Origin of the sequence: Binatus sp. (SeqCode) (assembly GCF_035272065.1) — a bacterium.
Classification (GTDB): domain Bacteria; phylum Desulfobacterota; class Binatia; order Binatales; family Binataceae; genus Binatus.
This window is the reverse complement of the sequence record NZ_DATEQZ010000053.1, coordinates 1-54,793: the sequence shown is the minus strand read 5'-3', so window position 1 is coordinate 54,793 and position 54,793 is coordinate 1. Positions and strand designations below refer to the sequence as shown.

Sequence of the window (54,793 nt, the reverse complement as noted above, 5' to 3'; positions counted from 1 at the left end):
TACGAACTGTAGCAATCGGAGTCGTCGCGGCGTTCGCATTCGCGGCGCTGTTGGTGGCGTCGCCGGCTCGGGCACAATCGCAAGCGGCGGCGGCGGAGGCATCGCCGGCACCGCCCGCCCTGGCCGCGGAAGGCGCGGCCATTCCGGGCGCGTCCGCTTCACCGGCGGCGAAGAAGACGCTGCAGCAACAGGTCAACACGCTGATTGCGAGGATCACGCCCGAGCGACTAAAGCGCGATATAGAGTTCAAGAAGGCGTCCGCGCTGTTCCCCGGATTCTGCAAGCATTGGGAAGAAGATCTGCGCGAGCGCGAGATTGACAATCTCCAGAAGCTCAGATTTTTCCAGAAAGACGGGTACGAGACCGCGACCTATACCGGCTACGGCAAGGTCGGCCAATGCGAGTCGCATCAATCCAAGGACGGCTACTCGATCGGAAAAATCAGCTACGAGGAATTCATCTACTACATCGTCGGCAAGTCCGAGGACGACGCCCGGCACGCAGCGCCGAAGACTGTCAGCGATACACACACTACCGAGATTTTCCGCTGGGACAACGGCAAGTGGTTCTACTAGCCAGCTAGGAAACTGTTACTGAAAAACTAGTTCAATTCCTTGCTGCTGTAGTTCAGGATTCGGCGCCCGATAATTATCATGTTGATCTGCTGCGTGCCCTCGAAGATATCGTTGATCTTCGCGTCGCGCATCCACTTCTCGACCAGGATTTTGCGCGAGTAGCCCAGCGGCCCCAGCAATTCGACCGCCTTCTGCGTGATCAGCGTGACCGCCAGGCCCGCCTTCGCCTTGGCCATCGACGCTTCGAGACTGTTGCGCTTGCCGGTGTCGAGCATCCACGCGGCTCGCCAGGTGAGCAGTCGCGCAGCCTGCAGTTGCACTTCCATCTCCATGAAATCGCGCTCGACGGCGGTCAGGCGCCGCGGCGAGACACCGTAGCGCACCGGTACGTTCTGCTGCTTCAGGAACTCGCGCACGAAGTCGAGCGCCGCGCGCCCCACTCCGATCGCCATGGCGGCGACTATTGGCCGGGTCGCGTCGAAGGTCGCCATCACGTCCTTGAAACCGCCTTCCTTGCGAACCTCGGCGCTGCCAAGCAGATGGTCGAGGGGAATCCGGCAGTTGTCGAAAACGATCGCGGCGGTGTCGGAGGCGCGGATACCGAGCTTGTTCTCGACGCGCACGACCTGCATGCCGGACGTGTTGTGCTCGACGACGAACGGCTTGATTCCGGGGCGTCCCGCGCTCTTGTCGACCGTGGCCCACACGACGACGAAGCCTTCGGACTTCTCGGCCGCCATCTCGCCGGCGGTGCAGAAAATTTTGGTGCCGTTGATCACCCAATGGTCGCCGTCGCGCGTCGCGGTGGTCGTGACCGCCGACGAATCGGAACCGAAGCCGGGCTCGGTGATCGCCATCGCGCCCCACTTCGGCTTGCCTTCCTTGAAGCGCTTGAGGAACCGCTCCTTCTGCTCGGGCGTTCCCGCCGCCATCACGGCCGCGCCGCCGAGTCCCGAGTTGGGCGTCGAGAGATACAGGCCGGCGTCGCCCCAGCAGAGTTCTTCGGTGCTGAGCACGGACAGAAGATTGGCGCGTCGAGGCGCTGCGGCGCCCGCGTCGGGCTTCTTGCTCTTGTCGTTGCCGACCTGGATATCGGACGCGGCGGACGCCGACCACATCGACTCGTAAAACTGGGTCGGCTTGGTGTGCTCGTGCTCGTCGCAGTCGCGCGAAATCGGGCGCATCATGTGCTCCGAAACCGCGTGGTACATCTGCAGGCGGCTCAGGACCTGTGGTTCAAGTTCAAAATCGATCATGATTCTCTCTCCGTCGCGGACAGCTCACACCGTCGCGATTCCTTCGATTGCGGCAAAGCCGCGCGCGTTGCGCAGCCACATCTCGACCGGATGCTCGCGGATGTAACCGTGGCCGCCGAGCACCTGCACGCCGTTGTCCGTGACCTTGAGCGCGCTCTGCGCGACATAATTCTTCGCCAGGTAACTCGCCTTCAGCGCATCGCGGCCCTTGTCGAGCTCGTAAGCCGCTTCCCACAGCAGCAGGCGCGCCGCGTCGATTTCAATCGCCATATCGGCGAGGATGAACGCGATCGCCTGCTTGGTCGCGATCGGCACGCCGAACGCCTTGCGCTCCTTGGCATAGTCGCGCGCGTACTCGAACGCGGCGTTCATGACGCCGACGCCCATGGCGGCAAGCGCGACCCGCGACTCGCTCATCAGGCGCGAGAAGTCGATCCCCCTGTCACCGCCCAAGCGCGCGTCGGCACCGACGCGGCAGTCTTTCAGCGTCAATTCGTACGTCGCGAGCGGCTTAAGCCCCATGTTCTTCTCGCGCTCGGAAATCGTCACGCCCGCGGCGCCGCGCGGAACGATGAAACCGTCCACGCCCGCAAACCCTTTGCTCGCATCGGTCGCCGCATAAATCAGAATGGAATCGGACTCGGCTGCCAGCGGCACATAACACTTGCCGCCGTTCAGGATGTATCCCGCGCCGTCGCGCTTGGCCGAGACTTGCTGCGCGGAAAGATCGAAATCGAAGCGTGGCTCCATGACGGCCGCGGTCGCGGCGGCAAAGTCGGCGCCAGCGAATCGCTTCAGATATTTCGCGCGCTGCTCGTCGGTGCCCATCTCGAGGATCGGAAAGGCGAACAGCCGCGGCGCGAGCACGTGGAGCCCGATCGAGACATCGCCAAAGCCCAGCTCTTCCGCGACGATCGCGCCGGTCACGGCCGAGCGCGCATCGCCACCGCCGCCGAATTTCTCAGGGATGGCGCCGCTGACAAATCCGAATTGCCACGCCTTGGCGATCAGCGCGGCGGGGATTGCCCCGCTTTCGTCGGCGGGCCGCGCCGCGGGACGAATCTCCTCGCGCGCGAACGCTCCGACGCTGTCGCGGATCATCTGCTGTTCTTCGCTGAGTTCAAAGTCGATCATGGAATGGAAGGCATCCTCGATTAAAGTAACGCTCTAAGTTCTAATTTGCACCGAACCGCCTGTGCGGGCCGACTGATACGCCGCCTCCACGATCCGCTGAGCTGCCACTCCCGCCGCAAATTCGGGATCCGGCTCGCACGCGCCCTTGAGCGCGGCGATGAAGGTTGCATCCTCGGCGGCGTACGGAATCATGAGCCGATCCTTAATAGGCGCGAGGTACGGCCGCTCGCGCAGGATTTGTTTTGTGAATCTCGCCATCACTTGGTCGGCAGCTATCGTCTCCTCTTGAGCGCCGGAGCCGCGCTGAAAAACGATCGGCCCGAGCGTATCGGCGTCGGACGCGGCAAACAAGTTCTCGGCGAAGACTTCAAGCCTCCGGTTACTCGCGCGCGCGATCATGCGATGCCAAATCGATGTGAGCTGGCCGTGCCATCCGCCGGCAAATTCCATCGCAGTCGCGCCGAAGTCCTCGACTCCTTCGGCGCCGTTCACATTGCGCGTGCGGCAGTACAGGCTCGTGACGGGACCGAACATCCACGTCAGCAAATCGAAGTCGTGAACGCTGTGCTCAATCAGCGTACCGCCGGCGGTGAGAGACGGATCGTTGCGCCATGCGCTCGCATGCGCGCCGCGGGTCGGAAAACCCTGGTCGTCGCGCATCGTGACGCTGAGCAATTTGCCGACGCCCTGTTCTTCGAACATCGCTTTAATCACGTTGTACACGGGCGAAAATCGCAGCACGAGGCCGACCTGGCTCGTCACGCCTGAAGCTTTGATCGCGGCCGCCATCTCGGAGGCTTCCGCCGCGGTCATCGCGAGCGGTTTCTCGCAGAAAATATGTTTGCCCGCGCGCGCGGCGGCAACACAGATTTGGCGATGCATCGCGGTCGGCGTGCAGATCCACACCGCGTCGATCGACGGGTCGGCGATTATCTCTTCGGCCGACTCGAACGCCCGTGCGCCCTGCCATCTGGCCGCGAGCTGTTCCGCCGCTCGATGCGAAACGTCGGCAACCGACACGACGCGCACGCTCTGCTCGGTGCGGTCGGCGACGTAGCGGAGCATCATCGAGTGCAACTGGCCGATGAGGCCGGCACCGACAAGTCCGACTCGAATCTGTCCGCTGACGGGAGTTGGCATCAGGAGTTCCCGGATTTTTCCTCGCGGCGAAGCTTCTCGAGCTCGCGCTCGCGCTTGTACTTGGTCGGATCTTCGATCGTTTTAGACGGCGGCGCCATCGGCTTGCGGATTTTCGCGATCAATTCGCCCGCACGATGCTTCTTTGGTTTGCGTTGCGGCATCTTGCGGAACTGGTTCAGCCTGCCGAGGCGGCAAACTTGCACGATTCTGATTGATTCAGTTCGGTTGGAAAGAACCCTTTCATACCATATGTTGTGCTTTGGGAAGATTATCGTCTATCGGTAGTTTCGTTCCGTCGAAAAACTGGTTTTTGCTCGCTCATGGCGTCGCGGGAACCTCACCCCTAACCCCTTCCCGAGCGGGAAGGGGAACGAGACTTGGAGGAGCGTCGTGGCGGTGGTCCATGATCTATGGGTAGCACAGAAAATCCGGTCCGGGCAGGCTCAATAGTTCATCCCCGTTTCGGTGAAAGCGAACCAGTGCCCATATTGCTACGCGGCGAAGCCGACGAAGCTCATCTGAAGTCCGGTGGTCGTGCCGGCTGCGGCGCGCCGCGAGAAAAAGCGGTCGGATGCGCATCGAGTGCAGGGGCCGACGCTCGTGATGTTCGCAGGCGCGAGTCCAGCACGTTCGAGCTGATCGCGCACGACGGCGCGCAAGTCGATGAACGCCTTGCCGGGACGCCCTATCCTTGTATGGTTTTCCGCTCCCGCTATCTCACGGCCGAAGCGATCACCAAGCTCGGCGTCAACTTCGAAACAACATTGGCCGATCGACGGACCCATCGCAGCGCGAATGTCGGACCCTCGGGCGCCGAGCTTGAGCATCGCGCGGACGCCGGCGTCGGCGATATCCGCGATAACGCCGCGCCATCCGGCATGGAGCGCGCCGGCTACTTTGCATCTCGAATCAACCATCAATAGCGGCACACAGTCGGCCGTGAATATTCCCAGCATGACGCCAGGCTCGGCAGTGACGAGACCGTCACCCGCGGGCCGCAGCGCGGCGGTGTCGCGAGTCGCGGCGTGAACGACGTTGCCATGCACCTGGTTCAGCCTCGCGACCAGGTTCAGGCCGGGCGCCTCGCGACGGATGCGCTCCCAGTTCGCATCGACGGCGCTTTCGTCGTCACCGACCCAATAGGAAAGATTCATCGAGGCGAACGCGCCTGTGCTGACGCCGCCCGCGCGGCCGATGAAGCCGTGGCAGATCGCCGCTTCGGGCCATACGCGCAGGATTTCGAGGCTCGATTCGGTCGATGATTCAGTTCGGATATCCACATCAGAGCGTTCGGCGGCGAGGCGCCGGGTTGTTCGCTCGTCGCAGGATAACCTATAATTCTGATCTTTGGAATTGGAGGTTTTAGCGCCTATGAATGGCTACGAATATCTGGTGGCGCGAAATCGCCTGATGCAGCGGCTCGAAGAGGAACTGGCGCGGCTGGCACCGCTGCCGGTTGCCGAACGCGAGGCCGAGACGCGGCGAATCCTGGCGAAGTTCGACGTCCAGCTTGCCGAGCTGTACGCAAAAGTGGCCGACGAATATCCGGGCGAGCGCAAGAAAAAGGCGCACCCGATCGCAGACCCTCGGTAGGCCCCCCAAGGGCTGGAGCAAGCTTGGATCGCTCAATCAGTATCCGGGGCGCGCGCACTCATAACCTGGCTGATATTTCGCTCGAAATTCCCCGCGAAAAGCTCACCGTCGTGACCGGAGTGTCAGGCTCCGGCAAGTCGAGTCTCGTTTTCGACACAGTTTACGCCGAGGGTCAGCGGCGCTACGTGCAGAGCCTTTCGACCTACGCGCGGCTGTTTTTGGAGCGGATGGAGCGGCCTGACGTCGACTCAATTTCCGAGATTCCGCCGGCGCTCGCGCTGCGCCAGAAAAACACGATCAAGAATGCGCGGTCGACGGTCGGCACCGTCACTGAAATCAGCGACTACCTGCGCCTGCTGTTCGCGACGGTCGGGCGCACCGTCTGTCCGAAATGCGGCGGCGAGGTGAGCCGCGACAGCGTCGAGAGCGCCGGTGCGCAAATCCTCGACGCGCCCGGGCTCTACGTCATCCTGGCGCCGTTCGAGGCGGGTTCGCGATCGCTTCCGGACGCGGCGGGCTACCTGATTCAGAACGGGTACCATCGCCTGTACGCCAACGACGCGATCACCGAGACCGCGGAGTTTGCCGCGCGCGCAATCGCGACCGAAGCGCAGAACGGGGCCGGGCCGAAGACGGACCGTACGATGATGGTGGTCGTCGATCGTATTTCGGTAACCGGCGAAGGCGAAATCGAACGCGTGCGCGAGGCGCTGGAGAAAGCGTTCTACCTGGGTGCCGGACGCGCGCGGGCGGTACGCGTCGAGCGCGACAATGGCAATACGCATAGCGTCGGCGCGATCGATTTCGACCGGCGCTTCAACTGCTCGCGTTGCGCGACCGCGTTTGCCGAGCCGACCACCGCGCTGTTTTCGTCGAACAGCCCGATCGGCGCGTGTCCCGAATGCGAAGGCTTCGGCCGCACGGTCGAACTCGACCTCGATAAAGTACTTCCGAATCCGAACCTGTCGATGCGCAATGGACTCGTCGCGCCGTGGCGCACGCCGGCGTATCGCGAGATGAACGAGTGGATGCTGAAGCTGGCGCGGCGCAGAAAAATCCGGACCTCCGCGCCGTTTCGCGAGATGACCGGCGAAGAGCGCGCCTGGCTGCTCGACGGCGACGAGGGGCCGCGCGCGAAGTGGGACGAAGACAAGTGGCCGGGCGTGCACGGCTTCTTCAAGTGGCTCGAAGGGCGGCGCTACAAGACTCACGTGCGGATTCTGCTCGCGAAGTATCGGCGCTTCGTCACCTGCCCCGCGTGCGGCGGCGCCAAGCTGAAGGCCGAGGCGCTCAACGTGCTGGTGGACGGCCAGTCAATCGCCGACGTCGGGCGGCTCTCGATTCGCGACCTCGTCGCGTGGCTCGACAAGATTCAATCGATCCCCGAAGTCGGCACGCGCGCGGCGGTCGTGATGCGCGAGCTGCGCAATCGCGTCGGCTACCTGCTCGAAGTCGGCCTCGGCTACCTGACGGTCGAGCGGCAGGCGCGCACACTGTCGGGCGGCGAGGCGCAGCGGATACATCTGGCGAGCGCACTCGGCAGCGTGCTGGTCGGGACGTTGTATGCGCTCGACGAGCCGACGGTGGGACTGCACGCGGCGGACGCGCGGCGGCTGCTCGCGGTGCTGTACAGCCTGCGCGACTTCGGCAACACGGTGGTGGTCGTCGAGCACGATCCCGCGATGATCGCGGGCGCCGATCACGTCGTGGAGCTTGGCCCCGGCGGCGGCAGCGAGGGCGGCGAGCTCACGTACTCGGGACCGCCGGCGAAGGCGACGCTCGACAGCATGGCGTCGTCGCCGGGGCGGGTGCTGCTGATGCGTGCACTGGCGAAGCGGCGCAAATTCAACAAGCGCGATGCGGCAATTCGAATCGTCGGCGCGCGCGAGCACAATCTCGCGGGCCTCGACGTAGCGATCCCGGCCGGGCGGATGGTTTGCGTGACGGGAGTTTCAGGATCGGGAAAATCGACGCTGGTCGAAGATGTGCTCTACAAGAACTATCTGCGCCGCTCGGGCGATACGTCTGCGGAGCCGGGTGAGTGCGACCATATCGACGGCCTCGAGTTGATCGGCGAGATGGTGCACATGGGGCAGGAGTTGCCGACGCGATCGATGCGCTCGAATCCCGCGACCTATCTGAAAATCTACGACGAAATCCGCAAGCTGTTCGCCGCGAGCCCCGAGGCGCGGCGGCTGGGCGTGCAGGCGCGGCATTTTTCGTTCAACGTCACGGGCGGGCGATGCGAGAAGTGCAGCGGCACAGGCACCGTCACAATCGAGATGCATTTCATGGCGGACCTCGAGGTGAAATGCGACGCGTGCGACGGCCGCCGCTTCCAGAGCCATATTCTCGCGATCAAGCTGCGCAATTACAGCATCAACCAGGTGCTCGATCTCACCGTAGAAGACGCGCGCGCGTTTTTCATTCATCACCCAGCGATCATCAAGCGGCTCGACGCGCTCATCGCAGTCGGCCTCGGTTACATCCGGCTGGGGCAGACTACCTCGACGCTTTCGGGCGGCGAGGCGCAGCGGCTCAAGCTCGCGCGCTTTCTGCTGGCCGATCTCGAACCGGCGCCGGCGGGCGAAGACGGGAAGCATCTGCCGCGGATGTTCATCCTGGACGAGCCGACGACCGGGCTCAGCTCGACCGACATCAAGCGCCTGATCAAAGTGCTCAACCGGCTGGTGACCGAAGGCAACACGCTGGTCGTGATCGAGCACAACCTCGAGTTCATCGCGAACGCAGACTATGTGATCGATCTCGGACCCGGCGGCGGCGACGAGGGCGGACGCGTCGTGGCAACGGGTTCTCCGCTCGATGTCGCGGCGTGCGACATGTCGGAGACCGGACGCGAGTTGCGGCACTTGTTCGGACTGCCCGAGCGAGGCGGGCGCCAAGTCCGCTCGGCTTTGCGCACAGCCACGGGAGTATAGTGTTGAGGCGGCAAGGAGGAAGAATGCGGAGATTCAATCGACTGGCGCGCGGCGCGACGCAACTCGGCTTCGTGGATATTCTCACGGCTGCAATCCTGCTCGGGATTCTGCTGTACGCCGCGACCCTGCAATTTTCCGTGTACAACCGCCCGCCCGCCGCGCCGACTCCGACCGGCACCGCATCGAGCCAGTAATTACTTGTCCGACGCAGCAAAAGAACGCCTCGATCATTACCTCGTGCGGACGGGGTTTGCGCCGTCGCGGCGGGTTGCGCAGGAGCTGGTCGAACGCGGGATGGTGCGGATCAACGGGCGGCGCTCGAGGAAGAGTGAAATCGTCGGCTCTGAGGATAGAGTCGAAGTTGCCGCGACAAATCGCCGCGCGGTAATCGAGCCGAATGCCGATCTCCCGCTCGAAGTCATCCATGAAGACGCGGCGGTGATCGTCGTGAACAAACCCGGTGGCATGCCATGTCATCCGCTGAATGCCGGAGAGCGCGACACCGTGATGAATGCGGTGGTCGCGCGTTTCCCGGAGATTGCGACCGTTGGCGAGAAGCCGCTCGAAGGCGGATTGGTGCATCGGCTGGACAACGGCACCTCGGGCGCGCTGCTGATCGCGCGCAATCGGGGCGCGTTTGAAAAACTGCGCGACGCGATTCGCGCGGGGCGAATCGCGCGGCGGTATGAGGCGCTCGTCGCCGGCTCAATCGAGCGCAAGACTGAGATCGATGCGCCGATCGCGCATCATGCGAAGAACGCGCGCAAGATGGTCGTTGGCGACCGGTCGAGTGCGAATCCGAAACGCGCCGGCCGCGCCGCGAGCACGGTGGTCGAGCCGATCCGGCAGGTCGGCGAGTTCACGCTGCTGTCAGTCGCGCCGAAGACCGGCAGCCGTCATCAGATTCGCGTACATCTGGCGAGCCTCGGGCATCCTATTATTGGCGACACACTTTACGGCGGCCCTGCCAACGAGGCGCTCGCACACGGGCCCGTCTGGCTGCACCTGTGCGACGTGGCGTTCGACTCGCCGGCGGTCGGTCACGTCAAGGCAACTGCTCCTCTCCCGCCGGATTTGAAGAAACTTCTCGGCTAGCCCGCTTCAGTTGCAAGCGCATCGCGTGCATTCGGTGGTCAGCGGGGTTACCTGCGAGCGTTGCAGGAGGAAAGATTGTCCCACCGAGGTTGCCACCTGCGCGCGCTGCGTGAACGCGGTGCCGTTGTAGATCTGCGGTCTCTGCTGGTTCAGCGTGGAACCCTCGGGCGGTGTGTACGCCGACGGCGCGTTCGCGTTCAGGAGGTAGTTGGCGCACTGTCCGCGCGCCGACTGGTTCGCGAGAATATAGCTCGAGGACGAGACGATGCCCGCCCACTCGGTCCAGGTTCCCGGCGCCGAACAGGTGCATCGGAATGCGCGCGGTGTCGGCGCCGCGCTCGCGGCCGCGAGCGGCACGGTCCCCGGCGCCGGCGCGAGTGACGGCAGCGCTCCGATCGTTGAGAAGGCTTGCGGCTGACCGGGAGCCACCGGTGCAGTCAGTGGCACCGGCCCGGGCGCCGCGGTAACTTGCGCGAATGGCTGGCGCGAGAGCTTTGACTCGCTGAGCGCAAGCATGAGGATCGGGGACACGATGAGTACTGCAATTACCAGCCTGACAGCGCGCATAGCATCTCCAACAGTGACTTGCGAAAAAGTCGGGCCGAATTCGATACCGCAAGACAAGGCAGACGGCCTTGGCTATAATCGCGGGCTAATTGGCGCCGCGCAAGCTCTTTGCTTCGGTTCGGCACCGGCAAATCGTTCCCAACCGCTGAGTCGAATCGTGCAACCGGCGTGTGCGGTAGTGGCGGGCCATCGCCTTTGATGGCGACAGATACCAAGGAGGTTCCTTCGAATGTCGAGAAGTAAATCCGTCTCGTTGGCAATGCTGGCTACTTTCCTGCTGTTGATCGGAACCTCAGCCGGGTTCGCCCAGGACCAGCTCAAGGTCACCGGCTCGCTGCCCACTACGCCGCTGCCACCCCCGGATCTCACCGGACCGATCCAGATGCAGTCATTGCCGGTCGGGCCGCAGACGCCGCCGCACGCTAGCGTGCCGCCGAGCGCCTCGAACCAGTTCGAGCATCATGATGATTTGTTGAATCTGCCGCGCATCTTCGCGCATCAGTGGTCGTTGGGCAAAGAAATCTCGCCCGAAGACGTGATCAGCGAGCGTTACCTGCGCTCAGAAGATCCCAACGCGCGCGGCCTGACCCTCAAGGAAGCCATCTACATCGCGATGCAGAATAATCCGTCGCTGAAGGCCGCCCAGCTGGACCCGGTCGCTTCGATGGAAACCGTCAGGGAGGCCAATGGGACCTTCGATCCGAATCTTAGCGCGCAGGGCGATATCGAAAAGACCGTCGTGCCCGTCACCTCGGCTCTGCAGACCGGCGGCGCGGACGCGTTCGTGCAGAAATTTTACGATTGGAACTTCGGCCTCAACAAAGTTTCCTCGGTCACCAATGGCACCTGGGGAGTGACCTTCAACAACGATCGCTCGCTCTCAAATTCGCTCTTCTCGGGCGTCAATCCTTCTTACTTGCCCACGCTCGCACTCTCGCTCTCACAGCCGTTGCTGCAGAATTTCGGCTGGCAGTTCGCAACCATCAACGTCCGGATAGCAGAGTCGGGTCAGAAGCAGGCGCAATGGACTTACGGGCAGGCGCTGCAGGATTTCGTGCAGAAAATCGGCGGCGATTACTGGAACGTAGTTCTCTCTGAGGAAAATCTCGAAGTTGCGCGCGCCGCGCTGCGCTTCAATCTCGACCTGGTCCGGCAGAACGCCATCAGCGTCAAGGTCGGCACCCTGGCGCCTATTGATCTGCAGGAAGCGCAATCAGCGGCCGCCACTGCGGAGGCCAACGTCTATACCGCCGAAGCCAACCTGAAAAATTCGCGCACGCAACTGCGCCAGGACGTCATGCTGAATCCGTACGGCACCTTCCTGCCCGAGGAAATCCAGCCGCTCACGCGGCCCAATCCGCAGGAGCAGCTGGTCGTCGATGAAGAGCGCGCGCTCGAGCTGGCCGTGCAGTATGTGCCGTCGCTGGGCAGTATGCGCGAAGCGATTCGCGACGCGTTGCTGCAGGTGAAGTTCTCGGAGAACCAGGTCCTGCCGCAGCTCAACCTCGGCGCGCAATTCGGCCTGACTTCCACCTCCGGAACAACGCCTTGTCAGAAACCCTTCGGCACGCCGGTGATAGGGAGCGGGAATTGCACTCCTGCCGGTTTCCCTTCAGACTCGGGCAACAAACTCCCCTTCGGCGGAATCTACGGTGACGCGCTCGATCGCCTGTGGGGTTTCACTTACTACAACTACGCCGCAGTGCTGACGTTCCAGATGCCGCTGGATAACGCCGTGGCGCGCGCGGCGCTGGCGCAGGCTCGCGTGCAATACGAGCAGCAGCGCGTGCTATATCGCGCGGCGCTGTCGCAGGCGGTTGTTAACGTGGAGAGCTCGCTCGCCAATCTGTATGCGGACCAGAAACGCGCGTCCGCGACCGCGTCGGCCACCTACTACGCTCGCCAGTCGCTCCACGATGAGCAGGTGAGATTCCGCGTCGGCCTGGCGACTACGCATGACCTGCTACAATTCCAGGAAGAGGAAGTGAGCGCCGAGGGCAACCAGGTGCAGGCCGAGGTCGATCTCGAAAATGCCAAGCTCGCGCTCGCCCACTCCGACGGCACGCTGTTGCAGCAGTTCAATATCAATTGGGAAGTGCAGAATCCGCACGAAGTCCCGTGGTACGCGGCGTTCTGAGGCGGTAATCAACCAAATGAAAATGCGGCGCCGGATCGCGTCGCGATCCGGCGCCGCATTATTTTACGCGCGCTGAAGAGAACCTCACCTATGGCCGCCGCCACCGTGGCCGCCACCGGCGCCGTGAGAAACAGCGCCGCCGGCGTGGACGCCACCGCCGCCCTCATGCCCAACGCCGGCTCCACCACCGTGATAGAACTCCGTATGATGGCCGCCGTAGCCGTAGTGTCCTCCTTCCCACGGATGGTGAACGACGAAGACGGGATTATAGCCCCAGCCATTTCCCCAGCCCCCACCCCAACCATATGAGTATGGTGCATAGCCATACGCAGGGTAGCCGCCGCCGTAGCCATAGCCCTCATAGCAACCGCTCGCACCGCAGGCGATCGCTGCGAGCAATATGACGGCTCCGATCGTACGACCCGGGCTGAAATATCTTGCCTCTGAGCGCATGTCAGGGAACTCCCCACGCCGGCTTGCCGTCGTCCTTATAGAACGCCAAACCGGGTGTCTTGGCCGCTGGAACGTCCAGGCTGGTTCGCAGATGGCCGTTTGGACCGTAGAGACCGAATCCGGGTTCACCGGCATCCCCGAGCGCCATAGTCGCGCGTACCTTGCCGTCCTGATCGTAGAGGTCCAGACCGGGGGTACCGTTCGCGGCGAGGTCAAGAGTCAGGCGGGTGCGGCCGCTGGTGTCGGAGAGGTTGAGGCCCACCGCGCCGTCGGAGGTCACCCCTATCGCGCCACGCAACTTGCCGGTGCGGTCGCGCAGCAGAAACTGTTGCGCTTCCAGAGTATCGGGCACGGCGGAACTCGTCTGCGCCATCGTGATCAGCGCACCGCACAGCAGCATCATCGCGCCGGTCATCATCCGCAGATGCTTGTTGCTGCGCTGGAGTTTGGCCTGTTGTAATTCCAGCCGTGACAGCCGCTTGATCAGCTCACCCGTCGATTCATCCATAATTGATCCTCTATCTCACGTGACTCAAAATTCATCAAAGCGGATATTCGAGGCTAGATTTGCGAGTCTCAGTGATGCCCCAGGATCGTTACTTGACGGCTCGCAAAGCGCCATCCGGCCGGCGTCTTGCGCAGTTTGTCGGTGTAGTAGCCCACCGTCGATTGCTGCACCTTACCCTCCTTGCAGTGGTAGTAGAGCAGGTGGGCTGTGCCGGCGCCGATTGCGCCGTCAAGCTCGAACGCAGGGTTGGCGACGACGTGGAGCACCTGCGCGCCGCCGAGAGATTCTTTGTACAGCGCCGCAAATCGCTTGAGGCCGTCGCGTCCGCTGTGCTTGCCGAAGCGCGGGCTCTCGAAGGTGCCGTCCTCCGTGAAGCAATCGATCCATTCGTCGTAGCGGCCGAAGTCGATCGTCCAGCAATAGCGGGCGTTCAGCCCGCGAATGTCCTCGCGATCCTCGAGCGTCCCTGTTATCGCCATCGCATCATCTCCCCATGATTCAAATCACGTTGGCGTCGCGCAGCCGCGCGACATCGTCCCACGAGTAGCCCAGCATCTCGGTCAGCAGCAGCTCTGTATGCTCGCCGAGTTCCGGCGCATGGCCGCGCGGCTCGCCCGGCGTCGCGCTCAACTTAACCGGCATCCCGAGCAGCGTGAGGTTACCGAGCGCCGGGTGATCGTAATCGACGACGTAATCGTTGGCCCGGACCTGCGGATCCTCGGGCAGGTCGGACACCGAATTAACGATCGTGTAGATGAAATCACCGCGGCCCTTGAGGACTCGCATCCACTCATCGCGCGGGCGCGTCGCGAACACCTCGTCGAATATCGCGACCACCGCCGCCGAATTCTTGCCTCGAATTTTAACCTCGGCGAAGCGGGGGTCCTCAATCAGTTCCGGCTTTCCGATTACTTCGCAGAAATCCTTCCAGTAGCGATCGGGCTGCAGCATCGCCAGCGAGATCCATTTGTCGTCGGCGCATCGATAATGGTTCCACAGCGGGTTGTACGCGTTGGCGCGCGTGTTGCGCGGAAATTCCTTGCCCATAATGGTTCGTGCGACGACGTTGAGTCCCTGCAGCGCCATCATCGAGCCCAGGTGCGACGCGTCCACTTCCTGCCCGATTCCGGTCCGTTCGCGCGCGAACAACGCCGCGAGCACTCCGTAGGCAAGCATTATCGCGCCCATCTGATCGGCGATACCGCCGTAGACGTACGTAGGCGCCGTGCTGCCGGTCCCGACCGCGTTCATGATCCCCGAGCGTGCCTGCCCGAGGTAATCGAACGACGGCTCGCCGCTGTCGGGCCCCTCAGGCCCGTAGCCGGACGCGCTCGCGTAGATGAGCCGCGGGTTGTGCGCGGCAAGGTCCGCGTAGCCGAGTCCGAGCCGACTCGCGACGCCCTTGCGAAAATTCTGCACGAAGACGTCGCTCCGCGCCGCCAGTCGATGCATGATCTCGCGCGCCTCGGGCTGCTTCAGGTTCAGTGCGATACTTTTCTTGTGCTTGTTGTTGGCCTCGAAATAATAATTGCGCCCGCCCTTGTTGGTGGCGCTGCCCGCAACCGCCGTGATTCCCCGGCCGGGGTCGCCCCGCTCGCGCTCCTCGATCTTGATAACCTCGGCACCCAGGTCGGCGAGCATCTGCGTGGCGACTGGCCCCTGCTGCCAGATCGTCCAGTCGATAATTCGAATTCCTTCAAGCGGTCCGCCCATGCTTTTCTCTATACCACAACCCTCTTGAGTTTGGGCGCGGCCGGACGCATCAATCATATATGCCTGCGCTCGCCCAGGTTCTCGACTTTCTCTACCCGCCCCGATGCACTGCGTGCGGAACGGCGCTCGCGTCGGAACCCGGACGGCGCGTTTGCGCTCGATGCGTCGCGAGCGTCGAGCGGATGCCGGAACCGCGCTGCGAAGTCTGCGGAGGACCGCTCGAGTCCGCCGTCAGCGAGGCAATACGATGCGCCCGATGCCTTGCGCATCCGCCGCGCTATCGAACCGCACGGACTGTCGCGCGCTATCGAACCACGGCCGAAGATGAACCCGGCAGCCTGCCCGCGCTGATTCGCCGTCACAAGTACGGCCTGGATCAATCTGTCGGGCGCGCGCTGGTGGAATATATGGGCGACGAGCTGCCGGTGTCGGCCGGCGACTACGACGTCGTAATTCCGGTGCCGCTGCATTGGCGGCGCTTGTGGTGGCGCGGATTCAACCAGGCCGCGCTGCTGGCCGCCGAAGTCGCGCGGCGGCTCGATCTTCCGCTCGATACCACCGCGATTTCGCGCAAGCGATTTACGACACCGCAGACCGCGCGACATCACGACGAAAGAATCAGGAATGTGCGGCGCGCGTTCACGGTTACGCATCCTGAGCGCGTCAGGAATCGCAGCGTGCTGATCGTGGACGACGTGATGACGACAGGCGCCACCGTTGACGAATGCGCGCGCGTGCTGATCGCGGCGGGCGCGATATGCGTGGACGTATTCACGCTCGCGCGCGTGCTATGAGCGAGCCGCGGCGCGCCGAATGGGATGAGCGCCATCGCGACAAGCCGGCCGGCGAAGCTGAGCCGTTCCTGACCGCGATGCTCGCGCGAATTCCGCGCGGCGACGCGCTCGACGTCGCCGCAGGACGTGGGCGCAACGCACTCGCGCTCGCGCGGGCGGGTATGCGAGTGGTCGCGGTTGATTTCTCATCCGAAGCGATGCGTCTTCTTGCCGCGACTGCTAGGGCCGCACGCGTAGCCATCTGGCCCGTGGTCGCAAACTTGGATAGCTTCATCTCAAGGATGAATCTCTCGACGCCATCGTGAATATAAATTTTCTCGACCGCGCGCTGTTCCCGAAGTTTGAGCGTGCTCTTCGGCCCGGCGGCGTTTTGCTCGTAGATACGTTTCTCATTGATCAAGCTGCGATCGGTCACCCGCGCGATCCCCGCTTTCTGCTCGCTCGCGGTGAGCTGCGTGCGTTGGCAGACGGATTCGAGATCGAGGAATACCGCGAAGGTCTGGTCACCAACTCGAACGGCGCGCGCGCTTTTCGCGCGTCGATGCTGGCGCGGCGGAGGAAATGTAACTGATGGCGCCCGGGATGACGTACAAAGCGACCGGCGTCGATATCGCGTTGAAGCAGAGCCTGATTCCGCTCTTCGGTTCAATCGCGAAAACCACTTCGGGCGCTCATGTCATCGGCGGAGTCGGCGGATTCGGAGCGCTGATCGGACTCAACGGTGCTCGCAAGATGCGCGCGCCAGTGCTGGTCGCGGGAACAGACAGCGTCGGCACCAAGCTGATGATCGCGTTCGAGACCGAGCGTCACGACACCGTCGGCATCGACTGCGTCGCGATGTGCGTGAACGACATCATCTGCCACGCGGCGCGTCCGCTGTTTTTTCTCGATTACATCGGGTCCGGCAAGCTCGAAAAGAAGATCGCGCTCGACCTCGTCAAAGGCGTCGCGCGCGGATGCGATCAGGCCGGCATCAGCCTGGTCGGCGGCGAGACCGCGCAGCTCAGCGGATTGTACAAGCCCGGCGAATACGACCTGGCGGGATTCGCGGTGGGAATCGTCGAGCGCGCGCGAATCCCCGAGCCGTCCAACGTGCGCGCGGGCGACTTGCTGATCGGACTCGCATCGAGCGGACTTCATTCCAACGGCTTCTCACTGGTGCGCCGCGTTCTGCGACATGCAAAACTCAGGCTCGGCGCGCACATCGACGAGCTCGAATGCACGCTCGGCGAGGAACTCCTCCGTCCCACGATCATCTACGCGAAAGTTGTCGTCGAGCTGTTCGAGCGATTCAAAATAAACGGCCTTGCGAATATCACCGGCGGCGGCGTGCTCGAAAACGTGCCGCGCGTAATGCCCGCGAACGCCCGTGCAATCATCGAGCGGGGCAGTTGGCCGACTCCCCCGATTTTCGGCTTGATTCAGCGCCTCGGCAAAATTGCTCAGGCCGAGATGGATCGCACCTTCAATAACGGCCTGGGGATGGTCGCGATCGCGCCGGCGCGTGAGGCTGATCGCGTCGTCGCTCATTTGCGCCGCCGCGAATTGGCGGCCTATGTTGTCGGCGAAGTAGCGCGCGGCAAGCGCGGAGTGTCGATTCGCTGAGCCGCGACTAATCCGATGGCGGAAAATCCGACGGTCAAACTCGGCGTCCTGATTTCCGGTTCCGGCACCAATCTGCAAGCTATCATCGACGCGATTCTGCGCGGCGATCTCAAGGCCGAAATCCGCCTCGTCGTATCCAATCGCGCCGACGCGCAGGGTCTCGAGCGCGCCCGCCGCCGCGGAATCGAGACGGCGGTCATCGACCATCGCAAGTTTCCGTCGCGCGAGGACTTCGACCGCACTATCCTCGCCGCGCTGCGCGATCACTCTGTCGAACTTGTTGCACTGGCGGGCTTCATGCGCCTGCTGTCGTCCGTGATGCTCGACGCGTTTCCCGGCCGCATCATGAATATTCACAACAGCCTGCTGCCGTCGTTTCCCGGCATCCACGGGCCGAAGGATGCGATTGAATACGGGGTCAAGATCGCAGGATGCACCGTTTTCTTCGTCACGCCCGGCGTCGATGTCGGTCCGGTGATCGTGCAAGCCGCTGTGCCCGTGCTGCCGAGCGATGACGAACAACGCCTCGCAGCGCGCATCCTGCAGCAGGAGCATCGCATCTTTCCGCACGCGATCGCTTTGTTCCAGCAGGGACGTCTCGAAATTGAGGGGCGCCGCGTCATCATCAAGGGTGATTCGTCCACGCCGAATTCCTCGCCGTTGGTAAATCCTCCGGTGGATTGATTTCGCAAAAGTGAAAACTCTTTCGGTAGTCGTGCCGATGCTCAACGAGGCGGCCACGATCGCGAGCACGCTGGACGCGATCCGCCGCGGCGCTCCCGACGCGGAGATCGTCGTTGTGGACGGCGGCAGCATCGACGAGTGCGTCGCGACTGCGCGGCCGTTATGCGACACGGTGATCGGCGCGTCGCGCGGCCGGGCGCTGCAAATGAACGCCGGCGCACGCGCGTCGCATGGCGACGTATTGGTTTTCGTGCACGCTGATACGATCGTGCCATCGACCTTTGCGGCTGATATCGCGTCGGCGCTGTCGGATCCCGCGGTGGTCGGCGGACGCTTCGACGTGAAGCTCGACGCGGGCGCCCTGCCCTACCGGATTATCGGCGCGATGATCAGCCTGCGTTCGCGAATCAGCCGGACCGGCACGGGCGACCAGGCGATCTTCGTGCGGCGCGACGTCTTCGAGCGACTCGGTGAATTCCCCGAACTGGAGCTATGCGAAGACCTCGAATTCTCCCGACGCATGAAGCGCGCCGGACACGTCGCATGCCTGCGCGCGCGCGTGACGACCTCGGCACGGCGATGGAGTCGCGATGGACTCATGCGCACAGTCGCCAGGATGTGGCTGATTCGCGCGATGTACCTGATGGGCGTGCCCCCCGCTCGTCTCAAACGGATGTACGCCGACACCCGCTAGCAGATTGTACGCTGGACAGAGGTTCTCGCGCAGATAACAATGGCTCAAGCGAGGTGCGACGTGGCGAAAGTCGAGGTTTACACAACCACCTACTGCCCGTTCTGCACGCGGGCCAAGAGCCTGCTCAAGAGCAAAGGCGTCGCGTTCGATGAAGTCGACGTGACCGACGACGACGAGTTGCGCGCGAAGATGATCGAGATGTCCGGCGGACGGCGCACGGTGCCCGAAATTTTCATCAACGGCAAGATTGTCGGCGGCTTCGACGAATTGAAGGCGCTCAACGACTCGGGAAAGCTCGACGGCCTGCTCGCCGAATCGGCGCCCGCCTGAAACCTCACGACCCGGCATCAACGATAGCAAACAAAGACTGGCGCATCGCGGACTGGTTTGCCGCGACGCGCCCGTTTTCGATCTAACTTTATCGCGAGCCGCTAGTTGCCGGTCGGCGACGCGACCATTCCCTCGTTCATGTGATGCAGGGCTTCGCGGTCAACCGACGAGTCGTATTTGATCGCCTTCGCGGTAACCGTGATCTGTGAGCCGTCGGCCGACGTCGTCTGGTTCTCGTCGACTATCGCGTCTATCGTGTCAGGCCATTTTGCGAAGGCCATCGCCTTCAGCTTGTCGCTGATCTTCGCCTCGTCGATCGCGTCAGGCGTGAACGGCTCCGTATAAGTCAGTTCGCCAAGCTCCGAGTATGGTTTGCCGGCCGCCGGCGCTTCGGTGGTGACCCAGATGTGCGCCATGTCGACCCGATGCTCGAACACCTGCTGTTTTTGTACTTCCTGCTGACGAGCAGCTTCCATGGCGCCGCAGGCGGAAAGCCCCAGCGCCAACCCAATCGCCAACAATGTTAGAATTTTCGATGAACGCATGTTCTTTCCCCGTAGGTCCCCATCTATCTGATTTCAATTATAACCACGCCGCCGCAGATGTCTAATCGTGGCCTGCCGCGCCCCGGCTCGCATTTTATTTCACCGAATGGCACCACCGGGCAAGCGATTCGGTGGCACTCCGAGCGCCCGCTACTCTGTCGAGCGTTCGCCGCGCCCGGTAGTATTCCGGCGTGACCAGATTCGCCGCCTGCTTCATCCTCGTCTTCGGAGAACTCGCCTGGGGCGGCCTCTTTGCGCTGGCGATTCCGCCGTTCTTCAAGGTCGAGCGCGGCTTTTACAAATCGAGCGCCTCGGTTTACCTCGCAGCATCGATCACGACCGCCGCCGGCCTTGGGTTGCTGGCGTTGCGCGGCGGCGTGTCCGCAGGACCGGGCGCGGGTTCATTGTGGACGGCGTCCGCGCTGTGGACCCTGTCAAGCGCTGCCGACGCCGTTTATCTCTACACGCTTTGGACCGAGAACGGCCTGCTTCGCGCGCGAGCCTACGCGCTTGGCCTAGGACTCGGCCTTGCCGCGCTGATTGCCAACGTGACGATTCTGATGCCGTCCGGCTTCGGCGCGGTCGTCGCCGTCACTTACGGAGTTACCGCCATAACCTCTGCGCTGGTGCTGGGGTTGGTGAGCGGTGCGATGCTGTTCGGCCATTGGTACCTCATCGATCTCGAGATGCCGGTCGACTACCTGCGCACCTTCGTCCGGCTGCTGGGAATCGTGCTGGTCGCGGACCTAGTCGCGCTCGGACTCGCGATCGGACTGCCAGTAATCCTTGGCAGCGCGAGTGCCGCGGCGGCCGTGCATGAGCTATTCATCTCGCATCTCGGACTGCTGGCGGTTCGGCTGATACTCGGCCCGATCGCGACGATGGTGCTGGTCTGGATGTGCTGGCAGACGCTGAAAATCCCGCAAACGATGGCGGCAACCGGCCTGCTGTATATCGCAGTGATGTCGGTACTGGTCGGCGAAATGCTCGGCCGCTTCATCCTGTTCCGAACCGCAATCCCGCTCTAGGGCACGCTTGCCAGGAAGCTCGCGATGGCATCGAGCGTTTGCTCGGGTTGCTCGAGCCAGAAGCAATGCCCGGCGGGTTCGAGAACTACGAGCTGCGCTCCTTTGATGCGCTCCGCGATAATCCGCGAGTTTTCCCATGCGATAAGCGCGTCGTCCCTGCCCGCGATCACCAGCGTCGGACAGTGAATCTGTGGGAGCCGATCGTAGGCATCGTGCTCGGCGGCCGCCTTCATCCGGCGCGCGAACGCCCGCGAGTCAATCGGCCGCTGGCGTCGCGCCTCGATCATCGACGTGATGATTTCCGGATGCTGCGCGAGGTAGCTCTTGCTAAACCCCGCCTCCGCCAATGCCTTGCCGCGCTCTTCGGCCGTCATCGATTGAGTCGAGTATGCGCTCGCCAAGGCGCCGCCGCCGAGGCGAACCGCCCTGGGTCCACCCGCGGTGGTGCATCCGAGCACAAGAGATCGAATCTTCTGCGGATGCCGTAGCGCGAGCTCCTGCGCGATCATCCCGCCCATCGAGACTCCGACCACGTGGGCCGGAGAGATGCCGAGATGGTCCATCAGGCCGGCGGTATCATCCGCCAGCATCGCGATACTGTACGGCACGTCGGGCTTGTCGCTCAGCCCGGAGCCGCGCTGGTCGAACGTGAGGACGCGATAATTGTCGGCAAACGCCGACGCGAGGCTGGCGAACATGGTCTTGTCGCCCTGCGCGCCATGAATCATGACCACCGGCGCGCCGCCGCCACGAAGTTCGTAGGCAAGATCAATTCCGTCGATACGCGCGCGTTCCATCTGTCCTCGGCCAGCTCGCGGATGCCCCGTTAATACATCAGCTCCAGGTAAAGCGCGAGGACTACACGCTCTTCGCCATCTTCTCCGCAACCAGCGCATTCAAGCTGACGCCCCTGCACGGTGCCGACACGACTGAATCTATTCCTCTCTTAGCGTCGGGATTCTCTTCAGATCTTCGGCCAGCCGCTGCGTCGCTTCCCATACGTCATGACGCGCTTGCAGATTCAGCCACAAATCGGGCCCGTTGCCACAGAGCTTGCCGAGTCGCACGGCCATGTCGGCAGTCACCGCGGCCTTACCTTCCATCACGCGATAGAGGGCCTGGCGGCTCACTCCCAGCAGGAGGGCGATCTCTCCGACCGTGCGCCGCTGACGCCGAAACTCGGGCAGAATATTACGCTCGAAGAAGACGCCCGGATGCACCGGCGGCCGGGTGATCTTATCGCGCTGAACAACAAATTCCTGGGTCATAGCCAGTACCTCAAAATTCTAGAGATATTGCTCCAAATCAACTCGTAAGGCTCTTGGCGCACCCCACTCGAACGTGATGCACCAGGGTCCGTTCACGTGGATGCTGTGGCGGATTGGCTTTCCTTTCAGCGGATGCAGGCTGAAGCCCGGAAGATTGAGGTCCTTCAGATTGTTCGCCGCTTCCAACGCGTCCAGCACGTCAGTGCATCTTTGGGCCAGCCTGGAATCGACCTTCGCGCTGTGTCCGGCTTCATGCAGCTCCTTGAGCCCCTTACTCCGGAAACTTTCGATCACGCTCACAATGTAACGCTGCGCGCGTCATGTGTCAAGTCTGACATTACATGAGTGCAGCGGATGGGGGTTGCCGCCGTGGCATTCCGTGAACCGCGCATCTGAACGATGGCGCGCCCGGAGGGATTCGAACCCCCAACCCTCAGATCCGAAGTCTGATGCTCTATCCAGTTGAGCTACGGGCGCTGGCTTTGGTGGACTCTCGAACTCGACGAGTCTAGGCAGGCATTACGGGACGCGCAACTGACCCCAAGCGTCAGGCGGCGTGGCCGTTGACTCGCATCCGGGCGCGGTAAAGTATATGACTGACTGGTCAGTTTATGAACAGAACAAGCGCAAATTCGGCTAAAATCACCAATGGCCACCCCTTTCACGCTTACGACGAGCAGGCCGCCAAGCGCCAGCGTATCCTCGCCGCTGCGCTCAAGCTCTTCGCGCACGAGCCTTACCAGGCCGTCACGATGGACCGCGTCGCCGAGGCTGCCGGGGTCGCCAAAGGAACGCTATATCTCTACTTTCCGTCGAAAGACGCGCTCTATCTTGGCGTCTTGAGCGACGGGCTCGACACCGCGTATCGCACTTATCAGGCCAGCGCCGACCCCAAGCTGCCGGTGGTCGAGCGGCTGCGCCGGTCGATCGGCGTGATGGTGGAGTTCTTCGATCAGCGGCGCGATTTTCTTCAGTTCTACGCGACCGAAGAACCACGGCTGGGGGAGGCGCGCAATCGCATTATCGAGGGTTCGCGCGAACGCGCTTTTAATTTTTTCGCATCGCTAATCGAAGAAGGAATCCGCATAGGGGTGTTCACGCGAGTCGATCCGCGCCTGGCGACCTTCACCATCCAGGGCGCGATTCGTTCGCTGCTGTTGTACTACGGCCCCAGCCGCCCGGTCTCCGAGATAAGCCGCGAGTTGGGCAACCTGATCCTGCGCGCGCTCGGCGCTAGCCCGGCGGATCACTTCAAGCCGGTGCATTCGTAATGATCCGAACCCTCGTTCGCCGCCTCATTCGGTTTGGAATCCTGGCCGGGGTCGTGGCCGGGTTTTATTTTTTCGGACGCGCCTACTTGTGGCCGCCCGAGGATCGTTCGACGATCAAGGTCGTCGGCATGGTCGAAGCGCCCGAGGTGAATATCACCAGCCGGATCGGCGGCCGTATCAAGCAACTCGATCTGCTCGAGGGTGACCACGTCGGGAAGGGACAGGTCGTCGCCCTGATCGAGGATATCGATCTGAGAAACCAGCTCGCCAAGTCGAACGCCGATCTCGCTCATGCGCAGGCCAACCTGGCGCAGGCGCGGCGCGACCTCGTGCGCGATGAAGCTCTGGCGAAAGCAAACGTGATTGCGACCAAGACTCGCGACGACGCCATCACCACCGTCGAGCAGGACGAGGCCGATGTGTTAAGCGCGCAGGCCAACGCCAAGTTTTACGCCGATCAAATCGTGGACACCGAGATAAAGTCGCCGGTCGACGGCGTCATCGTCAGCAAGGCGCTCGAAGTCGGCGAATGGGTGACGCCGGGGGTGCCGATTCTCACCGTCGACGACCTCTCGACGATTTGGGCGCGCGTCGATGTCGAAGAGACCGACCTCGGCTCGCTCTACATCGGCAAGTCGGCGCAGGTCGAATTGCCGACGACGCCGCCGCAGATTTTTACCGGCCGCGTGATGGCCATCGGGCAGGAAGGCGAGTTTGCGACCGAGCGCGACGTGCGTCGCGGGCGCCAGGACATTCGCACGTTTTACGTCAAGGTCCAGGTGTTGCAAGCGGAAGGCGAACTCAAACCGGGGATGACAGCGGAAGTCACTTTTCCGCGCAACGATGGAACCCGACTCACCAGCAATACAAACCAAAGACCTGACTAAGCGCTTCGGCACTTTCACCGCGGTTGACAAGGTCAACTTCGAGGTCCGGCGCGGCGAGGTCTTCGGACTGCTGGGGCCCAACGGCGCCGGCAAGACGACCATTGTGCGGATGCTCACGACGCTCATAACGCTGAGCGACGGCCATGCTTTCGTCGCCGGCTTCGATGTCGCGCGCTATCCGCGCCAGGTGCGCGAGAACATCGGCGTCATTCCGCAGGCGCTCACCTCGGATCTCGATCTGACAGGATGGGAGAACGTCGATATCTACGGCGAGTTCTTCGGCCTGTCGCGGCGCGAGCGCCGCGAGCGCGGACATCGTCTGCTGCATATGGTCGGGTTGACCGAGCGCGCGAACGATCTGGTCGCGACATACTCCGGCGGGATGCGCCGTCGGCTGGAGATTGCGCGCGGCCTGATTCACTCGCCCGACGTGCTGTTCCTCGACGAGCCGACCATCGGACTCGACCCGCAAAGCCGCCGCGCCGTGCACGACCTGCTCGAGACGTTGCGCGAGGAAAGCGAGATTACCATCTCGCTCACAACGCATTACATGGACGAGGCGGAGTCGCTGTGCGATCGGATCGCAATTGTAGATGGCGGCAAGATAATCGCGCTCGACACGCCGGTAGGTCTCAAATCTATGGTGCCGGGTGCGGACCGGATCGATCTGGTGGTCGAGAAGAATCCCGCCGCTATCGCAGAGATGCTGCGGCCGATGCCGTATCTGCGCGAGGTGAATCTCGACGGCGGCAACCGATTGCAGCTTTCGTCCAATGACGGCGCGCGGGCGATCCCGAAGGTTCTCGAAGCCATCGACAGCGCCGGCGACCACGTAACTTCGATCACCGTCCAGAAACTCTCGCTCGAAGACGTCTTTATCCACTTCACCGGGCGCACACTCCGTGACGAGCCGGCCAAGAAGGTCAGCCTGTTCGTGGGAGCAGGGATGCCGCAGCAGCGCTGAGGAGGCCGCCGATGTTCGGGCTCAAATTCCTCGCAGTCATGCGCCGCGACCTCAAGAAGCTGACGCGCAATCCCATCACGCTGATCTCGGTCATCCTGATGCCGATCGTTTACCTCGTGATCATCGGCAACTCCTTCCAGGGCCAGCTCAAGCATCTGCCAATCGTCGTCGTTGAGCAGGATCACGGACTCTACGCGCGCCGAATCGTCGAACAGTTGCTCGCGCTGCAGGCGGGACCGAAGACCGTCGACGTCACCTTCGAGAGCGACCCCGGCAGCGCGGTGGACGAAGTGCGCGACGGGCTCTACAAGGGCGTCGTCGTCATCCCGCCCGACTTCAGCCACGCCGTCGCCGAAGGCCGCATCGCGCAGATCGGATTGTTCACCGACAACGTCGACAGCATCAGCTCGCAGACGCTCGAAGGCGTGCTCGACCAGGCTGCCGCCACCATCAAGGTTGCCTACGTCACCGCGCGCGAGCCCAAGCTCAACGGCATCTCGCTGCGTCCGAGCTGGCTGTTCCCGTACGTGGATTACGATCGCTCGCTAATCCCCGGCGTCATCGTGATGGCCATCTTCATGGGCTCTCTGATGTCGGGCGTGTTCAACTGGGTGATGGACAAATTCATGGGGGTCACCGAATGCTACCTGGTGACGCCGCTCTCACGATGGGACATCGCCGGCGGCATCCTGGCCAGCGGCGTGACGGTGACCAGCATCGGCGGCGTACTGGTATTGTTTCTGGGCCTGATGATCACGCGCGGGCGAATCCTCGGCGGAGTAACAGCTCTTGCGATGCTGGTGGGAATAATCGTCATCAGCGCGACCGGCCTGCTCGCGATGACGTTCTCGATGCTCGGCCGCGCGGGCCATCCGCGCCTGGTCGGGACTTTCTCGGGATTTCTGAACGTGATCCTGTTTTTCCCGAGCGGCGCGATCTATCCGGTCGAAAGTTTCCCGCCGTGGCTGCGAGCCTTCGCGCACTTCAATCCCGAAACCCATTCGGTGAGCGCGATCAAACAAATCCTGTTCAAGGGCGCCGACTTCACCGCCGTGAGCGGCGACATCGCATTCCTGCTGGTCTTCATGGTCCTGATGCTGGTGCTGGCGAGCGTGTCGTTCAAGCGGACGTTGTAATTCGGCCGCCTATCATCACCGGGCGAGCGCTTCGGCGATCACGCGTTGCAGGGCGATAATCGAGACCGGCTTCAGAAGCGATAGGTTCGCGCCCGCTGCCTTCGCCGCTTCGTTGAGCTCGGGGGTGTTGTGTCCCGACATCACTATGACCGGTGTGGTCTGCGACTTCGCGCGAATGTGTCGGATGATCTCGATACCGCTGGTGTCGGGCAGGCTCAAGTCCGTGATCACCAGGTCGGGCGACTCGGCGTCGATAAGCTGGATTGCCTCGCTGGCGTCGAAAGCGGCGATACATCGATGGCCCGCGCGCTCGAGCAGCCGCACGTACGCGTCCACGAGATCGCGTTCGTCGTCCACGATCAGAATTTTCGCTTGCGTGGCCATCGGCGCGGAAATCCGCTAGCGGCCCGACTGATTGCTTCGCGCCACGGCGATTTGCGGCGGCGCCGACTCGCGCGGGGGCTGCGCCACGCGTCCCGCCGACGGCTCGCTCATCGTCGGCAGCGTTATCGCGAATGTGGCGCCTTTGCCCTTCACCGATTCCACCGCGACACTACCGCCGTGATCCTGGATTATCCGCTGGCTGAGCCACAGGCCGAGGCCAGTCCCCTTCGCCTTGGTCGTGAAAAACGGCTGAAACAGTTTCGCGAGCACGTCTTTCTCGATTCCGGCACCGTCGTCCGAGATTGACAACCTGAGATGACCGGCGCGGCCCGGCGCCGGCGCAGTCTCGATTCGTATCAGGCGCGCACCCGCATCGCGCGCATTCAGAATAAAGTTTATCAGCACCTGCTCGACGCCCGTCGGCTCGGCCATCACCGGCGGCAGCGAGCGGTCGAGGCTGGTTTCGTATCGCAGCAAGCCACCCTTGGACTCGGCGCCGACTATCAGCATCGCATCTTCGACCGCCACGTTCATGTCCACCGCTTGCCGCGCGCCCGGGCGCTGGCGCGCCAGCGAGAGCATATTGTGCGAGATGCGGCTGGCGCGCTCGATATTTTTTTGCAGGACCAGCAGATCGTCGCGCGTCTGGACGCTGAGATCCTGATCCGACGCGAGCATCAACTCGATTCGCGACGCCATCACGGCCAGCGGGTTGTTCAACTCGTGCGCGATTCCGGCCGCCACCGCGGCCAGCGCATCCACCGTTTCGTTGCGGCGGGCCTCACGTTCCATCGCACGGCGCTCGGTAATGTCGGTGATGAACGCGATCACCAGCTTGCCGCGATGCGTATGCACGACGTTGAGGCTGATCTCGACGGGAAATTCGCTGCCGTCTTTGCGGCGCCCCGCAATTTCCATCCCGCGGCCCATCTTGCGGGACTTTGGCGCCGCGAAAAATGCGCTGCGATGCGCCTCGTGGCGATAGTGGAAACGCTGCGGCACCAGGACTTCTATCGGCTGACCCACCAGTTCCATTTCGTGGTAACCGAACATCTCCTGCCCGCGCGGATTGAGCTGGCGAATCATGCCGTTGCTGTCGGCCGAGATAATCCCCTCGACCGACGACTCGAAGTAGCCGCGTGCGCGCACGAGCGCTTCCTCGCGCGCCGCGACCGAGATGCGAATCGTCTTCATGTAACGGGCGGCGACCAGGTAGAGCAGCAGCGCGTTCACGCCTACGAACATCAGCCGGTTGAGGGTGTACGAATGCGCCGGCATCAGCGATAGCACGCGATCGGAAACCGCGACCCAGATAAGGCCGCCGAGCGCGTAGTAAAGCGCGATTCGAACCGGCCGGCTGCGGTACAGCGGCACGTGATTCAACGCGCCGTGTTCGGTGAGTTTGGTCGAGCCGTTATCGTGCGCCATCAGACCGGTTACTGTAGTCTTCCGGCGCGCTCCAAGGTAGCGGATCAAGAAAGGCGATGCTGCTCCGTAGGACGCGCCAAAATCGGCGCTTTCCCCCGGCTGGTAATCACTGATACAGAAGCTTTGTCACGCCACGATGAAATTCAAAGGTGCGAAGGAGGATCGTTAATGCCCGCGTATCTCATCGCACAGGTCACGATCCATGACTCCGCTGAGTACGAGAAATACCTCGCCGGTTTCATGGAAGCTTTTGCCCCATTTGAGGGCCGTGTGCTGGTGGCGGCCGACCACGTCGACGTGCTTGAAGGAACTTGGCTCCAAACTCACACGGTCGTCCTCGAATTTCCCTCGATGGAACACGCCAGGCGTTGGTACGAATCCCCGGGTTACCGATCGATCGTGCAGCACCGCTTTAAGGCCGCGACATCTAATCTCGTCCTGGTCCGTGGCTATGAGGTACCCAACCGATAGTTACCGCTGCGATCTTGTAGGCGTCGTCTTCCAGTGAGTTCGAGTCCTTGACCACACTCGCTGGATGATGGCGCCTTTTCTTTTTTCCAGCTTCATGCGGAGACTACCCCTTTGTCTGGTAGTTACCGACTGCGCTAGTGCTCTAGCGCTAATTTAGCTTCGGAATTCCTCCCTAGTTTTGCCGTTTCTGATCCGCAACCAGCGACGCGGGTGTGCCACACTCTTCGCCACCGAAAAGTCCCTTGGATGTGTAAGAGATGAACGCATCGCCGACTGCCTGGAGGTCTTGCGACACGACAACGACAGCTTGTCCAGGTCGTGGGATGCGCGTTAGTGGATGCTCAGGTGCGAGGCGTGCCGCGGCGGGTGGGACTCGTCGCGCGCACTTGCGACGCTGGCCTCGCGAGTCACCGCGGCAATCGCAGTTGCGATACAGACCACGTTGGATACCGCGCCATCGGCGTCACGCATCGGCAGTATGGTCATCGCTACCGGTATCTCGGCGCCGTCGCTGCGGACTTGCAGCGTCGGGAACCGAGGCACGATTTCCCCATCGAGAGCCCGCTCATGCTGTCGGCGGATTTCGTTGCGCCACCCGGCCGGCAGCAGGATTTCGTTGGTAAGTCCAACGATTTCGACATCAGCGTACCCATACATCCGGCGCGCCGCTGCGTTAATCGCCGTGATGGTCCCGGCCGAGTCCACGGTGTAAACCCCGTCGGGAATCGAGTTGACGATCATCGCCATCAACTCGTGGAAATCTTCGCGCCGCTTGCTCTCAATCGCCGCCCCTGTCACTGCGGCAAGCTCATCGAAGCCGTCGGGCTTGAGCAGGTACTGATACAAGCCGTGCTTGAACGCACCCGCCACCACCTCTTCGCCGCCGTTGCCGGTGAGCATGATTACCCGGCTCCGCGGCCATCGCTCACGCACGCGCTGGAGGACCGACAAGCCGTCGCTCCACCCCAGCCAATAGTCTGTGATCACGATATCGCAGCCGTCGCGTTTGAGGTGCTCATTCAAGCCGATCGGATCGTCAGCGGCGAGTATCTGCGCACCCGGGAAAGCGCGCCGGAGCCGGGCCTGGATAACCATCCGATCGGTAGGGTTGTCTTCCACCAGCAACAAGTACACTCGAAAAATCCTCGCGCCTGCCGTCGCGCAGCTGCACGTCACAGAGGAGCAATCACCATGCCGACACAGATGGCTCCTGGAGCATCTGAAAAGGGCGAGAATCAGTAACGAGAAATCGCGAGAAGCGCGAAGCTGTCAATCGATTGTTCCGCAACTGGCCAACCCGCGTCCCTTTATGACACATCTTCCGCTCCAAGAGAGCTTTGCATAACGTTGGCAGACGGTCAGAGCAAAGGCGGAATCTTGAATCGCGCGCGAAAAATGCGCGCTGGATAAGGACCCTCACCTTCGATCCTCTCCCTTGCAGGGAGAGGGGAAGAGGCGACGAGCAGTTATGCAAAACTCTCCTCCACGGAGTGGGTTTCTCGCTCAATGGTATGGGTTCGTTCCGGACAGATTCCGAAGATGCCTAGCGAGCCTTCTTCTGTATCGGCGGCTTCTTTGCCTTTGGCGGACGGCCGCGACGGCGCTTCTCGACGCCCGTTGCTTCGAGCTCGTCCTCGTCGGGGCCGAATGCGCTGTCGACTTGCACGTCGTCCTCGGCGTTCGGGGCTCGCTCGACGTGTTCTTCGGCTTCGTCCGGGTTGCTGAGCTCTTCGGGACCGGACCATCGGCCGCCGAACGGTTTAGCAAGTCCGCTTTGACCGCTGCGAGCTTCGGTGTTCGCTTCGTTCTGGCAATCGACGCAATATTGCGCGAACGGAATAACCTGGAGCCGCGCCAGCGGGATCTCGTCACCGCATCGTGCGCAGGTTCCGTAGACTCCCGCTCCGAGCCTCGCGATTGCGGCATCGATCGCGCTGAGCCTTTCCTGCGCGCGGTCGAATAGCGCCGCATGCGTCTCGACCTCGGACAACGAGCGCGCCACATCCATCTCATCGGCTGGCGGCTGCCCGCCATTGCGGGCCTGCTCCCGCATCAATTCTTTCACCCGGGCGAGCGTATCGGCGCGCTCTTGCGCGAGCATGCGCTTGAGCGCATCGATTCGCCTTCGGCCGGTGTTAACCGCGGCTTCCATCTTGGGTTTCTGCCTCTTGCGAGTCTTCATTGGTCGTATTTTAGTTCGGGTTTTCATAAGTGAGAACCGTTCACGGACATCGAGCTAGATACTAATATCAGCATTGATCGTGCCTCGCGCCACATTTGGAAGAACGAGCGGACTCAATAGTCTTGCGGAGCAAGATTCGAGTCCAGTAGTTCCATATACGGAAATTGTTTCAAATCGGTTGCCACATCGAGAGATTTGCCGCACCCGGACCGCGGCAGTGTAACTGGATCGCAAGGCGCACGCGAGAGCCTTTTTTCGCTCCATCGTCCGGCGCCTGCGAAAATCGCGTTGCACAGGCGACAATCGCATTGATGCCGCATAATTGAGCAGCATCGAGCGTCGGCGGCATCGCAAAATCTCTAAATTCCTTATTAATTTCTTCATTTTATCATGCGGGAGACGAGTTGGCACAGACCATGCTCGCCAAGGCAGGCGTTTCAATTCGGCTCAAGGAGGGTCCAACTAGCATGATTTCAGCTGTTCCAGAACAGGTTCTTCAATACGGACCTTCGAACCAGACCCGGGTAATCGACGAATGCGCGGGGCCCGATCCGTGGCTGAGCGCGCGCTTCGAGCCGGATTTTCTGGTGCCGGTCCAGTTTTTCGATTTGACCCGTCGGCGCTCGATGCTCGACGGCGAGACGCGGCTGGTGTTCGCAGTGCTCGAAGACGCGGTCCGATGCTACGTGAAGACGGTGAACTCGTCGCGGCGATGCGACCGCGAACAATTCGACGAGGTGCAGCGATGGTTCCATGCGGACGCGGGAATCCACAGCCCGTTCTCCTTTGAATACGTATGCGACGTGCTTGCAATCGAGCCGGCGTCATTGCGCGGACGGCTCGGCTTGCTGAGTGTCAACGATCTGCCGACCAAGCAGATGCGGTCTGTCGGGCGGCGGCAAGTCGTACGCGCGGGGAGGTCTTCGCGCAAACGTTCAAACGGCGGCGATCCCGGTTCGTCCGCCCGAGGGGCAGGAATGAGAGAGGGCGCGGGCGCCTGAAAAGTCCGAGCAGCTGAAATAGTGAAAATCTGACGACGAACGCTGCCAGATTTTTCCACACACCCGGCGCGAATGTTATCGTGGTACGCGGCCGCGATGACGTGCAGCTGCGATGACGATGAGCAATCCGCTGGGAAGATTCGAGTTCCGCGTCTGGGGAAATCACCTTAGCCCGTTTCGAGATCGGCTGGCCGCGATCGCGGCGGCGTCCGAGCAGCAGGAGAGCACGGAAACCTACATCCTTTCGCGCGCGACCGACACCGCCAACGTGAAGATTCGCGCCGGTGTGATCGATATCAAGCTGATGTTCGAACAGGTCGGACGGCTCGAGCGATGGCGTCCTATGCTGAAGGCGGAGTTCCCACTCGATTCGCGCACTATCGTTGAGCAGGCATTCCCCAATCTCGGCGTCGAGGTCCCGCACATTGCGCAACCGGCGTACACTCACGCCGAGTTCATCCGCGACCTGGTGCAGCCGCATCGCGATCTCGCGATTGTGGAGGTCGCAAAAGTGCGCCGGCAGTTCACGTCGGAGAAGTACACCGCGGAGTTCGCAGAAGTTGCAATCGCGGGCGGCGTCACGTCGGAAACGATCGAGATCGAATCCGAAGACCCGGCCTCGGTGCTTCGAGCGATTGCAAGGCTTGGCCTGAACTCTCACACCAACATAAACTATGTTCGTCATCTGAAGCTGATGACCGGGATGACGCCGCGCGCCGGCGTGGCGGCAACCTAGCGCGCGAATATCACATGGCGAAAGAGATCGAACGCAAATTTCTGGTTCACTCGCGCAAATGGAGCGATCTTGGCGCCGGCCTCATAATTCGCCAGGGATACCTGTGCGCCTCGAAGCAATCCTCGGTGCGCGTGCGCACGCACGGCGAGCGCGCTTACGTGACAATCAAGGGCGCCACGTCAGATATCACGCGCGACGAATACGAGTACGAGATTCCGATTAACGACGCGAACGAAATCCTGGACAACCTGTGCGAGCATCCGCCGATCGAGAAGACGCGCTACCGAATCGTGTATAAGGCCCATACCTGGGAGGTCGATGAATTCAGCGGTGCGAATCGCGGGCTGACGGTCGCCGAAGTCGAACTCCAGGATACCAAAGAACAGGTTGAACTTCCCGACTGGATCGACCGCGAAGTGAGCGGCGATCCGCGCTATTACAACTCGAACCTGTCGATCAAACCATTCTCGACCTGGAAATAATTCACAGACCAAATGCTGGTGTGAGGAGTGACATAGGTGAAAGTCGCTGACTTGATGACACGCGACGTACGCGCATGCACGATTCATGAATCGTTGAACGCGGCGGCGCGAATAATGTGGGAGCACGATTGCGGATGCGTGCCGGTAGTCGATGGACATGGCAAGCTCGCGGGGATCGTCACCGATCGCGACATCTGCATGGCCGCCTACACGCAAGGGCTGCCGCTCGAGGCGATACCGGTCGAGCGCGTGATGTCTGCCCAGGTGGTCTCATGCTCGCGCGGCGACGATCTCGAGACCGCGCATCGCCTGATGCGTACGCATGAGATTCATCGTATCCCGGTGGCGGATACGCGCGGCCGGCTGATCGGAATCCTGACGTTGAGCGATCTCCTTAACCACAGCCGCGGAGATAGCGGGAGCCGTCCGAGGCGATCGAAATCGCCGCGACGTTTTCCGCTATTCACAGGCGGCGGAAGCCGGCCACGGATGTTTCATCGACGAACGGAGATTCGGCGCCGACACGCGAATCGACGAAGGCGCCAAAGAAAACTCGCGCTCGCGGGAAAAAACCATCTGCCGATCTTCGCTAGACGTTCGTCGCTCGAGCCATGGCGACTTCCGCTTTGCGCCTGCGCTGAAGCTCGTGCTCTGGTAGAATTGCAGAATGGCTGAAGGGCAGCCACGAATTACCACCACGGGCACGCGCGCCGCCGCCGTCTATGGACTGATGATCGGCACCCTAGTCCTGCTGTACTTGTGGATTCGTTCGTACGGCGAGACCTTGGGCGCGCCCGCGCCGGCCGGGAGCAACATCTTCGGCTCCGCGGCGTCGCGCGCGAGTCAAGGCGACCTGCTGCACGTGCTGCTCGCGCTGGTGGTGGTGATCGCGACCGCACGCGCAATGGGCTGGATCTTCCGCAGCGCCAATCAGCCGCCGGTGGTCGGCGAAATTCTGGCGGGAATCGTGCTCGGTCCGTCGCTGCTCGGGCGTCTCGCGCCGGGCGCGGAAGGATATCTATTTCCGGCTACGGTGGGGCCCTTTCTCAACATCATCGCGCAGGTCGGCGTCATCCTTTATATGTTCCTGGTCGGGCTCGAGCTCGACCCCGCGCTGCTGCGCAAACGCGGCCACACGACAGTCGCGATTTCACACGCGAGCATAGTTACTCCATTTCTGCTCGGCGCGACGATTGCGCTTTATCTTTATCCGAAGCTTTCGACCAGCGACGTTCCGTTCACCTGCTTCTCGCTTTTCCTGGGCGTCTCGATGTCGGTGACGGCGTTTCCGGTGCTGGCGAGAATCCTGACCGACCGCGGGATTCACAAAACCCACATGGGTGCGATCGCGCTGACTTGCGCCGCGGTGGACGACGTGACCGCGTGGTGCATGCTCGCCTTCGTGGTCAGCGTGGCGCGGGCGCAGGCGGCCGGCGCGGTGGTGACAATCGCGATGGCGCTCGGGTTCATCCTGCTGATGCTTGCCGTGGTGCGGCCCGCGATGGTCCGCCTGTCGCTGGTGTATGGAAATCGCGGGCGGCTGACGCAGGGGGTAATGGCGTCGATATTCATTGCGCTGCTGATCTCCGCGTCGGCCACCGAATTGATCGGCATCCACGCCGTGTTCGGCGCGTTCGCGCTCGGGGCCGTGATTCCGCACGACAGCGGAATGGCGCGCGAGCTGACCGACCGCCTCGAAGACATCGTGATCGTTCTCTTGCTGCCGGCATTTTTCGCGTACACCGGACTGCGCACGCAAATCGGGCTGGTCAACGGATCTGAGCAGTGGATAATGTGCGCGCTGATCGTCGCCGTGGCGTCGCTGGGCAAGTTTGGCGGCAGTGCAATCGCGGCGCGAATCACGGGGCTCGACTGGCGCGACTCGTCGGCGCTAGGCGTGTTGATGAACACGCGCGGCCTGATGGAACTGATCGTGCTGAACATTGGACTGGAGATGAACGTGATCTCGCCGACGTTGTTTGCGATGCTGGTGATCATGGCGCTGGTCACCACTTTTTCGACCACGCCGATCCTGCATCTGATCACGCGGCGTCAAATTGCGGAGATAGAGCCGTTTCCGGAGCTCGGCACGTTTTCGCCCGAGCCTGCGGTCGCGCCGCAAGCGCCGTTTCGCACCCCGCATCCCGCGCCACGCCCGGCCCAGCCGCCGCCACGCCCGATGCTGGTGGGAACCGAGCACAGCGCCATCCTGGTGCCGGTGTCGAACCCTGAGGGCGTCGCCGTGCTGGTCGAACTGGCGCTGGCAGCGACTCCGCACGATGCGCCGCCGCCGCGTGTGCTCGCATTGGTGAAGACCCCGCCGGGCGGAGTGCGCTCGGGACTGCGCGAGGCCGAACAGCGCATGCCGCCCCGCTCGCCCGCGCTCGCGGCGGCGCTGGATCTCGCGCTGGCGCGCGGAAGCATCATCACGCCGCAGGCGGTCTGGAGCACGAATCCCGCGGCGGACATCCTGGCGTTCGCCAATCAGCCGCAAATCGGATGGCTGCTGCTGGGATCGCATCGCGCGGTCTTCGGCTCCGACTTCATGGGCGGCGTCGTCCGCGAAATCCTGGACAAGGCCCGCGCGTTGCCGGTTCATGTGGCGGTAGTGATTCACGGCGGCGAGCGGCCGCTGGATCGTGTATTTGCGGTAGTGGATCGCGGGACGCACGGACGCGCGGCGCTCGACTTAGCGCTGCGAGTGGCACTACGCAAGAAGTCCGGCTTGCACGCGGTGCTGGTGCCCGAGGATGGGACCGCGGAGGACACAGAACTGCTCGAGCTGATTCGCGACGCCGGCCGTGCGCTCGGCCGCCGCCTGCATACCGACGCGCTCAGCGCACCGACGGCAGCACAACTAGCGCGTCAGACGCCCGGCGGCCTCGTCATCGTAGCAACCAACCTCGCAGACAAAGTCGGCCTCTCACCCGAAGATCTCACCGATCCCAAACGATGCGTGGTGGTAGTGCAAGGCTCAGAGAGCGCCCCGGCGAGGCTGGGCGCACGCACGATAGAGCACCATCGAACCGCGAAGCCGTAACCAGCCAGGTTTCGCGAGCTACTTGCTCGCGGTGACTTCCTCGACGCCGAGCCAGTTGTAGAAGAAGCCGCCGATTGCCGCGCCGGCGATTGGCGCGACCCAAAACAGCCATAGTTGCGAGAGCGCCCATCCGCCGACGAATAGTGCGGGGCCGGTGCTGCGCGCGGGATTCACCGAGGTGTTGGTTATCGGGATGCTGATCAGATGAATCAGCGTCAGCACGAGGCCGATCGGGATTGGCGCGAAGCCGGCGGGGACGCGCTTGTCGGTCGAGCCGAGGATCACGATCAGGAACATGAAGGTCAGCACCACTTCGGCGACGAACGCGGCGCCAAGGCTGTATCCCCCCGGCGAATGATCGCCGTAGCCGTTGGCGGCGAATCCGGCGCTCACGTCGAATCCGGCGGCGCCGCTCGCGATTACGTAGAGCACGGTCGATGCGAGGATCCCACCGATCACCTGCGCGATGATATATGGCAGGACCTCGTTGGCGGGGAATCGCTTGCCGGCCCACAGTCCGATCGTGACGGCGGGATTAATGTGGCATCCGGAGATCGATCCGATCGTGAACGCCATCGTAAGCAGAGTCAGACCGAACGCCAGCGCGACGCCGAGCAGGCCGACTCCCACCTTGGGAAAGCCGGCGGAGATTACGGCGGTACCGCATCCGCCGAAAACGAGCCAGAAGGTGCCGATCAACTCCGCTGCGAAACGCCGCGACATGCTCATGGCCGACCTCCCTGAAGTTGAGACGTTAGATCGGTTCAGCGGTATCGCGGCGCAGAGCTAAATGCAAACCAGTCAGAGCTTTCGCTACAAATCGCTACTTCTTGATCGCCTCGACGTCGATTGAAATCGCGACTTCGTCACCGACCAGCACGCCGCCCGCTTCCAGTGGCTGGTTCCAAGTGAGGCCGAAATCACTGCGGTTGATTTTCGTCGTCGCCGAGACCCCCGCGCGGGTGTTGCCCATCGGATCGGTAATCGGCGTCCCAGTGCCTTCAACGTCGAGCACGACCGGCTTGGTGACGCCGTGCAGCGTGAGATCGCCCGTCACTTTCCACTTGCCCGGGCCGGCGGCCTCGACCTTGGTCGATTTAAACGTGATGGTCGGGAACTTGTCGACGTCGAGAAACGCGGGACTTTTCAGATGTGCATCGCGCTTCTCGACACGCGTGTCGACCGAAGACGAGTCAATAGTTACGTCGATTTTTGCCGAAGCCGGATCATTGCCGTTTGTCGTGATCGTGCCCGAAGTCTTTTGGAACTGCCCTTTCACGTTCGAGATCATCATGTGGCGCACGGTGAACTCGACGTTGGTGTGCGCGGGATCGATTTGCCAGACATCGGCGTGAGCGAGGACGGGAAGCGCGACGAGCATCGCAATCGCGATTGCAGTTTTCGAGATCCAGGACTTCATAGGCAGGCTCCTTAAGGTGCGCGGTTAGCGTATTGAACACGCGAAGTGGATATCTGGCAAGGAGGAAATTAGGCGGGCGCCGCGTCCATGCCGACCGACTTGAGGCTCGTCAGCAGTACTATTCCGCTCAGCATGATGACCGCGCCGCAGATTACGACTGTTTGCATCGGGCCCAGGTGCGTGCCCATGTAGCCGACCTCGAGCGCGCCGAGCGGCGTCATCCCGACGGCGGCGAGTTGATAGGTGCTCATCACGCGGCCGCGCAGGTCGTCGGTGACGAACATCTGCACGAGAGTGTTGTTGCTCGCTCTGAAGTTGGTCAGCCCCGCGCCGATTACGAATTGAGCGGCCAGTGAGAGTGCGAACGAGCGTGACATTCCGAAGATCACGATTCCAACCGCGGAGAGAAAAAGTCCGACCAGGAGATTGTTCCTCATCCCCCGCGTCGACACGCGCGAGGCCAGCGTCGCCGCACCAACGACCGAGCCGAGTCCCTGTATCGCGACAAGGAATCCGTAGGTGCGCGCGTCACCGTGCAGCACGTTTTTCGCGAACAATGGAACCAGCACCAGGTACTGATAACCGAAGCCGTTGGTTACCGCGGCCAGCACCATCTGGTAGAAGATCGGACGATTGCTCCATACGTACGCAAGGCCCTCGCGCAGTTGATGAATCATGCGCGCGCCGGCGCCGGCGATCACGCGCGCGGGAATCTCCATCTGCGTCAGGCTCCAGATTACGGCGAGGAAGCTCACGCCATTCAGGAAAAAACAGGTGCCGATGCCGAGCCACGCGATCAGCAATCCGGCGGCCGCCGGACCGAGCATGCGAGCGCTGTTGAACATCATCGAGTTGAGCGCGATCGCGTTGGCGAGATCTTCGTAACCCACCATCTCGACCACGAACGACTGGCGGCCGGGCATGTCGAACGAGCCCACAGTGCCGTTGAACGCGGCGAGAAGGATCACGTATTCGACGCGGACGACGCCGGTCCATGTCAGCGCCGCGAGGGTGAAGGCGCTCAGCATCAGCAGGATTTGGGTGATGATAATCAGGCGGCGGCGATCGAGGCGATCAACTACTACGCCGGCGAACAGGCCCACCAGCAGGATTGGAGTGAACTGCGCGAACGACACTACCCCGAGCATCGTCGCCGAGTTCGTCAGCTTCAGCACCAGCCACGCCTGCGCGGCGCTCTGCATCCAGGTGCCGGCGAGCGAGGTGAGCTGGCCGAAGAAGTAGAGGCGGTAGTTGCGATGCCGCAGCGCGCGAAACGCTCCGCGGCGCTCGCTCGAATCTTCAATCGGCGGTTGGAGCTGGTCGGGTTGGCCGGTCTCCTCCGCGGAGGCGGAATCAATCTCAGGCACGGCGCGCCGACTTGTTGTTGAACGCCGTGATTCGCTCGCGCATGTCGGGGCCGACGCCGTAGTGTCTGTACACTTCGTGCGCCAGACCGACGCGCAGCGGAAAGCCGTCGGTCTCGATCAGCAGGCGCTTGTTCGCGCGATGGCTAAACCACGAATTGGCGAGGATGGTATCTGCCAGCGCGCGAAGTTCCTTGTCGAACGAATCGTCGGGCACGCAAATATTTGCGAGGCCCATCGCGGCCGCTTCGACGCCGGAGTAGGTGCGGCAGGTCAGCATCATCTCGCGCGCCCTGGAGGGACCAACGCGCCGCGGCAAGCGCTGGCTCATCCCCCAAATGGGAGTCAGCGCGAAACGCGCATGAGTGTCGGCGAATTTTGCGGAGTGCGCCGCGACGATCAGATCACCCGCGAGCGCCAACTCGAGCGCGCCAGTGTAGCAATGTCCGTGTACTGCTGAAATCACCGGCTGCGGCAGGTCGGCAAGCCGCTCGATCGTCTCGGACTGAAAGTGCGGCTTAGGCGGGCGCTCTCCCCTGGCGATGTCGGCGAGATCGTGCCCGGCTGAGAAGCATTTGCCGGCGCCGCGCACGACGACGAGGCCGATACGATCGGTCTCGTCCGCAATCTGGTCGACGTGCGCGCGCAATTCGACGAACATCTCGAGGTTGAGCGAGTTGAGTTTCTCGGGGCGATTGAGTGTGAGAGTGGCGAGACCGTCGCGGTCTTCACGAAGTACTAATCCAGCCATGATGTCCTCCGATTAATACCGCAGAGTAGCCATCACGGTTCGGCTGCGCAAATGTGCGGGTCCGAAAGTCGTGCGATGGGTTTGACGAGCGAATGCGCCAGTGCTGATCTCTCGCGAGGAGATCGGTCACTGTTCCGGTCCTGCAGGAGGTCTCATGCCAGCACGCACTGGTCGCGAATTTCTGAAAGGCTTGTCGAAGCCGCGCGAGATCTGGGTCGGCGACGACAAGGTGAGCGACATCGTATCGCACCCGTCCTTTGCGGGCGCGGCGAATACGTTGGCGCAGATTTTCGATCTACAGCATCAAGCGCGCGACGTCTGCCTGATGCCGGATCCTGAGACCGGAGAGCCGATCAGCGTCAGCCACATGATTCCACGCTCGCTCGCAGACCTCGAGAAACGTCACGCGTGCCTGCGGAAGGTCGCAGAGTTCACCGTCGGCCTGATGGGACGCACGCCCGACTATATGAACGTCACGTTCGCGGGCTTCGCGGGGCGCGCCGACGAATGGGCGGTCAACGGCAACGAGCGCGGTGCGGCGAACCTGGTTGCGTATCAGAAGTTCCTCGCGCGCAACGACATCTCGCTGACCCATACCATCATTCATCCGACTATCGACAAGGCCAAAGGCGACGTGCCCGAGCCGGGCAACGACGTGGCGCTGCACAAGGTCGCGGACACAGCGCACGGGATAGTCGTGCGCGGCGCGAGAATCCTGGCGACGCTGGCGCCGTTCGCCGACGAAATCGCGGTGTACCCCGCCGTCCCGCTGCTGCCCGGCACCGACGAATATGCGCTGTCGTTTTGCGTGCCGATGAACACGCCGGGGCTGAAGTTCATCTGCCGCGACAGTTGCGCGACAACGCCAAACAAGTTCGACCATCCGCTGTCGAGCCGTTTCGACGAGCAGGATGCGTTCGTGATTTTCGACGACGTCGAGGTCCCGCGCGATCGCGTGTTTATCAACGCCAACCTGGCCGCCTACAACACCGTGATGGCTACCGGCTGGTATCCGAACATCATGCAGCAGACGATGATTCGGGCGCAGACCAAGCTCGAGTTCGCGTACGGGCTCGCGAACCGGATGGCGGAAGCGATCAACGATGTCTCGCCGGCGACCCGGCAGATGCTCGGCGAAATGTGGACGTACGCAGAGTTCGCACGCGCCGCGATCCACAGCGCGGAAGTCGAGGGGTTCGAGTACGGCAACGGCGTGTGGTTCCCCAACGGCGGTCCACTGGCGGCGTTGCGTGCCGCGCTCCCTACGTGGTTTCCGCGCGTCGGCGAAATCATCACACTGCTGGGCTCGCACAATCTGCTGGCCGCCCCCACCAAGGCCCAGCTCGATGATCCCAAGCTCCGGCCGTTAGTCGAGCGGTACCTGCGCGGCGCGGGCGAGATGAAGGCAGAGGAGCGCGCGCGAATCTTCCGGCTGGCGTGGGACTTCGTCGGCAGCGCGCTCGCCAGCCGCAACGAGTTGTACGAGCGCTTCTACCTGGCCTCGGGCGCGCGGAACTATCAGCTGGCGCAAGCGCTCGCACCCAAGGAACGGGCGCGGCGACTGGTGGACGCAATCCTGGGAGAGCAGCCCAAAGACGAGGACGAACAAGCTATTCTGGAAAGGCGGAAAATTAATCTACCCGGAGAGATTCGCAGATGAGCACCTCGAAAATAGCGGGAGTGGATGTATCGACCGAGCACTTTATCGACGGCAAGCGTGTCGCGTCGAAGCAGACGTTCGCGAATTGCTCGCCGATCGATGGAAAACATCTTGCCGACGTGAGTGCCGGCGGTGCGGCCGAAGTTGATGCGGCCGTGGCGGCCGCGCGTCGCGCATTTCCGAAATGGGCAGGCCTCGGACCCGACGGACGTCATCGCGTCCTGAAAAAGTTCGCGCAGGCGATCCTCGATCACGGCAAGGAACTCGCGGCCGTCGAGACTGCCGACAACGGATCGTTGCTGATGGGCAATCTCGCGCGCGTGATTCCGCGCGCTGCCCTCAACATCGAGTTCTTCGCGGACCGCGCGCTGAAACTGGGTCACGACCAAATCGATTCGCCCGAGGTGGTCAATCACGTGCGTTACGATCCGGCCGGCGTCGCGGCGCTCATCACGCCGTGGAACGGGCCGTTCATGTTGACGACATGGAAGGTCGGGCCCGCTCTGGCAGCGGGCGACACCGTCGTTGTCAAACCGCCGGAATGGGCGCCGCTCACCTGCTCGATGATGGCTGATCTCGCCAACGAGGCCGGTATCCCCGCGGGCGTCCTCAACGTCGTACAGGGTATCGGCGAAGAAGCGGGCGCCGCCCTCGCTGCCCATCCCGACATAGACCGGCTGAGCTTCACCGGCTCGACCGACACGGCGAAGCTGATCGGCCAGTCCACCGCGCGCTCGCTCACTCCCGTCAGCTTTGAGCTCGGTGGCAAGTCTCCTTATATAGTCTGTGCCGACGCCGACTTCGACGCGGCCGCGCAGACCGCCGCCGGGCAGTACCTGAACGCGGGGCAAGTTTGCCTGGCAGGCACGCGACTGCTCGTTGACGCGTCGGTTGCCGATGAATTTCACAGCAAGTTTCGCGCGGCGGTTGGACACATGACAGTCGGTGATCCTCGCGAGAAGAGCACGCGCGTCGGTCCCCTGATCACCCCGGAACATTTCAAACGCGTCGAGGGATTCGTCGATCGCGCCCTCAAATCAGGGGTCAAGCCGCTTTGGGGAGGCAAGCGTTCGAGCGTCGGCGAGCTGTACTTCGAACCCACCCTGCTCGAGGGCGCGCGACAGGACATGGAGATCGTGCAGCGCGAAGTATTCGGCCCGGTGCTGACGTGGCAGACGTTTCGCGATGAGGACGAGCTGGTCAAGCTCGCGAACGGAACTTGCTACGGTCTCGCCGCGATGGTTTTCAGCAAGAACCAAGAACGCGCGATGCGCATAGCCAGTCGCGTGACGGCCGGCACGGTGTGGGTGAACTGCTTCTTCGTGCGCGAACTAGCCGCCCCATTCGGAGGCAGCCGCGATTCCGGCATCGGACGCGAAGGCGGCAACTGGAGCTTCGACTTCTACTGCGACGTCAAGAACATCGCCGTGCTGAAAGGATCGTTTGCCTAGACGCGGCGCTAACAACTGAGCAATCGGAGAATAGCCAATGAGTGTACTTGACGGGCCGAGACAAGAATGGCGGCGGATCCTTCATGAGGGACAGCCGAAGTGGGTACGTCCCGACGGTGATCGTCTTCTGATCGGCGACGGCAGACATCTCGCCGATGCGGATGCGACCTATTTGCCGCCGTGCGACCCGACCAAGATTCTATGCATCCATTTGAACTATGATTCGCGGCGCGTCGAGTTCAAAGCGCCGATGCTCGAGACTCCGACTTACTTCCAAAAGCCTGTCACTGCGTTGAATTCCCATGGCGGCGTGCTATGCCGCCCGGCCGAGCACAAGTATCTCAACTACGAGGGCGAAGTCGGAGTTATCATCGGCAAGCCGATGCGCAATATCAGCCGCGAAGATACTTGGGACTATATCGCCGGTTTCGCGCCCGCCAACGATGTTGGATGCCAGGACTATCGCGACACCGATGCCGGCTCGATGCTGCGCGTGAAAGGTCAAGACGGCTTTTGTCCGATCGGTCCCGGAATAGTCAGTGGCGTGGATATTCGCAAATCGATTTTGCGGACATATATCAACGGCAAAGTAGTACAAGAGGGAGCAATCTCGGAGATGCTATTTCCGATTGACTACATACTGGCCGACCTGTCGAGGTTCATCACTCTGCTGCCGGGCGACATCATACTATCAGGCACGCCGAAGAATTCGCGCCCGATGAACATCGGTGACCTCGTCGAAGTCGAAGTCAGCGGACTCGGGCGGTTGTCGAATAAGGTTGTCGAAGCCCCCGCCCCCGTGCATAGAGTTGGCCATCAGCCGACGGATACTGATTCAGTGCGGCGCGTCGCTCTCGGTTCCGATTGGGTCCGCACCGACGCTCGATGAACAATAGGAGAGAACACAATGATCCAGGTAACAGAGTTAGGCTACATGGGAATCGGGGTGAAAGATCTCGCGGAATGGAAAAATTTCGCGACCGGTATTGTCGGGTTCGAGCTGGCCGACGAAGGCGAGTCCGATCGATGCTACCTGCGGATGGACTACTTGCATCATCGGATAGTTATGCACGCCAACGGTAGCGACGATCTCGCCTACCTGGGATTCCGGGTTGCGGGGGCCGACGAATTCGCGCAGATGCAGCGGCAGCTATCCGAGGCGGGAATCAAGTTCCGCATCGGAACTGCGGAGGAGGCTGAAGAACGTCGAGTGCTCGAAGTGCTGAAGCTGGACGACCCAGACGGCAATCCGGTCGAGATTTTTCACGGCCCGCTCACTCAGTTCAGCAAGCCGTTCCATCCCGGTCGCCCGATGCATGGACGTTTCAAGACCGGCACCGGCGGAATGGGACATTGCATCATCCGCGAGCGCGACGTGAACGCTGCGCAGCGATTCTATGCGCACCTCGGGATGCGCGGCGGCGTCGAGTACAAGTTCGGCCGCGGCAAGGGGGCAGCAGGGATCGTATTCATGCATTGCAACGATCGTGACCACACAGTGGCCTTTGGAATCCCGAACGACCGCCGCATCAACCACCTGATGATCGAAGTGGACAACCTTGACGACGTAGGTATGACCTACGACCTGGTTCGCAAGAACAAAGTCCCGGTGACTATCACGCCCGGCAAGCATTCAAACGATCACATGTATTCATTCTACTTCCGCAATCCTTCGGGTTGGGCGTTCGAGTACGGATGGGGCGCACGAGCGGCGACCTACCAGTCTGAATATTTCGAGGGTGACGTTTACGGACATCAATTCGAAGCGGGCGGCTTCGGCCCGCCCCCGGACAAGAAATGAGCCGCCTTTATCGAACCTTGAATCGTCGGGGCATACCGATTAACACCTGACATAGCTATGGAAAATCCTGAGAATTTTCGAAAGGAAACTCGCGCGTGGCTGGAGGCCAATTGTCCTCCCGAGATGCGCCGTCCGGCGCAGACCGAGGAAGACACTTGCTGGGGCGGCCGGCATTGGAAATTCCAATCTGAGGCGCAGCGCCTGTGGCTCGAGCGCATGGCCAAGAAGGGCTGGACGGTGCCGGAGTGGTCGCGCGAGTATGCTGGCGGCGGACTGTCCCGCGACGAGGCGAAAATCCTGCGCCAGGAAATGCGCGCGCTCAACTGCCGCTCGCCGCTCGACAGTTTCGGCATCTGGATGCTCGGTCCGGCGCTGCTTAAGTATGGGTCCGAAGAACAGAAGCGCGAGCATCTGCCGAAAATTGCCTGCGGCGAGATTCGATGGTGCCAGGGTTACTCCGAACCCGGCTCGGGCTCCGACCTGGCATCGCTGCAAACCCGCGCCGAGGACAAGGGCGATCAGTTCCTCGTCAACGGCTCGAAGATTTGGACCTCATACGCGGACAGGGCCGACTGGATTTTCTGCCTGGTGCGCACCGACCCTAACGCGCCCAAGCACGACGGCATCAGCTTTTTGCTCTTTGACATGGAGAGCCCGGGCGTCTCGACCAAGCCGATCACGTTGATCTCGGGCGCGTCGCCGTTCTGCCAGACATTTTTCGACGACGTGCTCGTGCCGAAGGCGAACCTCGTCGGCAAGCTCAACAAGGGATGGGATATCGCGAAGTACCTGCTGACCCACGAACGCGACATGATCGGCGGTATGGGCAGCACGTCGGAAAACCGCTCGCTCGGCCAGATTGCTACCGACACCGTCGGGACCGACAACGGGATGCTTGCGGACACTGTGCTGCGCGGACAGATCGCGGCATTCGAGATCGACGCGCTCGCGTTTCGGCTCACGATGGATCGCGCTGGCGACATGGCCAAGGCCGGGCAGGCTCATCACGCGGTATCGTCACTGCTGAAATACTACGGCACCGAACTCAACAAGCGCCGGATGGAACTGGTGATGTCGGCTGGCGGCACGGACGCGCTGGAATGTGAAGGCGAGCGCTCGCGTGAAGGCCGCACGGCCCGTGCGTGGCTGCGTTCCAAGGCCAACTCAATCGAGGGCGGGACCAGCGAGGTTCAGCTCAACATCATCGCCAAGCGCATACTGGGCCTGCCAGGTGCGTAACCCTTCGCGAAGTCTGGATCCGATCAAATGGCGCTAGTTCTCAACGACGAACAGACGATGCTGCGCGACAATGCGCGCGGCTTCCTGGCCAAGAATGCGCCAATCGCTCATCTGCGCGCGCTGCGTGACAAGCGCGACGCGGAGGGATTCTCGCGCGCGCTGTGGAAAGAATTCGTCGAGATGGGCTGGGCGGGAATTCTCGTTCCGCAAGACTACGGCGGCCTCGGACTTGGACATGTCGAGGCGGGCGTCGTGATGGAGGAACTGGGGCGCACGCTGACGCCCTCCCCTTTTCTTGCGACTGCGGTCCTGGCTGCGACCGCGATCGCTCGGGCCGGCACCGACAAGCAGAAACAGCATTACCTGCCAAAACTTGTGGCTGGTGATTTGATCGCGACGTTGGCCGTTGACGAATTCGCAAAGCATCATCCGGATCATAGCGCGATGACCGCGGCGCGCGCCGGCAAAGACTTCAAGTTGAACGGCGCCAAGACTTTCGTGATCGACGGCCACGTCGCGAATCTCCTGATCGTGGCCGCTCGCACAGCAGGTAAGGCGGGCGATACCAGCGGACTCACGCTGTTCATCGTTGACGCGAGCGCGCCGGGGGTTCGCGCCGAGCGCACCCCTACGGTGGATGCGCACAATGCTGCGCGGATCACGTTTCAGGACGTGAACATCAGCGCCGAAAATGTGCTCGGCAAAGTCGACGCGGGTTGGGATGTTCTCGAAGGAGTTCTGAATGTTGGCCGCGCCGCCGTGGCGGCCGAGATGGTGGGCGCCAGCGAGGAAGCGTTCGGCCGGACGGTCGCCTATCTGAAAGAACGGAAACAATTCGGCAAGGCGATCGGCGAATTCCAGGCGCTGCAGCATCGCGCGGCTCATCTCTACTGCGAACTGGAGGTCACGCGGGCGGCCGTGCTCAAGGCCTTGCAGACGCTCGACGACTCCTACGACCGGGCCGGTGCGATCGTGTCGGTGGCAAAAGCGCGCGCCGGCCTTAGCGCCACGCTCGCGGTGCAGGAAGCCGTGCAGATGCACGGCGGTATCGGGATGACCGACGAGTTCGATATCGGCTTGTTCATGAAGCGAGTCCGCGTATGCCAGGAACTTTTTGGCGACTCGAACTTTCACGCCGATCGGTTGGCGCGACTTAACCGCTACTGAAATTCCGCACACAATTTTGCAAGGGGTGCTCCTATGAGCGATCGAGACTCCGTGACGGTTGCGATCGTCGGCGCGGGCGAGATGGGCGCCGCGGTGGGCCACCGTCTGCGCGAAGCCGGTGCGCGGGTGCTGACGTCGCTCGCCGGACGTAGTGGGGAGAGCGTCGCGCGTGTTCGCGATGCCGGGCTTGAGGTAGTCAACGACTACGATTCGCTCGTGCGCGACGCGAGCTTCGTTCTTTCGATCGTTCCTCCGGGCGTGGCGGTCGAAGTCGCCGAGCGCCTTTGCGGTCCGCTCGCTCGCGCGCAAGGAAAGCCGGTCTTTGTCGAATGCAACGCGATCTCTCCCGCGACGTGTCGGCGCATCCGCGGCGTGCTCGACGCCACGACCTTCATCGACGCCGGCATCGTCGGAGGTCCGCCGGTCGCCGGCACCCAGGATCCCACGAAGGGTCCGCGCTTTTACGCGTCGGGTGCTGACGCTCGCCTGCTGATGCGACTCGCCGACTTCGGACTCGAGATTGCGATTCTCGACGGTCCCGTCGGCGCCGCCTCCGGCTTGAAGCTGTCTTACGCGGGGCTGACGAAAGGATTCACCGCGCTGTGCGCGACGATGCTGGGCGCGGCGGAACGCGAAGGCCTGGCGGATGCGTTGCGCGCTGAACTCGCGCGGAGTCAGCCCAGCTTCCTCGCACGAATGGAGCGCGCTGTTCCCGCGATGCGCCCGAAGGCGTACCGCTGGGTCGCTGAGATGCAACAGATCGCTGAGTTCGTCGGCGCTCCCGAAGACGGCGCGACGATTTACGGCGGCGCTGCCACGCTGTATCAACGAATCGCCGACGAACAACAGACACGCCGGTCGCCCGTTCACTAGCCATACCCGATTCGAAGCTCGCCCGGTTTATCGATCAACTGGAGCGCGACGCTGCGCCCGCCTTTCTCGCGGGCCGAATATTCAACCGATCTGCCATCCGCACCAAGTCGGCGAGCGATGCGGCTTCCATCCAGCCGCGCTCGATGCGGAATGCAACGCAAATCCGAGGGTACGTCGGATCGATCTATCTGGAAGAGTCAAAGCGCACACGACCGCGAATGCCTGGGTCGGAGCCGGGGCGGCGGTAGGGATATGTGTACCAAAGGCCAATTTACCTTCATGTAGCATTCGAGCAGACTGATTCCGGTCCCATCATGGTAAGCCAGGTGGGCGTCGCGGAACGAAACACTCGCACGGAGGAGGTCTGTTTCAATGAAAATCACAACTGTGGCGCCCATAGTCGCCGCCCTGTTCGGCGGCTCGATCATGTCCGGATGCGCACAAACGGTGGAGAGCCAGCCTGCCGTCTTGCAGCAGGCTCAGGGTGCACAGCCCGCTCCGGCGGTGATCGGATTCTTCGGGCAGGATGCCTCCTTGCTGCAGCCGGGCACCGGCAACCAGGCCGCGATGCTGTACGTCAATTCGAACGCGCAGTGGAGCCAGTACAACAAGATTCTGCTGCAGCCGGTCGAATTTTGGGACGACCCGAGCACGACGGTGTCGGCGTCCGATCAGCAGATGTTGGGGGACTACTTCTACAATCAACTCAAGGAGGCGCTGTCGAAGAATTTTACCATGGTTGACCAGCCCGGACCGGGCGTGCTCGTGTTGCGAATCGCGATAGTCAATGCGACCACTGCGACCCCGGGCTTGCGTACTGTATCGGTGATAGTTCCGCAGGCGCGGGTCCTCAATGGAATCCAGTCGCTGGCGACGGGCAGTTACGCGTTTGCGGGCTCGGCCGAAGCCGAGATGAAAGCGACCGACGCCGTAACCGGCCAGTTTCTCGCCGGCGCGATCGACAAGCGCGCCGGAGGGATGGCGATCAGCCAGGCGGCGCAGTGGCAGTGGGGCGACGCGAAGGCGGCGATGGACTACTGGGTGCATAAGATTACGACTCGCCTGCTGGAGCTACAGGGTCGAGCACCGGCTGGGCGATAGGTCTGTGCGCTATCTAGCCCGCATCATCGTTTCTTGCGCTGCAGCGATTTTCATCCTGTTGGCGGGCTGCTCCCTCAGTCTCGCCCAGCAGACCGCGTCGGCCAGCGACGAAGAGGAATCGCTGGCCGAGCGGGAAAATGATCCGACCGCGAGCCTGACCCAGTTCAAGATCCAAGACATCTACACTCCCGCCGAGTACGGCACCAATGCACAGCCGAACACGCTGCAAATCCGGCCACTGCTGGCGGTTCGGCCACAACTGTTCACGCCGCTGGAGCAGCTTATCCGGCCGTCGATTCAAGTTGTTACAGTTCCTCGCAACAAGGGCGCGACCACGACCACCGCGCTCGACGACTTCCAACTCCTGGACCTGTTTGTCATACCGTGGCCGAACGAAAAGGAGACTCGCTTCCGGTGGGGCATCGGACCGTATTTCGTGTTTCCAACGTCCACGAGTCAGTTCACGGGCAAAGGTGCGTGGCAGATGGGGCCGGCCGCGGCCTTCGGCTACCGGGGAATTCCAAGGCTGCAAATTGCCGGTCTTTTTCAGCAGGGGACGTCGTTCGCGTACACATCGTCGCATTCGGTTCCTGTCAGCTCGCTCCAGATCCAACCGATCCTCTCCTATCAGCTAGGTCGCGGATGGTATCTGAAATCGAGCGACTCGACCTGGACAATCAACTGGCGTCACAAAACTTCGACCGATATGCCGCTTAGTGCCGGCTTGGGGAAAGTCTGGAAATTCGGTGAGGGCTACGCAATCGACACGTCGTTCTCCGGTGAATGGATGGCCTATCGACAGTTTGACGCTCAGACTGAGCAATTCGCGTTGAGATTTCAAATAAACGTGCTGTTACCGAAAGTAGAACTATGAGAGCGCGATCTGAAGGAGAAAGACGGTTGCAGAAGACGCTGAGACTGGTGGTGATGACCTTCACCTTCGCGGTGCTGGCAAAGGTGCCGGGGATGGCTCATGCCCCGATCGATATCGGGAACGTAAACACAAGATCCGCGCTGAAAGGATCGTGGGAGCCGTCGCCCGCGCAATAGACCAAGTAAGCGGACTGATCTCGAAGCGTGATTGGAATTGAGTTGGAAGAGCGTTACAAAGAATCAACGCCAAACAGGAAGAGGGATATTATGAGGTCTCAAATTCTCAATCGAATGTATGTGCTATTGGCTATCGCGGCGTTTGGATGCGCGGGGGCTCAAGTGACGCAGCAAAGTTCAGCGGCGCCGATCACTGCGACGCCGCCAACTGCGGTCGTCGTGTATCCGTTTGCGGTCGATGCGTCCGATGTTTCGCTTAACTCCAGCATCTTTCAGGTGGCCTACAGAAACATGTCCGGCGAAAACCAAAGTGCCGAACAACTCCAGCTAGCCCACCAGACGGCACAAAATATCTGCGTCCAGGTCGCGGCAAACCTGACGCAAAAGGGAATCACTACTACGTGCCTGCAGCGTGGAGTGCCTCCTACGGGCGACAACGTCCTGGTCCTGGATGGCCAGTTCACGGATATAAGCGAAGGAAACCGGCTGCGGCGGATGGTCATCGGGCTGGGCGCGGGAGCTTCCAAAGTGGACACGGTGGTCCAGGTTATTCAGAAGACCCCCCAGGGTTCGAGCGAGCTGCTGGACTTCGCCACAAGCGCGGACAGCGGGTACATGCCGGGAGCGGGAATAACAGGACCGGCAGGCGCAGCGGCGGGCGGAGCGGCAGCGGCCGCATCGCTGGGCGTGAACATCGCGGCAGGAGGCGTGAAGAACGTTACGTCGTCAACGGGCTACCTGGTGGATAAGACGACCGACCAGATCGTTCAGCAGATGGTGAACTACTACAACAGACAAGGATGGTCGTCCTAACGAGCGGCCTGAGTGACATTCGAAGGAGTCCTACCGGTCGTCGTCCAGAGACGATCGATAGGACTCCGCGTTTTCAGAGGGAGTTGACGACGGAGGCGAAGCGGCGGATGCCCTCGGCGATTTGCTTTTCAGGCATCGACGCGTAACCGAGCAGCAGCCCGAGGTGCTTGGGCGCGTTCAGATAGAACGGCTCGACTGAGTACACGCCAACACCTGCTCGCGCAGCACGGATCCGCAACTCGCGCGACCTCGACGCGGGCAAGTCGCGCAGCCACAGCATCAGATGAAGGCCGGCATTGATGCCCGACGCTTGCGCGCGGGCGCCGAGGTGGCGCTCGATCGCATCCAGCATAGCGGCGCGGCGACTGGCGTTGCGCGTTCGGGTGCGGTGCAGATGACGTTCGAAGTGGCCCTCGCTGATGAAATCGACTAGCGCGGCCTGCGCGAGGCTTGGTCCTCCCGTGTCCATCAACGCCTTGACCGAGCGTAGAGGTCCGACCAGCCGCTCTGGAAGAATCATGTATCGCAGCCGCAGCGAAGGAAACATCACTTTCGAGAAGGTCGCCGCGTAGAGCACGCAGCCGCTGTCGTCGAGCGCGGCGAGAGCTTCGATAGGACGGCCGGCGTAGCGATACTCGCTGTCATAGTCGTCCTCGAAGATGCTGGCGCCGGAACGCCGGGCCCATGCGAGCAGCTCGAGCCGACGCCCCAGCGGCATCACCGCGCCGGTGGGAAACTGATGCGAGGGAGTCACGATGGCGAGCCGGCTGAGCGTGCGGCGCTGCGCGAGTTCGTCGGTGGGGAGGCCATGCTCGTCGACCGCGATCGTTTCGATCCTCGCGCCGGCCGCTCTCATCACAGTTCGCGCGGCGCGATAGTGCGGCTCCTCCATCAGCACGACGTCGCCGGGATCGACGAGCACGCGCGCGGCGAGATCGAGGCCCTGCTGCGAGCCGTTGACGACGAGTACCTGTCGGCAGTGCATGAGATCGCGCGCGCACGGCCCGCGTAGCCGGCGATCGCCTCGCGCAACGCGGGCAGTCCTTCGGGCGAACCGTAGTCGAGATCGCGGATCGTGACGCGGCGCGCGCGCCGGGCCATCACGCGGCACCATGTTTCGTGCGGAAAATCGGTGAACGAGGGCGGACCGTCGCGGAAATCATACGGCAGCACGTCGCGCCGCGGCGCCCAAGTGAACTGCACGCCGTGCGAAGCCTCGCGCACGCGACGTGCATACGCCGACAGATGGACGGGCGCCGGAGTCCGCGCGGGCGTAGGATGCCGGCGCGCGGCGACGGTCGTGAGATGCCGCGGCAGCTCGCGCGCGACGAAGGTGCCCGCGCCCATCCGCGCAGTCAGGTAACCCTCGTCGAGCAGTTGCCGGTACGCCATTATCGCGACGTTGCGCGAGACGCCGAGTTCGAGCGCGAGATCGCGCGTGGCTGGAACGCGTTTTGCGGCAGCCATGCGCCCGCCGAGAATCTGGCCTCTGAGCGCGCGGTAAATCTGATCGTACAGGGGGCCGTCCGCGTCGAGTTTCAGAAACATCCGAGCACCTCTTGAAGGCGACCGTACTACGCGCGCAACGGTGGCGAAAGTGGATCCTTAATTATTTCTTAAAGTGGAACTACTAATGGTCCATTCGCGTCGGCCCGCGAGTACATGATGAACCTCATGGACGCACTCGAACAACTCAACCGCGACATTCTGCCCTTCGCAAAGCTGCTCGGAATCAGGTTCGTCAGCGCGACACCCGAATGCGTGACGGCGGAGATGAAGGTTCGCGAAGACATGTGCACGCGGCCCGCGATTCTGCACGGCGGAGCGATGATGGCGCTGGCCGACACGCTGGGCGGCTGCGCGACGTCATTGAATCTGCGCGACGGCGCGACGACCACCACGATCGAGTCGAAGACGAACTTCCTTGGTCCCGCGATGGTTGGCACCACGGTGCGGGCGGAGTGCGTCGCGATACATCGGGGACGGCGCACGATGGTCTGGCAGACGCGGGTGACGTCGGAGAACGGCAAGCTGCTCGCAACCGTCACGCAAACTCAAATGGTGCTGGCGAGCGAGCCAAAAAATTGATCGCAAACATTTCGGATGGGATGGAGGAGTAGGATGAAGCTATATTACTCACCGCTCAGCGTGTATAGCGCGAAGCCGTGAATCGCGATGTTCGAGAAGGCGATCGCGCACGAAACCCGGCTGGTGAACTGGACGCCGGCCACCGGCTGGATCAAGCCCGAGGAACTGGCGCGGCTGAATCCCAAGGCACAGATTCCGGTGCTCGTCGATGGTGAGGCGGCGGTCTACGACTCGACGATCATCTTCGAATATCTCGACGAGCGCGTGCCAAAGCCAGCGCTGTTTCCGACTGGCGTGGCAGAGCGCGCGCGATGCAGGATGCTCGAGGATCTCGGCGACAAACTGCTCGCGCCCAACCTCGGAGTGCTGGTGCGCGAGGTGCTGTTGAAGCCGGACGCGTCGACGCGAGATGCAGCCGCGGTGGCGCAGACCAAGGCGAGCTAGCGCGACAGTATCAGCGACTCGAGCGCGAGCTGGGCAAGCGCGAGTACCTGTGCGGCGAATTCAGCGTCGCGGATATCTCCTGCTTCTCCCCGATCAACATCGCTTCCTTGATGGAGGGCGCGCCGTCGGCTGAGTACGGCAACCTGGCAAAGTGGCTGTCGCGAATGAGCAACCGGCCGAGCGTTGCGCGCTACCTGGCGGAGTTCGCCGAAGCGACCGCAACGCTGAGGGCACCGGCCCAGGCGGAATCGGCACGCGGATGATGATTCGGCGGGCCGCCGCCTAGAATGAAAGGCGGAGTGAGCGAACCCCAAATGGGGCTTCGCTCACTCCGCTCTCGCACCATACTCCAAAACAAGAGCCGGATTCGGTTTGCGCGGTCGCCGCGACCGTCCGACGATCCGATGTCATGGCGGCTCTGATGGTCGATGGCCCGAAGGCGGCGGCGAAATCATTTTTATTCGCGCACGGCGCCGGGGCGCCGATGGATTCTCCCTTCATGCAGCGCGTCGCTGAAGGAGTTGCAGCATCGGGCGTTCGGGTGATCCGGTTTGAGTTCCCGTACATGCAGCGGCGGCGGGAAAGTGGCAAGGGAGGAGCGCCGGACCCGCCGCGCATCCTGATGCAGTCGTTCCGCGATGCGATCGAGGAGGCTGGCGGCAGCGGTGGGCTTGTGATCGGCGGCAAGTCGATGGGCGGCAGAATTGCGAGCATGGTCGCGGACGACGCGGGGGTACGCGGCGTTGTATGCCTCGGATATCCGTTTCATCCGCCGGGCAAGCCTGAGAAGACCCGGACCAAGCATCTCGAAACTCTGCAGACACCGGCGTTGATTCTCCAGGGAACGCGAGACAGCTTCGGACGACCGGAAGAAGTCACCGGCTACAAGCTATCGCCGGTAATTCGGATCGAGTGGCTCGAAGATGGCGATCACTCCTTCAAGCCGCGCGCACGCAGCGGCCGCACCGAGGCCGACAACCTCCGCGCGGCTATCGCACTCGTCGCTGAGTTCATAGCCGGTTGTTAGATCCTCATTGACAAGACATCGGCGACGGCGGTCCGCTGGCGTAAAAGCAGTCGCCCGCTATGGGGCTCAACGCAGCCTCGAAGGGGAGGTTTCCACAGCGGATCTGTTTTCGGTAAGCGCCCGCGAGGTCACCCCTAGGGAACCTCTGCACAAGTGTTTCGGTTCAGGTATAAACAGTTAATTGGATCGGCGGGTGTGGAGGTGTGGGGATGGGTAATCAGCGGACGTTCGCATCGCTGGCGTGGCATGGGAAGGGCAAAGTCACCCGGCGCGAGCGGTTCCTGGCCGAGATGGACGCAGTGATTCCGTGGCCGCGGCTGGTCCGGCTGATCGAGCCGCACTACCCCAAAGCCGGACAAGGTCGCCAGCCGCTGGGATTGGAGAAGATGCTGCGGATCTACTTCCTGCAGCAGTGGTTCAACCTGTCGGACCCGCAGGCCGAAGACGCGATCTACGACAGCGAGTCGATGCGGCGCTTTGCACGAGTCGAGCTGGGCGAGGAGG

65 protein-coding genes and 1 tRNA gene (1 of these 66 cut by a window edge) are annotated in these 54,793 nt (G+C 62.3%); 40 read left to right on the top strand and 26 right to left on the bottom strand.

Annotated features, from left to right (window positions below):
• A protein-coding gene (locus VJX68_RS10665) for a hypothetical protein (protein WP_324095669.1) crosses the window boundary here: on the top strand, positions 1-575 show its 3' portion. 7 nt of this gene lie to the left of the window's left edge; the window shows 575 of its 582 coding nt (coding positions 8-582); the start codon falls outside the window, past its left edge; its stop codon occupies positions 573-575.
• 26 nt (positions 576-601) lie between these two features.
• Here VJX68_RS10665 and VJX68_RS10660 read toward each other — a convergent pair whose 3' ends face one another.
• From VJX68_RS10660 to pgeF, 5 genes are all read right to left on the bottom strand, one after another.
• Positions 602-1,834 carry an acyl-CoA dehydrogenase family protein gene (locus VJX68_RS10660; protein ID WP_414643477.1) on the bottom strand — a complete coding sequence of 411 codons (1,233 nt, stop codon included), beginning with the start codon at positions 1,832-1,834 and terminating at the stop codon, positions 602-604.
• A gap of 21 nt (positions 1,835-1,855) precedes the next feature.
• On the bottom strand, positions 1,856-2,965 hold the full coding sequence (locus VJX68_RS10655; protein ID WP_324095667.1) for an acyl-CoA dehydrogenase family protein: 1,110 nt from the start codon (positions 2,963-2,965) through the stop codon (positions 1,856-1,858).
• Between the two features lie 33 nt (positions 2,966-2,998).
• Positions 2,999-4,105 (bottom strand): Gfo/Idh/MocA family protein, encoded by a 1,107-nt coding sequence (locus VJX68_RS10650; protein WP_324095666.1) that lies wholly within the window; start codon positions 4,103-4,105, stop codon positions 2,999-3,001.
• Positions 4,105-4,266, bottom strand: coding sequence for a hypothetical protein (locus VJX68_RS10645; protein ID WP_324095665.1), 162 nt, complete (start codon positions 4,264-4,266; stop codon positions 4,105-4,107). Before VJX68_RS10645 ends, VJX68_RS10650 begins: the two co-directional genes overlap by 1 nt.
• Positions 4,267-4,596: 330 nt before the next feature.
• Positions 4,597-5,385 carry a peptidoglycan editing factor PgeF gene (gene pgeF / locus VJX68_RS10640; RefSeq protein WP_324095664.1) on the bottom strand — a complete coding sequence of 263 codons (789 nt, stop codon included), beginning with the start codon at positions 5,383-5,385 and terminating at the stop codon, positions 4,597-4,599.
• A 91-nt stretch (positions 5,386-5,476) separates the two neighbouring features.
• Here pgeF and VJX68_RS10635 point away from each other — a divergent pair, with 91 nt between their 5' ends.
• The 4 genes from VJX68_RS10635 to VJX68_RS10620 are packed head-to-tail and all read left to right on the top strand — an operon-like array spanning position 5,477 to position 9,732.
• On the top strand, positions 5,477-5,698 hold the full coding sequence (locus VJX68_RS10635; protein ID WP_324095663.1) for an SPFH domain-containing protein: 222 nt from the start codon (positions 5,477-5,479) through the stop codon (positions 5,696-5,698).
• A 23-nt stretch (positions 5,699-5,721) separates the two neighbouring features.
• Positions 5,722-8,637: an excinuclease ABC subunit UvrA gene (gene uvrA / locus VJX68_RS10630; RefSeq protein ID WP_324095662.1), complete on the top strand. Its 2,916-nt coding sequence runs from the start codon at positions 5,722-5,724 to the stop codon at positions 8,635-8,637.
• 23 nt (positions 8,638-8,660) lie between these two features.
• Entirely contained in the window at positions 8,661-8,831 is a 171-nt protein-coding gene (locus VJX68_RS10625; protein ID WP_324095661.1) for a hypothetical protein, read from the top strand.
• Between the two features lie 4 nt (positions 8,832-8,835).
• Positions 8,836-9,732 (top strand): RluA family pseudouridine synthase, encoded by an 897-nt coding sequence (locus VJX68_RS10620; RefSeq protein WP_324095660.1) that lies wholly within the window; start codon positions 8,836-8,838, stop codon positions 9,730-9,732.
• Positions 9,733-9,738: 6 nt separating this feature from the next.
• Here VJX68_RS10620 and VJX68_RS10615 read toward each other — a convergent pair whose 3' ends face one another.
• Positions 9,739-10,299 (bottom strand): hypothetical protein, encoded by a 561-nt coding sequence (locus tag VJX68_RS10615; protein WP_324095659.1) that lies wholly within the window; start codon positions 10,297-10,299, stop codon positions 9,739-9,741.
• A 229-nt stretch (positions 10,300-10,528) separates the two neighbouring features.
• Here VJX68_RS10615 and VJX68_RS10610 point away from each other — a divergent pair, with 229 nt between their 5' ends.
• On the top strand, positions 10,529-12,436 hold the full coding sequence (locus VJX68_RS10610) for a TolC family protein (RefSeq protein WP_324095658.1): 1,908 nt from the start codon (positions 10,529-10,531) through the stop codon (positions 12,434-12,436).
• A gap of 84 nt (positions 12,437-12,520) precedes the next feature.
• On the opposite strand, the gene VJX68_RS10605 is transcribed toward VJX68_RS10610, so the two are convergent.
• The 4 genes from VJX68_RS10605 to VJX68_RS10590 form a co-directional block, all read right to left on the bottom strand.
• Positions 12,521-12,889, bottom strand: coding sequence for a hypothetical protein (locus VJX68_RS10605; protein WP_324095657.1), 369 nt, complete (start codon positions 12,887-12,889; stop codon positions 12,521-12,523).
• A 1-nt stretch (position 12,890) separates the two neighbouring features.
• A complete protein-coding gene (locus VJX68_RS10600; RefSeq protein WP_324095656.1) occupies positions 12,891-13,397 on the bottom strand; it encodes a hypothetical protein in 507 nt (168 codons plus the stop codon).
• Between the two features lie 68 nt (positions 13,398-13,465).
• Positions 13,466-13,876 (bottom strand): nuclear transport factor 2 family protein, encoded by a 411-nt coding sequence (locus VJX68_RS10595; RefSeq protein WP_324095655.1) that lies wholly within the window; start codon positions 13,874-13,876, stop codon positions 13,466-13,468.
• Positions 13,877-13,895: 19 nt separating this feature from the next.
• On the bottom strand, positions 13,896-15,110 hold the full coding sequence (locus VJX68_RS10590) for a CaiB/BaiF CoA transferase family protein (RefSeq protein WP_324095654.1): 1,215 nt from the start codon (positions 15,108-15,110) through the stop codon (positions 13,896-13,898).
• Positions 15,111-15,169: 59 nt separating this feature from the next.
• Here VJX68_RS10590 and VJX68_RS10585 point away from each other — a divergent pair, with 59 nt between their 5' ends.
• The 7 genes from VJX68_RS10585 to grxC are packed head-to-tail and all read left to right on the top strand — an operon-like array spanning position 15,170 to position 19,217.
• Complete coding sequence (locus tag VJX68_RS10585; protein WP_324095653.1) at positions 15,170-15,904, top strand: ComF family protein; 735 nt, start codon at positions 15,170-15,172, stop codon at positions 15,902-15,904.
• Positions 15,901-16,209 (top strand): class I SAM-dependent methyltransferase, encoded by a 309-nt coding sequence (locus VJX68_RS10580; protein ID WP_324095652.1) that lies wholly within the window; start codon positions 15,901-15,903, stop codon positions 16,207-16,209. The genes VJX68_RS10585 and VJX68_RS10580 overlap by 4 nt, the downstream gene beginning before the upstream one ends.
• Entirely contained in the window at positions 16,206-16,475 is a 270-nt protein-coding gene (locus VJX68_RS10575) for a hypothetical protein (RefSeq protein WP_324095651.1), read from the top strand. Before VJX68_RS10580 ends, VJX68_RS10575 begins: the two co-directional genes overlap by 4 nt.
• Complete coding sequence (purM, locus tag VJX68_RS10570; protein ID WP_324095650.1) at positions 16,475-17,509, top strand: phosphoribosylformylglycinamidine cyclo-ligase; 1,035 nt, start codon at positions 16,475-16,477, stop codon at positions 17,507-17,509. The genes VJX68_RS10575 and purM overlap by 1 nt, the downstream gene beginning before the upstream one ends.
• 15 nt (positions 17,510-17,524) lie before the next feature.
• The gene (gene purN / locus VJX68_RS10565) at positions 17,525-18,193 is read left to right on the top strand and encodes a phosphoribosylglycinamide formyltransferase (protein ID WP_324095649.1); all 669 of its coding nucleotides are present in this window, start codon (positions 17,525-17,527) and stop codon (positions 18,191-18,193) included.
• Between the two features lie 10 nt (positions 18,194-18,203).
• A complete protein-coding gene (locus VJX68_RS10560; protein ID WP_324095648.1) occupies positions 18,204-18,887 on the top strand; it encodes a TIGR04283 family arsenosugar biosynthesis glycosyltransferase in 684 nt (227 codons plus the stop codon).
• A 39-nt stretch (positions 18,888-18,926) separates the two neighbouring features.
• The gene (gene grxC / locus VJX68_RS10555; RefSeq protein ID WP_324095647.1) at positions 18,927-19,217 is read left to right on the top strand and encodes a glutaredoxin 3; all 291 of its coding nucleotides are present in this window, start codon (positions 18,927-18,929) and stop codon (positions 19,215-19,217) included.
• A gap of 101 nt (positions 19,218-19,318) precedes the next feature.
• Here grxC and VJX68_RS10550 read toward each other — a convergent pair whose 3' ends face one another.
• Entirely contained in the window at positions 19,319-19,762 is a 444-nt protein-coding gene (locus VJX68_RS10550; RefSeq protein WP_324095646.1) for a hypothetical protein, read from the bottom strand.
• A gap of 191 nt (positions 19,763-19,953) precedes the next feature.
• On the opposite strand from VJX68_RS10550, the gene VJX68_RS10545 reads away from it, so the two are divergent.
• Positions 19,954-20,790, top strand: a complete 837-nt coding sequence (locus VJX68_RS10545; protein WP_324095645.1) for a hypothetical protein — start codon at positions 19,954-19,956, stop codon at positions 20,788-20,790.
• Here VJX68_RS10545 and VJX68_RS10540 read toward each other — a convergent pair.
• The 4 genes from VJX68_RS10540 to VJX68_RS10525 all read right to left on the bottom strand — a co-directional run bounded on the left by VJX68_RS10540 (position 20,787) and on the right by VJX68_RS10525 (position 22,535).
• A complete protein-coding gene (locus tag VJX68_RS10540) occupies positions 20,787-21,587 on the bottom strand; it encodes an alpha/beta fold hydrolase (RefSeq protein WP_324095644.1) in 801 nt (266 codons plus the stop codon). The two genes, VJX68_RS10545 and VJX68_RS10540, sit on opposite strands and share 4 nt — an antisense overlap.
• A 138-nt stretch (positions 21,588-21,725) precedes the next feature.
• Positions 21,726-22,058: a HigA family addiction module antitoxin gene (locus VJX68_RS10535; RefSeq protein WP_324095643.1), complete on the bottom strand. Its 333-nt coding sequence runs from the start codon at positions 22,056-22,058 to the stop codon at positions 21,726-21,728.
• An 18-nt stretch (positions 22,059-22,076) separates the two neighbouring features.
• Positions 22,077-22,352, bottom strand: a complete 276-nt coding sequence (locus VJX68_RS10530; RefSeq protein WP_324095642.1) for a type II toxin-antitoxin system RelE/ParE family toxin — start codon at positions 22,350-22,352, stop codon at positions 22,077-22,079.
• A gap of 106 nt (positions 22,353-22,458) precedes the next feature.
• Positions 22,459-22,535 (bottom strand) — tRNA-Arg (locus VJX68_RS10525).
• A 134-nt stretch (positions 22,536-22,669) separates the two neighbouring features.
• Here VJX68_RS10525 and VJX68_RS10520 point away from each other — a divergent pair.
• Genes VJX68_RS10520 through VJX68_RS10505 form a run of 4 tightly spaced genes read left to right on the top strand, consistent with a single transcriptional unit; the run spans position 22,670 to position 26,316 of the window.
• Positions 22,670-23,329, top strand: coding sequence for a TetR/AcrR family transcriptional regulator (locus VJX68_RS10520; RefSeq protein WP_324095641.1), 660 nt, complete (start codon positions 22,670-22,672; stop codon positions 23,327-23,329).
• Positions 23,329-24,216: an efflux RND transporter periplasmic adaptor subunit gene (locus VJX68_RS10515; RefSeq protein WP_324095640.1), complete on the top strand. Its 888-nt coding sequence runs from the start codon at positions 23,329-23,331 to the stop codon at positions 24,214-24,216. The genes VJX68_RS10520 and VJX68_RS10515 overlap by 1 nt, the downstream gene beginning before the upstream one ends.
• A complete protein-coding gene (locus tag VJX68_RS10510) occupies positions 24,173-25,180 on the top strand; it encodes an ATP-binding cassette domain-containing protein (protein WP_324095639.1) in 1,008 nt (335 codons plus the stop codon). The genes VJX68_RS10515 and VJX68_RS10510 overlap by 44 nt, the downstream gene beginning before the upstream one ends.
• 11 nt (positions 25,181-25,191) lie before the next feature.
• Positions 25,192-26,316: an ABC transporter permease gene (locus VJX68_RS10505; RefSeq protein WP_324095638.1), complete on the top strand. Its 1,125-nt coding sequence runs from the start codon at positions 25,192-25,194 to the stop codon at positions 26,314-26,316.
• Positions 26,317-26,331: 15 nt separating this feature from the next.
• Here VJX68_RS10505 and VJX68_RS10500 read toward each other — a convergent pair whose 3' ends face one another.
• Both VJX68_RS10500 and VJX68_RS10495 read right to left on the bottom strand, forming a co-directional pair.
• Positions 26,332-26,700, bottom strand: a complete 369-nt coding sequence (locus VJX68_RS10500; RefSeq protein ID WP_324095637.1) for a response regulator — start codon at positions 26,698-26,700, stop codon at positions 26,332-26,334.
• 15 nt (positions 26,701-26,715) lie between these two features.
• Positions 26,716-28,128 (bottom strand): two-component system sensor histidine kinase NtrB, encoded by a 1,413-nt coding sequence (locus VJX68_RS10495; protein ID WP_324095636.1) that lies wholly within the window; start codon positions 28,126-28,128, stop codon positions 26,716-26,718.
• Positions 28,129-28,296: 168 nt separating this feature from the next.
• Between VJX68_RS10495 and VJX68_RS10490 the strand changes: the two genes are divergently transcribed.
• A complete protein-coding gene (locus VJX68_RS10490) occupies positions 28,297-28,599 on the top strand; it encodes a DUF1330 domain-containing protein (protein WP_324095635.1) in 303 nt (100 codons plus the stop codon).
• 330 nt (positions 28,600-28,929) lie between these two features.
• Here the strand turns inward: VJX68_RS10490 and VJX68_RS10485 are convergent, their stop codons facing one another.
• The 3 genes from VJX68_RS10485 to VJX68_RS10475 form a co-directional block, all read right to left on the bottom strand.
• Entirely contained in the window at positions 28,930-29,733 is an 804-nt protein-coding gene (locus VJX68_RS10485) for a PAS domain-containing response regulator (protein ID WP_324095634.1), read from the bottom strand.
• Positions 29,734-30,142: 409 nt separating this feature from the next.
• Positions 30,143-30,781 (bottom strand): TraR/DksA family transcriptional regulator, encoded by a 639-nt coding sequence (locus tag VJX68_RS10480; protein ID WP_324095633.1) that lies wholly within the window; start codon positions 30,779-30,781, stop codon positions 30,143-30,145.
• 169 nt (positions 30,782-30,950) lie between these two features.
• The gene (locus tag VJX68_RS10475; protein WP_324095632.1) at positions 30,951-31,130 is read right to left on the bottom strand and encodes a hypothetical protein; all 180 of its coding nucleotides are present in this window, start codon (positions 31,128-31,130) and stop codon (positions 30,951-30,953) included.
• Between the two features lie 118 nt (positions 31,131-31,248).
• Here VJX68_RS10475 and VJX68_RS10470 point away from each other — a divergent pair, with 118 nt between their 5' ends.
• The 5 genes from VJX68_RS10470 (at position 31,249) to VJX68_RS10450 (ending at position 36,040) form a co-directional block, all read left to right on the top strand.
• On the top strand, positions 31,249-31,782 hold the full coding sequence (locus tag VJX68_RS10470; protein ID WP_324095631.1) for a hypothetical protein: 534 nt from the start codon (positions 31,249-31,251) through the stop codon (positions 31,780-31,782).
• A 118-nt stretch (positions 31,783-31,900) separates the two neighbouring features.
• Positions 31,901-32,518 (top strand): hypothetical protein, encoded by a 618-nt coding sequence (locus VJX68_RS10465; RefSeq protein ID WP_324095630.1) that lies wholly within the window; start codon positions 31,901-31,903, stop codon positions 32,516-32,518.
• 14 nt (positions 32,519-32,532) lie between these two features.
• On the top strand, positions 32,533-33,000 hold the full coding sequence (locus VJX68_RS10460; RefSeq protein WP_324095629.1) for a CYTH domain-containing protein: 468 nt from the start codon (positions 32,533-32,535) through the stop codon (positions 32,998-33,000).
• Between the two features lie 36 nt (positions 33,001-33,036).
• The gene (locus VJX68_RS10455) at positions 33,037-33,675 is read left to right on the top strand and encodes a CBS domain-containing protein (RefSeq protein WP_324095628.1); all 639 of its coding nucleotides are present in this window, start codon (positions 33,037-33,039) and stop codon (positions 33,673-33,675) included.
• Positions 33,668-36,040 (top strand): cation:proton antiporter, encoded by a 2,373-nt coding sequence (locus VJX68_RS10450; protein ID WP_324095627.1) that lies wholly within the window; start codon positions 33,668-33,670, stop codon positions 36,038-36,040. The genes VJX68_RS10455 and VJX68_RS10450 overlap by 8 nt, the downstream gene beginning before the upstream one ends.
• Before the next feature lie 18 nt (positions 36,041-36,058).
• Here the strand turns inward: VJX68_RS10450 and aqpZ are convergent, their stop codons facing one another.
• The 4 genes from aqpZ to VJX68_RS10430 all read right to left on the bottom strand — a co-directional run bounded on the left by aqpZ (position 36,059) and on the right by VJX68_RS10430 (position 39,575).
• Positions 36,059-36,763 (bottom strand): aquaporin Z, encoded by a 705-nt coding sequence (gene aqpZ, locus VJX68_RS10445; protein WP_324095626.1) that lies wholly within the window; start codon positions 36,761-36,763, stop codon positions 36,059-36,061.
• Positions 36,764-36,863: 100 nt separating this feature from the next.
• Positions 36,864-37,460, bottom strand: coding sequence for a YceI family protein (locus VJX68_RS10440; protein ID WP_324095625.1), 597 nt, complete (start codon positions 37,458-37,460; stop codon positions 36,864-36,866).
• A 68-nt stretch (positions 37,461-37,528) separates the two neighbouring features.
• The gene (locus tag VJX68_RS10435; RefSeq protein WP_324095624.1) at positions 37,529-38,827 is read right to left on the bottom strand and encodes an MFS transporter; all 1,299 of its coding nucleotides are present in this window, start codon (positions 38,825-38,827) and stop codon (positions 37,529-37,531) included.
• Positions 38,820-39,575 carry an enoyl-CoA hydratase/isomerase family protein gene (locus VJX68_RS10430; protein ID WP_324095623.1) on the bottom strand — a complete coding sequence of 252 codons (756 nt, stop codon included), beginning with the start codon at positions 39,573-39,575 and terminating at the stop codon, positions 38,820-38,822. Before VJX68_RS10430 ends, VJX68_RS10435 begins: the two co-directional genes overlap by 8 nt.
• Before the next feature lie 154 nt (positions 39,576-39,729).
• Between VJX68_RS10430 and VJX68_RS10425 the strand changes: the two genes are divergently transcribed.
• The 11 genes from VJX68_RS10425 to VJX68_RS10375 all read left to right on the top strand — a co-directional run bounded on the left by VJX68_RS10425 (position 39,730) and on the right by VJX68_RS10375 (position 50,730).
• The gene (locus VJX68_RS10425) at positions 39,730-41,235 is read left to right on the top strand and encodes a 4-hydroxyphenylacetate 3-hydroxylase family protein (protein ID WP_324095622.1); all 1,506 of its coding nucleotides are present in this window, start codon (positions 39,730-39,732) and stop codon (positions 41,233-41,235) included.
• Entirely contained in the window at positions 41,232-42,686 is a 1,455-nt protein-coding gene (locus tag VJX68_RS10420; protein ID WP_324095621.1) for an aldehyde dehydrogenase family protein, read from the top strand. Before VJX68_RS10425 ends, VJX68_RS10420 begins: the two co-directional genes overlap by 4 nt.
• Positions 42,687-42,723: 37 nt before the next feature.
• Positions 42,724-43,575: a fumarylacetoacetate hydrolase family protein gene (locus VJX68_RS10415; RefSeq protein ID WP_324095620.1), complete on the top strand. Its 852-nt coding sequence runs from the start codon at positions 42,724-42,726 to the stop codon at positions 43,573-43,575.
• Between the two features lie 18 nt (positions 43,576-43,593).
• Positions 43,594-44,487 carry a VOC family protein gene (locus tag VJX68_RS10410; protein WP_324095619.1) on the top strand — a complete coding sequence of 298 codons (894 nt, stop codon included), beginning with the start codon at positions 43,594-43,596 and terminating at the stop codon, positions 44,485-44,487.
• Positions 44,488-44,544: 57 nt separating this feature from the next.
• Positions 44,545-45,726, top strand: coding sequence for an acyl-CoA dehydrogenase family protein (locus tag VJX68_RS10405; protein WP_324095618.1), 1,182 nt, complete (start codon positions 44,545-44,547; stop codon positions 45,724-45,726).
• A 27-nt stretch (positions 45,727-45,753) separates the two neighbouring features.
• Positions 45,754-46,893, top strand: coding sequence for an acyl-CoA dehydrogenase family protein (locus tag VJX68_RS10400; protein ID WP_324095617.1), 1,140 nt, complete (start codon positions 45,754-45,756; stop codon positions 46,891-46,893).
• A gap of 33 nt (positions 46,894-46,926) precedes the next feature.
• Positions 46,927-47,766 carry an NAD(P)-dependent oxidoreductase gene (locus tag VJX68_RS10395; protein WP_324095616.1) on the top strand — a complete coding sequence of 280 codons (840 nt, stop codon included), beginning with the start codon at positions 46,927-46,929 and terminating at the stop codon, positions 47,764-47,766.
• 372 nt (positions 47,767-48,138) lie between these two features.
• Positions 48,139-48,867, top strand: a complete 729-nt coding sequence (locus VJX68_RS10390) for a DUF3313 domain-containing protein (protein WP_324095615.1) — start codon at positions 48,139-48,141, stop codon at positions 48,865-48,867.
• Positions 48,868-48,925: 58 nt separating this feature from the next.
• Positions 48,926-49,741, top strand: a complete 816-nt coding sequence (locus tag VJX68_RS10385; RefSeq protein WP_324095614.1) for a hypothetical protein — start codon at positions 48,926-48,928, stop codon at positions 49,739-49,741.
• 26 nt (positions 49,742-49,767) lie between these two features.
• Positions 49,768-49,917, top strand: a complete 150-nt coding sequence (locus VJX68_RS10380) for a hypothetical protein (protein ID WP_324095613.1) — start codon at positions 49,768-49,770, stop codon at positions 49,915-49,917.
• A 90-nt stretch (positions 49,918-50,007) separates the two neighbouring features.
• Positions 50,008-50,730, top strand: a complete 723-nt coding sequence (locus VJX68_RS10375) for a DUF4410 domain-containing protein (protein WP_324095612.1) — start codon at positions 50,008-50,010, stop codon at positions 50,728-50,730.
• Between the two features lie 73 nt (positions 50,731-50,803).
• Here the strand turns inward: VJX68_RS10375 and VJX68_RS10370 are convergent, their stop codons facing one another.
• Together VJX68_RS10370 and VJX68_RS10365 are read right to left on the bottom strand one after the other, a co-directional pair.
• A complete protein-coding gene (locus VJX68_RS10370) occupies positions 50,804-51,715 on the bottom strand; it encodes an aminotransferase-like domain-containing protein (protein ID WP_324095611.1) in 912 nt (303 codons plus the stop codon).
• Positions 51,622-52,278, bottom strand: coding sequence for a GntR family transcriptional regulator (locus tag VJX68_RS10365; protein ID WP_324095610.1), 657 nt, complete (start codon positions 52,276-52,278; stop codon positions 51,622-51,624). The genes VJX68_RS10370 and VJX68_RS10365 overlap by 94 nt, the downstream gene beginning before the upstream one ends.
• Before the next feature lie 126 nt (positions 52,279-52,404).
• Between VJX68_RS10365 and VJX68_RS10360 the strand changes: the two genes are divergently transcribed.
• The 5 genes from VJX68_RS10360 to VJX68_RS10340 all read left to right on the top strand — a co-directional run.
• Complete coding sequence (locus VJX68_RS10360) at positions 52,405-52,818, top strand: PaaI family thioesterase (RefSeq protein WP_324095609.1); 414 nt, start codon at positions 52,405-52,407, stop codon at positions 52,816-52,818.
• Positions 52,819-52,905: 87 nt separating this feature from the next.
• A complete protein-coding gene (locus VJX68_RS10355) occupies positions 52,906-53,262 on the top strand; it encodes a glutathione S-transferase family protein (RefSeq protein WP_324095608.1) in 357 nt (118 codons plus the stop codon).
• Positions 53,263-53,291: 29 nt separating this feature from the next.
• A complete protein-coding gene (locus VJX68_RS10350; RefSeq protein WP_324095681.1) occupies positions 53,292-53,525 on the top strand; it encodes a glutathione S-transferase family protein in 234 nt (77 codons plus the stop codon).
• Positions 53,526-53,671: 146 nt separating this feature from the next.
• Positions 53,672-54,289 (top strand): alpha/beta family hydrolase, encoded by a 618-nt coding sequence (locus tag VJX68_RS10345; protein ID WP_324095607.1) that lies wholly within the window; start codon positions 53,672-53,674, stop codon positions 54,287-54,289.
• A 209-nt stretch (positions 54,290-54,498) separates the two neighbouring features.
• A partial coding sequence (locus VJX68_RS10340) for a transposase (RefSeq protein ID WP_324095606.1) occupies positions 54,499-54,793 on the top strand: 295 nt, incomplete at its 3' end.

Bases quoted from the DNA above. Each gene is read 5' to 3' on its own strand.
- VJX68_RS10595 (WP_324095655.1), bottom strand. From the start codon at position 13,876: ATGGCGATAACAGGGACGCTCGAGGATCGCGAGGACATTCGCGGGCTG.
- VJX68_RS10370 (WP_324095611.1), bottom strand. From the start codon at position 51,715: ATGCACTGCCGACAGGTACTCGTCGTCAACGGCTCGCAGCAGGGCCTC.
- VJX68_RS10590 (WP_324095654.1), bottom strand. From the start codon at position 15,110: ATGGGCGGACCGCTTGAAGGAATTCGAATTATCGACTGGACGATCTGG.
- VJX68_RS10510 (WP_324095639.1), top strand. From the start codon at position 24,173: ATGGAACCCGACTCACCAGCAATACAAACCAAAGACCTGACTAAGCGC.
- aqpZ (WP_324095626.1), bottom strand. From the start codon at position 36,763: ATGTCGCGGCGTTTCGCAGCGGAGTTGATCGGCACCTTCTGGCTCGTT.
- VJX68_RS10550 (WP_324095646.1), bottom strand. From the start codon at position 19,762: ATGCGTTCATCGAAAATTCTAACATTGTTGGCGATTGGGTTGGCGCTG.
- grxC (WP_324095647.1), top strand. From the start codon at position 18,927: ATGGCTCAAGCGAGGTGCGACGTGGCGAAAGTCGAGGTTTACACAACC.
- purM (WP_324095650.1), top strand. From the start codon at position 16,475: ATGGCGCCCGGGATGACGTACAAAGCGACCGGCGTCGATATCGCGTTG.
- VJX68_RS10430 (WP_324095623.1), bottom strand. From the start codon at position 39,575: ATGGCTGGATTAGTACTTCGTGAAGACCGCGACGGTCTCGCCACTCTC.
- VJX68_RS10480 (WP_324095633.1), bottom strand. From the start codon at position 30,781: ATGAAGACTCGCAAGAGGCAGAAACCCAAGATGGAAGCCGCGGTTAAC.
- VJX68_RS10580 (WP_324095652.1), top strand. From the start codon at position 15,901: ATGAGCGAGCCGCGGCGCGCCGAATGGGATGAGCGCCATCGCGACAAG.
- VJX68_RS10465 (WP_324095630.1), top strand. From the start codon at position 31,901: ATGAGCAATCCGCTGGGAAGATTCGAGTTCCGCGTCTGGGGAAATCAC.
- VJX68_RS10495 (WP_324095636.1), bottom strand. From the start codon at position 28,128: ATGGCGCACGATAACGGCTCGACCAAACTCACCGAACACGGCGCGTTG.
- VJX68_RS10360 (WP_324095609.1), top strand. From the start codon at position 52,405: ATGGACGCACTCGAACAACTCAACCGCGACATTCTGCCCTTCGCAAAG.
- VJX68_RS10500 (WP_324095637.1), bottom strand. From the start codon at position 26,700: ATGGCCACGCAAGCGAAAATTCTGATCGTGGACGACGAACGCGATCTC.
- VJX68_RS10405 (WP_324095618.1), top strand. From the start codon at position 44,545: ATGGAAAATCCTGAGAATTTTCGAAAGGAAACTCGCGCGTGGCTGGAG.
- VJX68_RS10520 (WP_324095641.1), top strand. From the start codon at position 22,670: ATGAACAGAACAAGCGCAAATTCGGCTAAAATCACCAATGGCCACCCC.
- VJX68_RS10505 (WP_324095638.1), top strand. From the start codon at position 25,192: ATGTTCGGGCTCAAATTCCTCGCAGTCATGCGCCGCGACCTCAAGAAG.
- VJX68_RS10475 (WP_324095632.1), bottom strand. From the start codon at position 31,130: ATGCCGCCGACGCTCGATGCTGCTCAATTATGCGGCATCAATGCGATT.
- VJX68_RS10645 (WP_324095665.1), bottom strand. From the start codon at position 4,266: ATGCCGCAACGCAAACCAAAGAAGCATCGTGCGGGCGAATTGATCGCG.
- VJX68_RS10535 (WP_324095643.1), bottom strand. From the start codon at position 22,058: ATGACCCAGGAATTTGTTGTTCAGCGCGATAAGATCACCCGGCCGCCG.
- VJX68_RS10650 (WP_324095666.1), bottom strand. From the start codon at position 4,105: ATGCCAACTCCCGTCAGCGGACAGATTCGAGTCGGACTTGTCGGTGCC.
- VJX68_RS10365 (WP_324095610.1), bottom strand. From the start codon at position 52,278: ATGTTTCTGAAACTCGACGCGGACGGCCCCCTGTACGATCAGATTTAC.
- VJX68_RS10415 (WP_324095620.1), top strand. From the start codon at position 42,724: ATGAGTGTACTTGACGGGCCGAGACAAGAATGGCGGCGGATCCTTCAT.
- VJX68_RS10440 (WP_324095625.1), bottom strand. From the start codon at position 37,460: ATGAAGTCCTGGATCTCGAAAACTGCAATCGCGATTGCGATGCTCGTC.
- VJX68_RS10395 (WP_324095616.1), top strand. From the start codon at position 46,927: ATGAGCGATCGAGACTCCGTGACGGTTGCGATCGTCGGCGCGGGCGAG.
- VJX68_RS10355 (WP_324095608.1), top strand. From the start codon at position 52,906: ATGTTCGAGAAGGCGATCGCGCACGAAACCCGGCTGGTGAACTGGACG.
- VJX68_RS10450 (WP_324095627.1), top strand. From the start codon at position 33,668: ATGGCTGAAGGGCAGCCACGAATTACCACCACGGGCACGCGCGCCGCC.
- VJX68_RS10410 (WP_324095619.1), top strand. From the start codon at position 43,594: ATGATCCAGGTAACAGAGTTAGGCTACATGGGAATCGGGGTGAAAGAT.
- purN (WP_324095649.1), top strand. From the start codon at position 17,525: ATGGCGGAAAATCCGACGGTCAAACTCGGCGTCCTGATTTCCGGTTCC.
- VJX68_RS10585 (WP_324095653.1), top strand. From the start codon at position 15,170: ATGCCTGCGCTCGCCCAGGTTCTCGACTTTCTCTACCCGCCCCGATGC.
- VJX68_RS10615 (WP_324095659.1), bottom strand. From the start codon at position 10,299: ATGCGCGCTGTCAGGCTGGTAATTGCAGTACTCATCGTGTCCCCGATC.
- VJX68_RS10635 (WP_324095663.1), top strand. From the start codon at position 5,477: ATGAATGGCTACGAATATCTGGTGGCGCGAAATCGCCTGATGCAGCGG.
- VJX68_RS10470 (WP_324095631.1), top strand. From the start codon at position 31,249: ATGATTTCAGCTGTTCCAGAACAGGTTCTTCAATACGGACCTTCGAAC.
- VJX68_RS10610 (WP_324095658.1), top strand. From the start codon at position 10,529: ATGTCGAGAAGTAAATCCGTCTCGTTGGCAATGCTGGCTACTTTCCTG.
- VJX68_RS10655 (WP_324095667.1), bottom strand. From the start codon at position 2,965: ATGATCGACTTTGAACTCAGCGAAGAACAGCAGATGATCCGCGACAGC.
- VJX68_RS10390 (WP_324095615.1), top strand. From the start codon at position 48,139: ATGAAAATCACAACTGTGGCGCCCATAGTCGCCGCCCTGTTCGGCGGC.
- VJX68_RS10600 (WP_324095656.1), bottom strand. From the start codon at position 13,397: ATGGATGAATCGACGGGTGAGCTGATCAAGCGGCTGTCACGGCTGGAA.
- VJX68_RS10605 (WP_324095657.1), bottom strand. From the start codon at position 12,889: ATGCGCTCAGAGGCAAGATATTTCAGCCCGGGTCGTACGATCGGAGCC.
- VJX68_RS10540 (WP_324095644.1), bottom strand. From the start codon at position 21,587: ATGGAACGCGCGCGTATCGACGGAATTGATCTTGCCTACGAACTTCGT.
- VJX68_RS10375 (WP_324095612.1), top strand. From the start codon at position 50,008: ATGAGGTCTCAAATTCTCAATCGAATGTATGTGCTATTGGCTATCGCG.
- VJX68_RS10425 (WP_324095622.1), top strand. From the start codon at position 39,730: ATGCCAGCACGCACTGGTCGCGAATTTCTGAAAGGCTTGTCGAAGCCG.
- VJX68_RS10400 (WP_324095617.1), top strand. From the start codon at position 45,754: ATGGCGCTAGTTCTCAACGACGAACAGACGATGCTGCGCGACAATGCG.
- VJX68_RS10625 (WP_324095661.1), top strand. From the start codon at position 8,661: ATGCGGAGATTCAATCGACTGGCGCGCGGCGCGACGCAACTCGGCTTC.
- VJX68_RS10420 (WP_324095621.1), top strand. From the start codon at position 41,232: ATGAGCACCTCGAAAATAGCGGGAGTGGATGTATCGACCGAGCACTTT.
- VJX68_RS10490 (WP_324095635.1), top strand. From the start codon at position 28,297: ATGCCCGCGTATCTCATCGCACAGGTCACGATCCATGACTCCGCTGAG.
- VJX68_RS10345 (WP_324095607.1), top strand. From the start codon at position 53,672: ATGGCGGCTCTGATGGTCGATGGCCCGAAGGCGGCGGCGAAATCATTT.
- VJX68_RS10515 (WP_324095640.1), top strand. From the start codon at position 23,329: ATGATCCGAACCCTCGTTCGCCGCCTCATTCGGTTTGGAATCCTGGCC.
- VJX68_RS10460 (WP_324095629.1), top strand. From the start codon at position 32,533: ATGGCGAAAGAGATCGAACGCAAATTTCTGGTTCACTCGCGCAAATGG.